The 55,583-nt window shown below is 64.5% G+C and carries 57 protein-coding genes and 3 tRNA genes; 31 read left to right on the top strand and 29 right to left on the bottom strand.

What is annotated here, in order from left to right; translation table 11 throughout:
* Positions 1–23 precede the first annotated feature (23 nt).
* Complete coding sequence (locus tag SP5_RS18990; protein WP_157013564.1) at positions 24–188, top strand: hypothetical protein; 165 nt, start codon at positions 24–26, stop codon at positions 186–188.
* Positions 189–191: 3 nt separating this feature from the next.
* Here the strand turns inward: SP5_RS18990 and SP5_RS03615 are convergent, their stop codons facing one another.
* The 7 genes from SP5_RS03615 to ptsP form a co-directional block, all read right to left on the bottom strand.
* A complete protein-coding gene (locus SP5_RS03615) occupies positions 192–752 on the bottom strand; it encodes a glutathione S-transferase family protein (RefSeq protein ID WP_369386064.1) in 561 nt (186 codons plus the stop codon).
* Positions 753–845: 93 nt separating this feature from the next.
* Complete coding sequence (locus tag SP5_RS03610) at positions 846–1,742, bottom strand: dienelactone hydrolase family protein (RefSeq protein WP_042484176.1); 897 nt, start codon at positions 1,740–1,742, stop codon at positions 846–848.
* A gap of 300 nt (positions 1,743–2,042) precedes the next feature.
* Positions 2,043–4,010, bottom strand: a complete 1,968-nt coding sequence (gene ftsH, locus SP5_RS03605; protein ID WP_042484174.1) for an ATP-dependent zinc metalloprotease FtsH — start codon at positions 4,008–4,010, stop codon at positions 2,043–2,045.
* 185 nt (positions 4,011–4,195) lie between these two features.
* Positions 4,196–5,188 carry a tRNA lysidine(34) synthetase TilS gene (tilS, locus tag SP5_RS03600; protein WP_042484172.1) on the bottom strand — a complete coding sequence of 331 codons (993 nt, stop codon included), beginning with the start codon at positions 5,186–5,188 and terminating at the stop codon, positions 4,196–4,198.
* Between the two features lie 207 nt (positions 5,189–5,395).
* Positions 5,396–6,334 carry a tetratricopeptide repeat protein gene (locus SP5_RS03595; protein ID WP_042484171.1) on the bottom strand — a complete coding sequence of 313 codons (939 nt, stop codon included), beginning with the start codon at positions 6,332–6,334 and terminating at the stop codon, positions 5,396–5,398.
* An 88-nt stretch (positions 6,335–6,422) separates the two neighbouring features.
* Positions 6,423–7,373, bottom strand: coding sequence for a helix-turn-helix domain-containing protein (locus tag SP5_RS03590; protein WP_042484167.1), 951 nt, complete (start codon positions 7,371–7,373; stop codon positions 6,423–6,425).
* Between the two features lie 91 nt (positions 7,374–7,464).
* Entirely contained in the window at positions 7,465–9,738 is a 2,274-nt protein-coding gene (gene ptsP, locus SP5_RS03585) for a phosphoenolpyruvate--protein phosphotransferase (RefSeq protein WP_042484354.1), read from the bottom strand.
* 274 nt (positions 9,739–10,012) lie between these two features.
* Here ptsP and SP5_RS19730 point away from each other — a divergent pair, with 274 nt between their 5' ends.
* Positions 10,013–10,261 carry a hypothetical protein gene (locus SP5_RS19730; protein ID WP_084220549.1) on the top strand — a complete coding sequence of 83 codons (249 nt, stop codon included), beginning with the start codon at positions 10,013–10,015 and terminating at the stop codon, positions 10,259–10,261.
* A gap of 207 nt (positions 10,262–10,468) precedes the next feature.
* On the opposite strand, the gene SP5_RS03575 is transcribed toward SP5_RS19730, so the two are convergent.
* The gene (locus SP5_RS03575; RefSeq protein ID WP_281177304.1) at positions 10,469–11,344 is read right to left on the bottom strand and encodes a LysR family transcriptional regulator; all 876 of its coding nucleotides are present in this window, start codon (positions 11,342–11,344) and stop codon (positions 10,469–10,471) included.
* Positions 11,345–11,514: 170 nt separating this feature from the next.
* Between SP5_RS03575 and SP5_RS03570 the strand changes: the two genes are divergently transcribed.
* The 13 genes from SP5_RS03570 to SP5_RS03510 all read left to right on the top strand — a co-directional run bounded on the left by SP5_RS03570 (position 11,515) and on the right by SP5_RS03510 (position 24,293).
* The gene (locus SP5_RS03570) at positions 11,515–11,853 is read left to right on the top strand and encodes a MoaF-related domain-containing protein (protein ID WP_217995677.1); all 339 of its coding nucleotides are present in this window, start codon (positions 11,515–11,517) and stop codon (positions 11,851–11,853) included.
* Positions 11,846–12,592 carry an SDR family NAD(P)-dependent oxidoreductase gene (locus SP5_RS03565; protein WP_042484162.1) on the top strand — a complete coding sequence of 249 codons (747 nt, stop codon included), beginning with the start codon at positions 11,846–11,848 and terminating at the stop codon, positions 12,590–12,592. Before SP5_RS03570 ends, SP5_RS03565 begins: the two co-directional genes overlap by 8 nt.
* 120 nt (positions 12,593–12,712) lie before the next feature.
* Positions 12,713–13,438, top strand: coding sequence for a recombinase zinc ribbon domain-containing protein (locus tag SP5_RS03560; protein WP_245613389.1), 726 nt, complete (start codon positions 12,713–12,715; stop codon positions 13,436–13,438).
* A gap of 725 nt (positions 13,439–14,163) precedes the next feature.
* Positions 14,164–16,185: an AAA family ATPase gene (locus SP5_RS18405; protein ID WP_167334670.1), complete on the top strand. Its 2,022-nt coding sequence runs from the start codon at positions 14,164–14,166 to the stop codon at positions 16,183–16,185.
* Positions 16,185–16,694 carry a hypothetical protein gene (locus tag SP5_RS03550; protein ID WP_042484159.1) on the top strand — a complete coding sequence of 170 codons (510 nt, stop codon included), beginning with the start codon at positions 16,185–16,187 and terminating at the stop codon, positions 16,692–16,694. The genes SP5_RS18405 and SP5_RS03550 overlap by 1 nt, the downstream gene beginning before the upstream one ends.
* 369 nt (positions 16,695–17,063) lie before the next feature.
* A complete protein-coding gene (locus SP5_RS03545) occupies positions 17,064–17,570 on the top strand; it encodes a hypothetical protein (RefSeq protein ID WP_052811389.1) in 507 nt (168 codons plus the stop codon).
* Positions 17,567–19,339, top strand: a complete 1,773-nt coding sequence (locus tag SP5_RS03540) for a phage terminase large subunit family protein (protein ID WP_042484156.1) — start codon at positions 17,567–17,569, stop codon at positions 19,337–19,339. The genes SP5_RS03545 and SP5_RS03540 overlap by 4 nt, the downstream gene beginning before the upstream one ends.
* Positions 19,340–19,416: 77 nt before the next feature.
* Positions 19,417–19,977, top strand: coding sequence for a hypothetical protein (locus tag SP5_RS03535; protein WP_042484153.1), 561 nt, complete (start codon positions 19,417–19,419; stop codon positions 19,975–19,977).
* 311 nt (positions 19,978–20,288) lie between these two features.
* Positions 20,289–21,671 (top strand): phage portal protein, encoded by a 1,383-nt coding sequence (locus SP5_RS03530; RefSeq protein ID WP_042484151.1) that lies wholly within the window; start codon positions 20,289–20,291, stop codon positions 21,669–21,671.
* Complete coding sequence (locus tag SP5_RS03525; protein WP_052811387.1) at positions 21,655–23,487, top strand: prohead protease/major capsid protein fusion protein; 1,833 nt, start codon at positions 21,655–21,657, stop codon at positions 23,485–23,487. The genes SP5_RS03530 and SP5_RS03525 overlap by 17 nt, the downstream gene beginning before the upstream one ends.
* A gap of 2 nt (positions 23,488–23,489) precedes the next feature.
* Positions 23,490–23,705 carry a phage head-tail joining protein gene (locus SP5_RS03520; RefSeq protein WP_042484148.1) on the top strand — a complete coding sequence of 72 codons (216 nt, stop codon included), beginning with the start codon at positions 23,490–23,492 and terminating at the stop codon, positions 23,703–23,705.
* A 2-nt stretch (positions 23,706–23,707) separates the two neighbouring features.
* On the top strand, positions 23,708–24,025 hold the full coding sequence (locus SP5_RS03515; RefSeq protein WP_042484145.1) for a DUF2190 family protein: 318 nt from the start codon (positions 23,708–23,710) through the stop codon (positions 24,023–24,025).
* A gap of 82 nt (positions 24,026–24,107) precedes the next feature.
* Positions 24,108–24,293 (top strand): hypothetical protein, encoded by a 186-nt coding sequence (locus SP5_RS03510; protein WP_042484143.1) that lies wholly within the window; start codon positions 24,108–24,110, stop codon positions 24,291–24,293.
* Here SP5_RS03510 and SP5_RS03505 read toward each other — a convergent pair.
* The 4 genes from SP5_RS03505 to dapB form a co-directional block, all read right to left on the bottom strand.
* Positions 24,290–25,579, bottom strand: coding sequence for a tyrosine-type recombinase/integrase (locus SP5_RS03505; RefSeq protein ID WP_042484140.1), 1,290 nt, complete (start codon positions 25,577–25,579; stop codon positions 24,290–24,292). The genes SP5_RS03510 and SP5_RS03505 overlap by 4 nt on opposite strands.
* Positions 25,580–25,707: 128 nt before the next feature.
* Positions 25,708–25,784: transfer RNA gene (locus tag SP5_RS03500), tRNA-Arg, on the bottom strand.
* Positions 25,785–25,830: 46 nt separating this feature from the next.
* Complete coding sequence (nth, locus tag SP5_RS03495; RefSeq protein WP_042484138.1) at positions 25,831–26,499, bottom strand: endonuclease III; 669 nt, start codon at positions 26,497–26,499, stop codon at positions 25,831–25,833.
* Between the two features lie 6 nt (positions 26,500–26,505).
* On the bottom strand, positions 26,506–27,234 hold the full coding sequence (dapB, locus tag SP5_RS03490) for a 4-hydroxy-tetrahydrodipicolinate reductase (RefSeq protein ID WP_042484135.1): 729 nt from the start codon (positions 27,232–27,234) through the stop codon (positions 26,506–26,508).
* 347 nt (positions 27,235–27,581) lie between these two features.
* Here dapB and SP5_RS03485 point away from each other — a divergent pair, with 347 nt between their 5' ends.
* Together SP5_RS03485 and SP5_RS03480 are read left to right on the top strand one after the other, a co-directional pair.
* The gene (locus tag SP5_RS03485) at positions 27,582–28,085 is read left to right on the top strand and encodes a hypothetical protein (protein WP_042484132.1); all 504 of its coding nucleotides are present in this window, start codon (positions 27,582–27,584) and stop codon (positions 28,083–28,085) included.
* A gap of 265 nt (positions 28,086–28,350) precedes the next feature.
* Positions 28,351–29,052: an NAD-dependent deacylase gene (locus SP5_RS03480; protein ID WP_042484130.1), complete on the top strand. Its 702-nt coding sequence runs from the start codon at positions 28,351–28,353 to the stop codon at positions 29,050–29,052.
* On the opposite strand, the gene SP5_RS03475 is transcribed toward SP5_RS03480, so the two are convergent.
* Together SP5_RS03475 and SP5_RS03470 are read right to left on the bottom strand one after the other, a co-directional pair.
* Complete coding sequence (locus SP5_RS03475; RefSeq protein WP_042484127.1) at positions 29,042–29,833, bottom strand: 3'(2'),5'-bisphosphate nucleotidase CysQ; 792 nt, start codon at positions 29,831–29,833, stop codon at positions 29,042–29,044. The genes SP5_RS03480 and SP5_RS03475 overlap by 11 nt on opposite strands.
* A complete protein-coding gene (locus SP5_RS03470) occupies positions 29,820–31,166 on the bottom strand; it encodes a TldD/PmbA family protein (protein WP_042484125.1) in 1,347 nt (448 codons plus the stop codon). The genes SP5_RS03475 and SP5_RS03470 overlap by 14 nt, the downstream gene beginning before the upstream one ends.
* A gap of 182 nt (positions 31,167–31,348) precedes the next feature.
* On the opposite strand from SP5_RS03470, the gene SP5_RS03465 reads away from it, so the two are divergent.
* On the top strand, positions 31,349–31,513 hold the full coding sequence (locus SP5_RS03465; protein WP_217995676.1) for a hypothetical protein: 165 nt from the start codon (positions 31,349–31,351) through the stop codon (positions 31,511–31,513).
* Positions 31,514–31,529: 16 nt separating this feature from the next.
* Here SP5_RS03465 and SP5_RS03460 read toward each other — a convergent pair whose 3' ends face one another.
* The 3 genes from SP5_RS03460 to SP5_RS03450 form a co-directional block, all read right to left on the bottom strand.
* Positions 31,530–31,838 (bottom strand): polyhydroxyalkanoic acid system family protein, encoded by a 309-nt coding sequence (locus SP5_RS03460; protein ID WP_042484120.1) that lies wholly within the window; start codon positions 31,836–31,838, stop codon positions 31,530–31,532.
* Positions 31,839–31,954: 116 nt separating this feature from the next.
* Positions 31,955–32,028 (bottom strand) — tRNA-Gly (locus SP5_RS03455).
* Between the two features lie 43 nt (positions 32,029–32,071).
* Positions 32,072–32,157 (bottom strand) — tRNA-Tyr (locus tag SP5_RS03450).
* Positions 32,158–32,326: 169 nt separating this feature from the next.
* Here SP5_RS03450 and SP5_RS03445 point away from each other — a divergent pair.
* Together SP5_RS03445 and rlmB are read left to right on the top strand one after the other, a co-directional pair.
* Positions 32,327–33,937, top strand: a complete 1,611-nt coding sequence (locus SP5_RS03445; RefSeq protein WP_042484332.1) for a M20/M25/M40 family metallo-hydrolase — start codon at positions 32,327–32,329, stop codon at positions 33,935–33,937.
* Positions 33,937–34,680 (top strand): 23S rRNA (guanosine(2251)-2'-O)-methyltransferase RlmB, encoded by a 744-nt coding sequence (gene rlmB, locus SP5_RS03440; RefSeq protein ID WP_042484117.1) that lies wholly within the window; start codon positions 33,937–33,939, stop codon positions 34,678–34,680. Before SP5_RS03445 ends, rlmB begins: the two co-directional genes overlap by 1 nt.
* Before the next feature lie 436 nt (positions 34,681–35,116).
* On the opposite strand, the gene SP5_RS03435 is transcribed toward rlmB, so the two are convergent.
* Positions 35,117–35,434, bottom strand: a complete 318-nt coding sequence (locus SP5_RS03435; protein WP_042484328.1) for a 2Fe-2S iron-sulfur cluster-binding protein — start codon at positions 35,432–35,434, stop codon at positions 35,117–35,119.
* 69 nt (positions 35,435–35,503) lie between these two features.
* Here SP5_RS03435 and SP5_RS03430 point away from each other — a divergent pair, with 69 nt between their 5' ends.
* From SP5_RS03430 to uvrB, 5 genes are all read left to right on the top strand, one after another.
* Positions 35,504–36,133, top strand: coding sequence for a DNA-3-methyladenine glycosylase family protein (locus tag SP5_RS03430; RefSeq protein WP_042484114.1), 630 nt, complete (start codon positions 35,504–35,506; stop codon positions 36,131–36,133).
* Between the two features lie 183 nt (positions 36,134–36,316).
* Positions 36,317–36,769 (top strand): DUF2721 domain-containing protein, encoded by a 453-nt coding sequence (locus tag SP5_RS03425; protein ID WP_042484111.1) that lies wholly within the window; start codon positions 36,317–36,319, stop codon positions 36,767–36,769.
* Positions 36,766–37,164, top strand: a complete 399-nt coding sequence (locus tag SP5_RS03420) for a DUF4345 domain-containing protein (RefSeq protein ID WP_042484109.1) — start codon at positions 36,766–36,768, stop codon at positions 37,162–37,164. The genes SP5_RS03425 and SP5_RS03420 overlap by 4 nt, the downstream gene beginning before the upstream one ends.
* Positions 37,165–37,207: 43 nt before the next feature.
* On the top strand, positions 37,208–38,374 hold the full coding sequence (locus SP5_RS03415) for an MBL fold metallo-hydrolase (RefSeq protein WP_042484107.1): 1,167 nt from the start codon (positions 37,208–37,210) through the stop codon (positions 38,372–38,374).
* A gap of 153 nt (positions 38,375–38,527) precedes the next feature.
* A complete protein-coding gene (uvrB, locus tag SP5_RS03410; RefSeq protein WP_042484103.1) occupies positions 38,528–40,720 on the top strand; it encodes an excinuclease ABC subunit UvrB in 2,193 nt (730 codons plus the stop codon).
* Between the two features lie 186 nt (positions 40,721–40,906).
* On the opposite strand, the gene SP5_RS03405 is transcribed toward uvrB, so the two are convergent.
* Complete coding sequence (locus SP5_RS03405) at positions 40,907–41,278, bottom strand: PRC-barrel domain-containing protein (RefSeq protein WP_042484101.1); 372 nt, start codon at positions 41,276–41,278, stop codon at positions 40,907–40,909.
* A gap of 137 nt (positions 41,279–41,415) precedes the next feature.
* Between SP5_RS03405 and SP5_RS03400 the strand changes: the two genes are divergently transcribed.
* Positions 41,416–41,943, top strand: coding sequence for a hypothetical protein (locus SP5_RS03400; RefSeq protein WP_042484099.1), 528 nt, complete (start codon positions 41,416–41,418; stop codon positions 41,941–41,943).
* Between the two features lie 432 nt (positions 41,944–42,375).
* Here SP5_RS03400 and SP5_RS18400 read toward each other — a convergent pair whose 3' ends face one another.
* The 4 genes from SP5_RS18400 to ruvB all read right to left on the bottom strand — a co-directional run bounded on the left by SP5_RS18400 (position 42,376) and on the right by ruvB (position 47,111).
* The gene (locus SP5_RS18400; protein ID WP_052811386.1) at positions 42,376–43,644 is read right to left on the bottom strand and encodes a hypothetical protein; all 1,269 of its coding nucleotides are present in this window, start codon (positions 43,642–43,644) and stop codon (positions 42,376–42,378) included.
* Positions 43,644–44,378, bottom strand: coding sequence for a hypothetical protein (locus SP5_RS03390; protein ID WP_245613388.1), 735 nt, complete (start codon positions 44,376–44,378; stop codon positions 43,644–43,646). The genes SP5_RS18400 and SP5_RS03390 overlap by 1 nt, the downstream gene beginning before the upstream one ends.
* Positions 44,379–44,382: 4 nt before the next feature.
* Positions 44,383–45,597, bottom strand: a complete 1,215-nt coding sequence (locus SP5_RS03385) for a toxic anion resistance protein (protein WP_042484096.1) — start codon at positions 45,595–45,597, stop codon at positions 44,383–44,385.
* 488 nt (positions 45,598–46,085) lie between these two features.
* Complete coding sequence (ruvB, locus tag SP5_RS03380; protein WP_042484093.1) at positions 46,086–47,111, bottom strand: Holliday junction branch migration DNA helicase RuvB; 1,026 nt, start codon at positions 47,109–47,111, stop codon at positions 46,086–46,088.
* 155 nt (positions 47,112–47,266) lie between these two features.
* Between ruvB and SP5_RS03375 the strand changes: the two genes are divergently transcribed.
* Positions 47,267–48,160, top strand: a complete 894-nt coding sequence (locus tag SP5_RS03375) for a 2-hydroxyacid dehydrogenase (RefSeq protein WP_042484091.1) — start codon at positions 47,267–47,269, stop codon at positions 48,158–48,160.
* Between the two features lie 105 nt (positions 48,161–48,265).
* On the opposite strand, the gene ruvA is transcribed toward SP5_RS03375, so the two are convergent.
* The 4 genes from ruvA to SP5_RS03355 form a co-directional block, all read right to left on the bottom strand.
* Positions 48,266–48,865, bottom strand: coding sequence for a Holliday junction branch migration protein RuvA (gene ruvA, locus SP5_RS03370; protein ID WP_042484087.1), 600 nt, complete (start codon positions 48,863–48,865; stop codon positions 48,266–48,268).
* Between the two features lie 137 nt (positions 48,866–49,002).
* Positions 49,003–49,521, bottom strand: coding sequence for a crossover junction endodeoxyribonuclease RuvC (gene ruvC / locus SP5_RS03365; RefSeq protein ID WP_042484085.1), 519 nt, complete (start codon positions 49,519–49,521; stop codon positions 49,003–49,005).
* Between the two features lie 103 nt (positions 49,522–49,624).
* On the bottom strand, positions 49,625–50,368 hold the full coding sequence (locus SP5_RS03360; RefSeq protein WP_042484083.1) for a YebC/PmpR family DNA-binding transcriptional regulator: 744 nt from the start codon (positions 50,366–50,368) through the stop codon (positions 49,625–49,627).
* Between the two features lie 27 nt (positions 50,369–50,395).
* Positions 50,396–50,935 carry a DUF1003 domain-containing protein gene (locus SP5_RS03355; protein ID WP_042484080.1) on the bottom strand — a complete coding sequence of 180 codons (540 nt, stop codon included), beginning with the start codon at positions 50,933–50,935 and terminating at the stop codon, positions 50,396–50,398.
* Positions 50,936–51,004: 69 nt separating this feature from the next.
* On the opposite strand from SP5_RS03355, the gene SP5_RS03350 reads away from it, so the two are divergent.
* On the top strand, positions 51,005–52,468 hold the full coding sequence (locus SP5_RS03350; protein WP_042484078.1) for a helicase HerA domain-containing protein: 1,464 nt from the start codon (positions 51,005–51,007) through the stop codon (positions 52,466–52,468).
* A gap of 184 nt (positions 52,469–52,652) precedes the next feature.
* Here the strand turns inward: SP5_RS03350 and SP5_RS03345 are convergent, their stop codons facing one another.
* Positions 52,653–52,913 (bottom strand): DUF2312 domain-containing protein, encoded by a 261-nt coding sequence (locus SP5_RS03345; RefSeq protein WP_037570224.1) that lies wholly within the window; start codon positions 52,911–52,913, stop codon positions 52,653–52,655.
* Positions 52,914–53,054: 141 nt separating this feature from the next.
* On the bottom strand, positions 53,055–53,357 hold the full coding sequence (locus SP5_RS03340) for a DUF1244 domain-containing protein (RefSeq protein ID WP_241823669.1): 303 nt from the start codon (positions 53,355–53,357) through the stop codon (positions 53,055–53,057).
* Positions 53,358–53,429: 72 nt separating this feature from the next.
* Here SP5_RS03340 and pyk point away from each other — a divergent pair, with 72 nt between their 5' ends.
* From pyk to SP5_RS19720, 3 genes are all read left to right on the top strand, one after another.
* The gene (gene pyk / locus SP5_RS03335; RefSeq protein WP_042484076.1) at positions 53,430–54,896 is read left to right on the top strand and encodes a pyruvate kinase; all 1,467 of its coding nucleotides are present in this window, start codon (positions 53,430–53,432) and stop codon (positions 54,894–54,896) included.
* Between the two features lie 98 nt (positions 54,897–54,994).
* Positions 54,995–55,198 carry a GNAT family N-acetyltransferase gene (locus tag SP5_RS19725; RefSeq protein ID WP_245613387.1) on the top strand — a complete coding sequence of 68 codons (204 nt, stop codon included), beginning with the start codon at positions 54,995–54,997 and terminating at the stop codon, positions 55,196–55,198.
* Positions 55,199–55,201: 3 nt separating this feature from the next.
* Entirely contained in the window at positions 55,202–55,555 is a 354-nt protein-coding gene (locus SP5_RS19720) for a GNAT family N-acetyltransferase (RefSeq protein WP_281177303.1), read from the top strand.
* Positions 55,556–55,583 lie beyond the last annotated feature (28 nt).

Below are 55,583 nucleotides of genomic sequence, written 5' to 3'. Positions count from 1 at the left end.
TTGCGGTGGAAATGGAATCGAAGATGAGTGAGCATGGTGTCACCTTTGAGCAGGTCATCGCCTTCGCCAAGGCCGCGATGGACGGTGCGGATGCGCTGAACCAGCCGCTGGCGGGCAACCACATCGCTGCGGGACTCGAGATGCTGCGCGCCGCCCATCAACAGGCGGGAGCCGCCGCCGCGGTCTGATCGTCAGGCGTCTTCAGCGCTCTTGCCATCATCCAGCGCAGTGGCGCGCCGGTGGGCCGGGCGATTCTGCAAACGGCCGATATAGGCCATCATCGCATCGGTCCTGGGGATCAGCCCGAACTGGGTGAACCACATCAGCTGCGAGCCCAGATAGACATCCGCCGCCGTGAAGCGCTCACCGGTGATATAGGAATGCTCGGCCACCGCCGCGCTTATGACACCCACGGCCCGGTCGAAATCGCCATAGCCTGCCATACGCCGCTGCTCGGGGGTCGGGTCCATGCCCATCGCGCGATTGGTGATCGCAGCTTCCAGCGGCCCCGCCGCGAAGAACAGCCAGCGATAATAACGCGCCCGCTCCTGCGGCAGCGGTGCCAGCTCGGCATCGGGAAAGGCATCGGCCAGATAGGCGCAGATGGCCGCCGTCTCCGTCACGACCTGGCCGAGATGGACGATGGCGGGCACCTTCATCATCGGATTGATCGCGCGATAGTCGGGCGCGATCATCGTCGTCCCATAATCCAGCACGACCGTGTCATAGGTCGCCCCCGTCTCCTCCAGCATCCAGCGCGCGATACGGCCCCGCGACTGGGGGGTTGGTGTACAGCGTCAGGTCGGCGGTCATCAGGCTCTCCAAGGCGAAGGGAGGGGGCGGGATCAGGCGCGATCGAGATGACGGTGCAGAAAGGCGATGGTCCGCGACCAGGCCTGGGTCGCCGCCGCTGCATTATAGCGCTCGGCCGAGCTGTCATTGTTGAAGGCATGGTCGACGCCCGGATAGGTGAAGGCCTCGACCGGCCGCCCCGCCGCCTTCAGCGCCGCGACCCAGGGCTCGCCGGTCGCATTCACGCGCGCATCCTTGCCCGCATAATGGAGCATCAACGGTGCCTGGACCTTGGCCGCTTCGCCGGGATTGGGTGCGGGGCCGTAATAGGCCACGCCCGCCGCCAGCGTCGGGCCTGCCGCCACCGCCAGCCGGTTGACGAACGCCCCGCCCCAACAAAAGCCCACCACCCCGACGCGGCCGGTGCCGGTCTTGTCGGCGGCGGCATGGGCCATCATCGCGCGCGCCTGGGCCAGCGCCAGATCATAGTCGAGCGTTCCGATCAGCGTCCGCGCCCGATCCTCGTCCGCTGGCGTGCCGCCCTGTGGCGCGAGCAGATCGGGGGCAACCGCATGGAACCCGGCCAGCGCCACGCGCCGCGTGACATCCTCGATATGCGGGGTCAGCCCGCGATTCTCGTGGATGACCAGCACCGTCCCGATCCGCTTCTTCACGCCCCTGGGACTGGCGAGATAGGCGGCCGATCGCGCACCGGCCTCCATCCCCTCGCGGCGGTCGATGCGCAGCCGGGTGTCATGGGGGTCGGTCATTGCGGCGGCGGCGGGACTGGCGGAAATTCCCAGGATCAGCGCCTCGGCGGCGGCGACCGATCCCGCGAGTGCGGTCATCTGGCGCAAAAGGGTCCGGCGGTCGTGATGCTCATGGGTGAAGGCGTCATAGATACGCACCGCGCGGTCGCGCAGGGATTCATTCGGGGGGATATCGGTCATGCGGGCATCCTCCACTCCGGTCGCGGGTCCGGCATGGGTGCCGGTATTTATGCGAGTGTGATGGGGAGCTTAGTCGTGCAGGACGGCAGGGGCTAGGGTTGATGGGATGGGTTTGAGAGCGTGGCCTTCGACTTCGCTCAGGCTGAAAGGAGGGTGGGAGCTATTCCATGAGAGCCAGGCGGCAAATCCCCCCAGTCCGTTCAGCCTGACCGAAGTCGAAGGCCACGGGAAAACGCCCCCCCCAAACAAAAAGGCCGCCCCCGCACCGGGGACGGCCCTTTCGTCAGCCTGGCCGCAAGATCACGCCCCCAACGGGCTCGGCGATCCGAACGGCCCGTTGCCGCGCCGCGTCTTCGGGATCGAGGTTCCCGCCTTGGCGATCGGCGCCGCTTTCAGCTTGGGATCGTCGCGACCGATATCGTCGCCCGCGATCAGCTTCTTGATCTCGTCACCCGACAGAGTCTCATATTCCAGCAGCGCCCCGGCCAGCAGGTGGAGCTGGTCGACATGCTCGGTCAGGACATGCTTGGCGCGGTGCAGGCCGCCCTCGACGATCGACTTGATCTCGTCGTCGATCAGCTGCGCCGTCTGGTTGGACATGCGCACCGGCTGGCTGGACGAATAGCCCAGGAAGCTCTCGCCCTCCGGCTGGGCATATTCGACAGGGCCGACCTTGTCCGACATGCCCCATTTCGTGACCATGTCGCGGGCCAGACCCGTGGCGTACTGGATGTCGCCGCTGGCACCGCTCGACACCTTGTCATAGCCGAAGATGATCTCTTCGGCGACGCGACCGCCCATGGCGACCGCCAGGTTCGCGTACATCTTGTCGCGGTGATAGCTGTACGAGTCGCGCTCCGGCAGGCGCATCACCATGCCCAGCGCACGACCGCGCGGGATGATCGTCGCCTTGTGGATCGGGTCCGACGCCGGTTCGTGCAGCGCAATGATCGCGTGGCCCGCCTCGTGATAGGCGGTCATCCGCTTCTCGTCCTCGGTCATGACCATGGAGCGGCGTTCCGCGCCCATCATGACCTTGTCCTTGGCTTCCTCGAACTCGGCATTGGCGACCAGGCGCTTGCCCTTGCGCGCCGCCATCAGCGCCGCTTCGTTGACGAGGTTGGCGAGGTCCGCGCCCGAAAAGCCCGGCGTGCCGCGCGCGATGACACGGGCGTCGACGTCGGGGGCCAGCGGCACCTTCTTCATATGGACTTCGAGGATCTTCACGCGGCCGTCGATGTCCGGGCGCGGCACCACGACCTGGCGGTCGAAGCGGCCGGGACGCAGCAGCGCCGGGTCGAGCACGTCGGGGCGGTTGGTCGCGGCGATGATGATGATGCCTTCATTGGCCTCGAAACCATCCATCTCGACCAGCAGCTGGTTCAGCGTCTGCTCGCGCTCGTCATTGCCGTTGCCCAGACCCGCGCCGCGATGGCGACCGACCGCGTCGATTTCGTCGATGAAGACGATGCAGGGCGCCGACTTCTTGGCCTGCTCGAACATGTCGCGCACGCGGCTGGCACCGACGCCGACGAACATCTCGACGAAGTCCGAACCCGAAATGGTGAAGAACGGCACGCCCGCTTCACCCGCGATCGCGCGGGCGAGCAGCGTCTTACCCGTACCCGGCGAGCCGACCAGCAGCGCGCCCTTCGGAATCTTGCCGCCCAGGCGGGCGAACTTCGAGGGATCCTTCAGGAACTCGACGATTTCCTGCAATTCTTCGCGCGCTTCGTCGATGCCGGCCACATCGTCGAAGGTCACCTTGCCTTCCTTCTGGGTCAGCATGCGCGCACGGCTCTTGCCGAAGCCCATCGCGCCGCTCGCGCCGCCGCCCTTCTGCATCTGGCGCAGCACGAAGAAGGCGATACCGATGAACAGGATGAACGGCAGCGAATTATAGAGCATCAGCATCCAGATGGACGGCCCTTCCTCGGTCTTCGCCGTGAAGGTCACGCCCTTCTCGCGCAGGCGTGGGATCAGCTGCGAATCGGGGACCGGCGTCGTGCGGAACTTCTCGCCCGAGGACAGCGTGCCGGTGATCGACTCGCGCGAGATCGTCGCGGTCTTCACCGTGCCCTCGTCGACCTTGTCCAGGAAGGTCGAATATTCGATCTGGTTGCCGCTCTGCGCCGAGGAACCCGCGCCCGACAGGCTGACGAACAGGGCGAGCGCCATCAGGATGCCCACCCAGATCAACAGGCTCTTCATCCAGGGGTTGCCGCCCCCATTGGGATCGGGGCTCTGCTGCTTGTCGTTGTCGTTCATCGGTGCCGGATACCTTTCAGCCTCCAAGATAGGCATGACGAGGTTAATGGCAATGGAACAAGACCGATCATTGTGATCGGGGCGCCTGACTTGATCCTCCCCAAGCTTTGCTTGGGGAGGGGAACCACCGCTAACGCGGCGGTCCCCCTCCCCGCGCTTCGCGCAGGAAGGATTGAAGAATGGGATCAGCCCGTCTTCCTCGGCGGGGCGGGCCGGAAACGCCAGACGCCCGAGCGGACGCTAGCGATCACGCCCGCCTGGGTCGCGCGACTGCCCTGCGCCAGCGATTCGAGCAGCTTTTCGATATTGCTCCCCTCGCTCCACGCCGGGCTTTCGATCCCGGCGGCGGTGCGGACCGTACCGATCGCGCGGCGGGCCAGACGGCGGCCCAGCTCACGCGGGAGGTCGGCGGCCTGGATCCGGACATTGTCGCCATCGATCTGCGCCCGGTCGGCCCAAAGCCAGTCGACCGTCGCACGCAGGTCGGTATCCGCCTCGGCCAGTTGCGCCGCCGCACGCGCCAGTTGCGCCACGCCCAGCCACTCATGGCCATCGAGCAACTGCCGAAACCGGGTACGGTCATGGCGCGGGTCGTGGTTGGCGGGATCGTCGACGAACGGGGCTTCGGCGCGGCGCACGATCCGGCGCAGCTCGGCGCGACGCCAGTCGAGCAGCGGGCGCAGCACCACCATATCGGCGATCACCGTCCGGGCGCGCACCCCCGACAGGCCCGACAGCCCGGCCCCGCGCGCGGCGCGCATCAGGAAGGTCTCGGCCTGATCGTCGGCATGATGCGCGGTGAGGATCGCCGCTGCACCGATCGCGCGGGCCTGTGCGGCAAGCAGGGCGTAACGCACTTCACGCGCCTGGGACTGGATGCTCGCCCCAGTGATCGGCGTTTCGGGGCGCAGACCGTGATGCGGCACGCCCAGCTGGGCGCAATGATCGGCGACCATGCGCACCTCGTCCGCTGCCTCGGGTCGCAGGCCATGATCGACCGTCGCCACCGCGATCCGCCCCGGAAAGGCGGCCGCCGCCAGCGTCAGCATCGCCATGCTGTCCGGCCCGCCGGATACCGCCAGCAACAGCGGCGCCGCATCGGCATGGGGATCGTGAAGAAGCGTCAGATCGGCGACAAAGCGCGCAATCTGATCGGCGGCCGTGGCATCGGTGGCCATGATGCTCTCAAAACTGGTCAGGGATGCGCGCGCTCTGGCCCTTCCGCCGCACCAGTGCAAGGGGTTTCGTCGCTGTCTGCATTCCTCCCCTGCAGGGGGAGGTGGCTGGGCGAAGCCCGGAGGGAGGGGTGTCGCCCTCTCGATAGGGGGACACCCCTCCACCATGCTGCGCATGGTCCCCCTCCCCTTACAGGGGAGGAATAGGCCTCACTGGCACTTCGCCGCGCTGCGCCCGCTGGCGATCTGGCCCTTCATCGCGGCGGACAGCTTGGCGCCGTACACGTCGCTCAACTCGTCATAGACCTTGCAGGCATCGGCCGCCTTGTTGAGCTTCGTCAGCGCCTGGCCAAGATAGAGCAGGCTGTCCGGCGCGCGCTCGCCGTCCGGGAATTTCTTGTAATTCTCGTAGAAGGCCATCGACGCCAGGCTGGGCTTGCCGGAATCGAGATAGGTGCGCCCCAACAGGTTCTGCGCAAAGCTGGCGCGGCGGCTCTTGGGATAGTCGGCGACCACCTTCTTCAGTGCGGCCTCCGCTTCCGGATAGCGCTTCGCGGCCCATAGGCGATAGCCATAGAGATAGGCGTCCTCTGCCGCATCGCCGGTCGAGGGCTTGTCGACCGCCGCCGCCGGGGTCGCCGTCGCGGTGTCGCCGGTCACGACCGAGGGGGCCGCCGGGGTCTTGGGCGGGCGGGTCGATCCGGTCGCGGCGACGGGCATGGCGGACGTGTCGAGCGGCGCGCTCTGCCCCGCAGGGGCGATCGGCGCGGGGCCGGATTCCAGCGCCTTCAGCCGCGCTTCGGTGGCACGCTTATAGGCGTCGAACTGGTCCTGGAGCTGGCGGGTGCGATACCCATTCTGCTCGATCTGGCCGGTCAGCCCCGCCATCTGCTCCTCCAGCGAGGTCACGCGCGAGGTCAGGTCCGACAGCGCGCTGGAGGCGGGAACGCCCGGCGCCTGCGCCTGGGTCTGCGGCGCGGTGATCTCGGGCTGGACATAGCCGCCCGCGCCGTTCGGGAAGACCTTGCGCTGGACGGCGCGCATCTCGCTTTCCAGCTTGCCGACCCGGCCCTCGACATTGGACTGGGCGGCGGCGGCGGTCGGCAGGATCATCACGGCCGCGACCCCGGCCAGCAACAGGTTACGCATCGGTTTCACCCCCCGGTGGGCTGGTTATGAAAGGGACAGGGCCACCCTGCCCTGCCCCGGCTGTCTCCAGCCTGAAGATTTCCGCTTCCTACAAATCCGCCGGAGCCGTGGTGGCGGAGGACGGCGACGGCGCAGGCGTCGTCAGGGCGTTGGCGCCCGTCTCGCCGCTCGTATCACGCGTCGAACGGCGCTCCGTCCGCTCGCGCAGCGGGGTACGCACGGCCGGCGTCGGCGCGGCGGCAGCGGTCGAAGCCCCCGACAGTCGCGCCCCGATCGCCTGCGGATCGAGCCGCACGTCCTTGATCGCGCGCGAGCCATCGCCCAGCGGCGGGATCCGCTTGCCGTCCAGCGTCACGCTCAGCTTGTCGGGGCGGCCGACATTCAGCAGCGGCCCCTTGGCGGTGGCGGGCACCTCATAGCTTTCGCCGGGCTTCAGCGTGCCCATCTTCAGCGTGACATTGTCGGCGTCGTACACGCGCAGCCATACCTCGCCATTGGCGGTCAGCACGACCTTGCCCGCCGTCACCGGCGTCGGGCTGGGGGCAGGCGCGGGTGCGGGCGCAGCGCTGTTGGTCAGCGGGGTCGCGGCGGGCACCTCCTGCGCGGTGCGGTCACGGCGGAACAGATCGGTGCCGTACCACAGCCCGGCGATGATCAGCAGCGCCAGCGCCAGGCCGACGCCGACGATCGCCAGCCCACGCGAGGGCACGCGGGCGGGGTCGGCGATGTCCTGCGGCACATATTCGGTGACGCGGCGGCCCAGCTTGTCGACATCGGCGCGCACGGCCTGCGCGATCGCGACCTCGTCGGCGCCGACCGCGCGGGCATAGGCCTTTGCGAAGCCGACCGCATAGGTGGCCGACGGCAGACTCTGATAATCGGATGCCTCGATCGCCGCGAGATGGCGACTGGGAATGCGCGTCCGCGCACCGATATCGCCCAGCGATAGCCCCTGCGCCTCGCGCGCCGTGCGCAGGACGTCACCGGCGCGGGCAGGTGCCGCTGGTGCGGCATCGTGGCCGGGATTGACCTCGTCCATTCTCAACTCCGAAGCGACCATGGCCCACCCCATGATCGCGGTCGTTCTTTCAGACGGCTGGGATCAAGTCAACGCGAACACCTGACCTGGATCAGGCCAATTCGACACCGTTCGTCGCAGCCCAGGCACCAAGCGCCCCGCGCATGTCGCGGACCGGATGCGCCAGCAGCCGCGCCATCTCGGCGGTGATCGCATCCCGGTCGAGCGAACGGATCATCGCCTTGACCGGGCCGACCGCCGCCGGGGTGATCGACAGCCGGTCGATGCCCAGGCCAATCAACGCCATCGCCTCCAGCGGACGCCCGCCCATCTCGCCGCACACGCCGACCGGCACGTCCGCCTCGCGCGCAGGCTCGACCACCCGGCGCAGGAAACGCAGGATCGACGGGCTGAGCCAGTCATAGCGCTCGGCGAGCTTGGGATTGGCGCGGTCGGCGGCGAACAGGAACTGGGTCAGGTCGTTGGTGCCGATCGACAGGAAGTCGACATTGGGCAGGATCAGATCGAGCTGCTCCGCCAGCGCCGGCACCTCCAGCATCGCGCCGTAGCGCACATCGAGCGGCAGGCGACGCCCGCGCGAGCCGAGCCAGGCGCGCTGCGCCTCGAACAGCGACTTGGCCTCGTCGAATTCCCACGCTTCCGACACCATGGGGAACATGACGTGGAGCGTCCGCCCCGCCCCCGCCTCGATCAGCGCGCGCGCCTGTGCCTTCATCAGGCCGTCACGCTCCAGCGCCAGGCGCAGTGCGCGCCAGCCCATCGCCGGGTTCTCCTCGTCCCCCGCCTCGGTGTTGAGATAGGGCAGCGCCTTGTCGCCGCCGATATCGATAGTGCGGAACACGACCGGCCGGTCGCCAGCCGCCTCCATCACGTCGCGGTACAGCCGCTGCTGCCGCTCACGCTGCGGCAGGGTGGCGGAGACCAGAAACTGGAACTCGGTACGGAACAGGCCGATACCGTCGGCACCCGTGGTATCGAGCGCGGCGGCATCGTCGCGAAGCCCGGCATTGACCATCAGTGTGACGCGGTGGCCGTCCTTCGTCACCGGCGGCACGTCGCGCAGCGCAGCAAAGGCCGCGCGGCGCTTCTGCCGCAGCTCCAGCTTGGCGTCGAACGCCTCCTCCATCGCCGACGAGGGCCGGACCAGGACGCTGCCCTCCGATACGTCGAGCAGCAGCTGGTCGCCATCCGCGATCTGGCGGCGCACGTCGCTGACCCGGCCCAGCACCGGCACGCCCATCGCGCGCGCGACGATGATGACATGCGCGGTCAGCGACCCTTCCTCCAGGATCACGCCCTTCAACCGCCGCCGGTCATATTCCAGCAGCTCGGCAGGCCCCAGGTTGCGCGCGATCAGGATCGTGTCCTGCCGCAGGCCCAGCTGCGCCGCCGTGCCCATCTGGCCCGACACGATGCGCAGCAACCGGTTCGACAGGTCCTCCAGGTCGTGCATCCGGTCGGCGAGCAGCGGATCGTCGATCTGGCGCATTCGCTGGCGCGTGCGCTGCTGCACCCGCTCGATCGCGGCCTCGGCCGTCAGGCCGCTGTCGATCGCTTCGTTGATGCGGCGCGCCCAACCCTCGTCATAGGCGAACATCTTGTAGGTCTCGATGACCTCGACATGCTCGCCCGCGACGCCGAATTCGGCCTCGCGCGCCATGCGGTCGATCTGCTCGCGCATCTTGTCGAACGCGGCATAGACGCGGCGGCGCTCGGCATCGATGTCCTCGGCCACCGTATGTTCGACGACGATGCGCGGCTGGTGATAGACGGCAAAGCCGCTGCCCATGCCCTCGACCAGCTTCTGCCCCGACAGGCGGATCGTTGCGGTCATCTGCGGCCGCGCCCCCGCTCCCGCCGCCGCGTCGATCAGCCCGGCATTGGCGATCAGCTCGGACAGGACCATCGCAACGGTCTGCAGCGCCTCGATCTCGACATCGGCATATTTGCGCGGTTCGCTATGCTGGACCGCCAGCACGCCCACCGCCCGCTCGCGCCGGATGATCGGCACGCCCGCAAAGCTGTGGAACCGGTCCTCGCCCGTCTCGGGCTTATAGGCGAAGTCGGGATGGCTGGCGGCTTCGTCGAGATTGAGCACCTCGACATCCTCGGCGATCGTGCCGACCAGCCCCTCGCCCATCGCCAGCTTGGTGACATGCACCGCCTCCTCGGCCAGGCCGCGGGTCGCGAACAGTTCCAGCACGCCTTCGCGCAGGAGGTAGATCGAGCAGACCTCGCTGCCGATCGCCTCGCCGATGATCTGGACCACCTGGTTCAGCTTGGCTTGGGCGGGGGTGCGCGACGCCATCACGTCGTGCAGACGAACGAGGATCTCGCGGGCGGATGCGGCGGCCGAAACGGGCATGGGCATAGGGCTAACAGACGGAATGCGGCGGTGTCATGCGTTAATATTGCACGTGCGTGCCTTTTGATGGCGCACCCACCCCGGTCGACACGCCGACCTGCGTTACAAATCGGGTCGTATGACCGATTCCCTGGCCGACGCCGCGGCCCTGGGGTCGTCGCCACCCCGATGATCCGATGCGCCACATTCTGGCCAAGCCGCGATATGGCTATCAGCGCGTAGACCAGGGCTTCGCGCCCGGCACGCCGAAGCGGAACAGGATGATGGCGCCCCTGTGCGAGGAGGCCGAATACTCTGGGGCCAGATCGCCGCCGTCTTTGCCATCATACTCCGGAGGACCTGGGCGGCGACGCAATGGACGGCATGGCGGCTGGGGCTTCAGCCGCAACTCGGTCAGCCGGGACAGGCGACGGCACAGGACAAGCAGCTCGCGCTCCTCAACGCCGCCGCTGACCGCCGCGATCTTCCAATATACGCTGCGGTGCTCGTCCCGAGACGAACCAGCCTGCCGCCGATCCCGTGAAACTTATCGTACCGACTCTCGAACGCTTCATCGCGGCACTCCAACCCCCAATTCCCGAGAAAGTATTTGGAAACATATTTAGAGAAATGAACACCTAAGGGACAAGATATAAGCAACTTTTTCGGCTGTATTCAAATCATTGGCTGTTAGTCGCGTGGCATCACGGACAGTCCGCGCGATGAGTCATGCCAAATTTCCGATGATCGATCAGGCCTCCGGCAAACAAGAATCTTCACTCAATATATCGATGAAGGCGCGCACCTTCGGAGAGAGGTGCTTACTGGACGGCCAAAGGACGGTTAGCGTGCGCGGCGCCGCAGCTGCCTCTTGCGGAAGGTCAACCAATCTCTTCGATCTCAACGCTTGCGCTACCTCGAAGTCAGGAAGGCAGGCAATGCCGCGCCCCTCAAGGGTGAGATATTTGAGTATCTCGACCGAATTACAGACGACGTTAGACACATTGGTCGAGCCGATGACGTTCTGAAAGTCCGCCACGGGCCATTGCTCGAATTTTCCGGTGTTGGGGAAGCGATAAAGAAGGAGGGTATGCGAAAGGAGATCCTGTGCGGTGGCAGGCTGGCCGCAACGCTCCACATAGCTCGGTGAAGCGACCAATATTTGCCGAAAGCACCCCAGCGACCTGCTCATGATTCTGGTATCTATTGTATCGCCGATCCGAATGGCCGCGTCATAGCCTTCATCGATGAGATCGACCTTCCTATCGGTGACATCGATCTCGACTTCGACATTTGGATAAAATTCAATGAATCGGGCAATTCGTGGCAGGAGTAGATTTCCGATCAACGGAACACTCACTCGTAACTTGCCCCTGGGCATAACGAGTGTGGTGCTCAACTCATGCTCGGCGGCCTTGAGTTCGCTCAGGATACGATGGCACCGCTGAAGCAAGAGCTCGCCCTCCGCCGTCAACTTCATGCTGCGCGTGCTCCGGTGGAATAGGCGGACGCCAAAGCGACTTTCGAGACGAGCGATCGACTTGCCAATGGCGGATGCGGAAACGCCAAACCGCCGTCCGGCTTCGGTGAAGCTCAACGTCTCCGCGGCTGCAACAAAGGTCGAAATGCCCGCGAGATGATCTATAATCTCGCTTTAGCTGGCCCCATTGAAGACGGCAACGTCCGCTCTGATCGGAACTGCCGCCCATTTATCCACAATGGCTTGCTGGGTAGCCTCAATTCGGCATCCCACAGCAGGGAGGCGCCCTTGTTGCAATCCTCGAACCGGAGTCATGCATGATGACCGACGAAATTCAATTTCCCTATGCCACGCGATCGTTCATCGTCAATTACGGCGACGGACTGGTGTTCCGTAACAGTTATCTTGCCGATGGAAAGTCGGCAACGGTTGAACACCTTGAGGGAGCCATGAAGGGATCTTTGTCGACCTCAACCTTCAAGTGGTTCGAGTTAGGCAATGGTGAATATATCCTATCTTGGCAGGAGGAAGACAAATCCACAGTCGTGCATTGTGACAATTTCGAAAAGAAGACAACTCGGTCCTTCTACACGATGATGGACGGAAGCTTTTTCGAGCTGTCCGGGAAGATCACAAGCGAGACGGCCCATGTCTGATCGGCAGAATAAGGTGGCCTTGGTGACAGGTGCCTCTCGCGGAGTGGGCCGTGCGGCTGCGATCGCACTTGCGTCCGCTGGCGCTCATGTGCTGGTTCACTACAATTCGAACGGGCAAGCGGCCGATGCTGTTGTTGCTGAAATCTCGAATCGAGGAGGAAGTGCTCAGACGGTGAGCGCCGACCTTGGCACGCCCGACGGACCTTTCGGCCTGTCAGCCGCCGTTCGCAGGATCGCCAATGGCAAGATCGACATTTTCGTTTCGAACGCCGGTATTTGCCGGCCTCTCAGCCTGAGAAATACGACCGCTGAGGACTTCGACGAACAGTTTGCCGTAAATGTCAGGGCGCCCTTCTTTCTGGTCCAGCAACTTGCTCCGATGATGCCGTCAGGCGGCAGCATCGTGCCCACCTCTTCGCTGGCCGCTCGAACGACCGTAGGTGAGCTTTCCGCTTATGCAGCGTCGAAAGGCGTAATCTCAATCCTGGTCATCCAACTGGCGGCGGAGCTTGGGAAGCAAGGCCTTCGGGTCAATGGCATTGCGCCTGGTATCGTCGCCACGGACATGTCCACCTTCATCGAAACGAAGGAGGGCCATGATTTCACGCTCGGACTGCAATCCATCAAACGGATTGCAACAGCCGACGATATCGCCGCGGTGATCGCTTTCCTGACGAGCGACGCTGCCGGTTGGATCACGGGCGATGTCATCCACGTCGATGGTGGTTCCAAACTCTAGCAGGCCCTTCCCGCCTCTCGATCCATGGCGAGAAACGTGATCGAGCCTGCGGGGCTTCGCAAGTCGAATCGCCTCTGACTGAACCGACGGCGAGCAAGGTCAACCAAAACCAAACAAGGCGTGCGCGGGGTTTCCAATGGCCCGACGCTGCTGAACGGCATCTGCTTTTGCGCGAAGTGCGGCGGCGCGATGACCCTGCGCACGAGCAATGGTGATGGCGGGCAGTATAGCTATTCCACCTGCTCGACCAAGGCGCGGCAGGGCAAGACGGGCTGCGAAGGTCGCTCGATCCGCATGGACAAGCTCGACCATCTGGTCGCGGGTCATCTCGACCGGCGACAGGAACGGGCCGAGCGCCGCTGCGAGCATCTGGCAGACTTGAACCGGCGAATCACGGAAACCGATCAGCGCCTTAACCGGCTCTACGACGCGATAGAATCAGGCGTCGCAGCGCTGGACGACGTGGGACTGAAAGACCCGATCGCCAATCTGAAAGCGATCCGCGATCAGGCCACGGCCGATGCCGAGCGGATACGGATGGCACTCGACGGCTCCGGCGATCGGGCCGTGACGCCGGAGATGATCGACGCGCTTTCGCAAGTCGCGCGCAGGAGCTTGCGGATCGAAGGCGGCGGCTATCAGCGAGATCACCTGCGCGTCTTCGCCCAGCGCGTCGAGGTCGCCGATGACGAGGTTCGCATCATGGGAAACAAGTCGGACCTGCTTCAAACCCTCGTTGCCGCTTCGAGCGGGGAAACGGCGGCGTTTGCGGTTCGCAGTTCTGTACTGAAATGGCGCACCCGACATCCGCCATTTTGTGCTACACAATTCCCTAAATCATTGTAATAAAACAAATAAAAATTTGCCTGTTTTCAAAATGTGTTGCAAAATGTGTTACACATTCGTTAGGTGACTCTAAAATGACGAGGTTCGAATCCCCGTCGCGTTAGTCGGCAAAATGACAGTCATCACAAAGGCCATATTTCCCGGCGCTGGCGAGCGCCAAACGGAAGGCCCTTCCACAATGAATGCAGTCCGCATCGGCACCTTCGACAGGCATCGGCCTCATACTCGCCAGTCGCGCATCCGCGTTAGCCCGCGTCCGTCGCTCTAGCTCCGCTTCGACTTCCTCTTTCGACCAGCCAGACATCGCGGCCTTCTCCCGATTGATCCGCTCGCATCTTAGCACGGAAAACTTAGTTTTTTCGTTGATTGTGTGTGAAGTAAAATCACCATAGTAAAAAGCTATTTTACAAGCAATAAACGCCTAATGGAGCGTCTTTGTAAAATGAAAACAGACAAAGGTAATGTATCAAAATGGTACATCGAATCTATATCTGGCGTTTTGTGAGCGGTTGAGATAAAAAGAAAGGGCGAGTGCTGGTCCACACTCGCCCTTAGTCTCAACCAAACAGCAGATGAGGTGCTGTCATATGAATATATACTCGAATTCCCGAAGGGGCGCAACCCTGATTTCGCCGCTGGATCGTCCGCTCAAGGTGACGCGGTTCCCTCGACAGTCGGCAAGTCGCAAGGATGACCTCACGCTCTCATTGCGCGAGTTGGCGGAGGTGATCAAAGACGAATGGGCTGAATACAAGGGGGACTTGCCCTGGCTCAAGCTGGCCCGTTTCGGGAATACCCGCTCGGATAAGGGCAGCCTTCGCACGAACGCCAACATGCAGGCGATCAGCGGCATTGAGCTAGACTATGATGATGGCGACATATCACCGGCTCGCGCTCGCGCCATCCTGTCGGAGGTAGGCATTGCCGCTCTCATCTTTACCACCCCTAGCCATATGCAGCCCGGAAAGGGCAACAGGTGGCGTATCCTTTGCCCTACCAGTCGAGACCTCGACCCTATCGAGCGCGAGAGGCTTGTGGCGCGAATCAATGGCCTTTTCGACGGGGCGTTTGATCCCGCGTCCTTCACGATGTCGCAGTCGTTCTATTACGGTAACGTCGAGGACGGAACACCTGTCCAGACCTACCTTGTAGACGGCGGGTATATCGACCATGCGGACGATTTGGATGAGGTGGCATTAGGTCGCGACGGAAAGCCCTATCGCGAGCGCCGGGAGCGTGAGGCCAACGACAACCACGAAGGGGCAACCCGCCCGCAGCACGTCGCCGACTCGGCCCTTATGTCTATCCCGAACGAAGGTGATCGCAGTTGGTGGCGTGATATGGCAGCGGCGCATAAGTCAGCAGGCGGATCGTTCACCGTATTCGATGGATGGTCGAAGGGGCATGACAGCTACAGCCGTCGCCACACTCGCGATACGTGGGACGATCTCGATCCTGAAAAGGAAGGCGGCATCACGGAACGGTCGCTTTACAGCGCCGCAGCGGATCACGATTGGCGTGACAGCGAGCTCGATGAGCAAACCCTCGCCGACCTCGACGACTACGATGCCGATCTTGAAGCCCTGATCAAAGAAGACAAGGCCCACGCCGCCGAAAGGCAGAAGGCCGACGATTCCGCATTCTTGAAGCCGGTCAGCAGCTTTGCGAGCAAGCGAGTGCCTAAGCGTGAATGGCTCATCCCTGATCTGATTCCAAACCGGCAGGTAACGGATTTGTCAGGTGATGGTGGCACCGGCAAGAGCAATCTGGCTTTGCAGCTTGCCGTAGCAGTTGGCACCGGCAGCCCGTTTCTAGGGGAGCGAGTGGACCGTCCGGGGGCAGTTTGCGTCATCGCAGCGGAAGACGAGGAAGATGAGTTGCATCGTCGGTTCGCGGACATCTGCCGGGAACGCAACCTCGACATGGCCGACCTCGACAATGTGTGGGTGCGTTCGATGGCAGGCGAGAACGCCATTCTTGCCGAGCCGACTCGCAGCGGTGGATTGAAAGAGACGGCTATTTACGAACGCCTCGAACGCATCATGTCCGAGCGTCATTACTCGTTGCTAATACTCGATACTAGGTCGCATCTCTACGGTGGCGAAGCAAACAACACGAACCAAGTCACTCAGTTCATCAACATGCTCAAGCACCTCGCAATCCAATACGATTGCGCGGTCCTCCTCCTATCGCACCCTTCATTGACTGGCATGAATACCGGCACTGGATCGGGATTTAGTGTCGCGTGGAACAACGCTGTTCGGTCTCGCCTGTATCTTGAGCGCGTCAGAAACGATGACGGCACGGAAGACGATACCGACGCTCGCGTCTTGCGGACTATGAAATCCAACTACGGCCCGACCGGAGGGGAAATCCGCATGACTTGGCGGCGCGGTGTGTTCGTCGCCGACGCCGAATTGGCGGATGACGACGATGATGGCGATAGCCGCCTGCCTGTCGATAACCTGTTCCTCGAAATCCTCGACGCCATGACCGAACAGGGGCGGTATGTCTCGCATAATACAGGGCCGACCTATGCACCGTCTCTCTTTGAAGGGCATCCAAGGGCCGGACACACCAAAAATCGAACGTTCAAAAATGCGATGGAGCGCCTGCTCGATGCCGGTGAAATCGTGATTGCCGAACATGGCAAGGGCAATAGCAAGCGGACGCACCTTGAACGGGCGTCCAGTCAACCGCCGACCGGCAACCGTCGCCGAAACCGTGAAATTCAGGAGCTTGTCTAATGATCAGCGATTCAGAACTCATTGATGAAATGAACGACGGGACGACGGTGCGGATGCAGCCCGATCCGACGCCGACGAACATTATCGGCGAGCGGGCAATCTTCCATATCGACCGGCTGGACGCCGCGCCGGGATGGCCGGAAGGCTGGTATCCGTTCTGCTATGTGCAGGACTATCATTATCGCGACCGTGATGGCACGACGTTGCAGGTGTGGCGTTGCGGAGATCAGCTTTTCGCATCGCGCATCGGTGAATTCGAGCCGTTGCGATGGATTGGTCGCGAAAGCTCAAACGTCCCGATGCTGCATTGGCGCGACATATTCACTCCGCGCACCGCAGATCAGTTTTACGATGATCTTGTCGCACGTCGCGTCGATCGTGATCGCTTCCGCAATGAAATCGACTGGCGAAATTGGTGCGCGATACATGCCGACGAAATCGTGAAGATGCGCGAGGACAATCACCGCAGGCAGATGCGCAAGATCGAAATCGCGGAGTTAGCGGGATGAGTGACGTTCTGAAAACAGCAAATCGCCTGTTCGAAATCCGTGAATCCGTGGTCGCAACAGGTCGCAACGCAGGTCGCAACGCCAAAAACACAGGGTCGCAACGCAGGTCGCAACGGGGTCGCAACGGTCAAAAACAGGGTCGCAACGCCCACTTTTCGGGGTCGCAACGGGTCGCAACATATACCCTATATACTACGTATATAACCGCTAGCCGCCTTTTGGCGCGGCTGGCTTCGCGGTTTTCTTATCAGTTGTGTCAATCCGTATCACGGTCAACCGGCATAGGTTCTTCCCGGTGGGTGGCCGATGCGGGGGACATCGAGCGCAGCCCATCAACACATACAAAAATTTTAGAATCGGAATCAGACAATGAGAAATCGTCGCGCTGAAATCCTCGAACTTGCTGGCGAGCCGGAAAACGACAACTTCCGTTCCGGCGCTATCGCGGAAGAATTGAGTGCTGCCGAACTGGCGAAACTGTTTGGCGTTGTCGAGCGCACAATTCACACCCTCGCGACAAAGCACGTCCTTCCGAGAAACGACGCGGGCAAATTCGACACTCGCGATTCCATCCGGCGCTATGTCGAGTTTTCCCGCAAGCGCGACAGCGAACTTGAAACAGCGAAGGTCCGGCTGGCGACCGAACAGGCCGACAAGATCGAATTGCAAAACGCGCTCGCCCGCCGCGAGATGCTGCCTGCCGCCGACGTGCAACGCGAATGGGAGTCCGTGCTTCGCGATCTTCGCGCCTCGCTCCTCGCGGTATCGTCGCGCATCGGCACCCGTCTGCCCGGATTGACCGTTCACGACATTGCCGAAATCGACGCTGAAATCCGGGCTACCCTCGAAACGCTCGCAGGGGAAGACCTGTCATGACCGAATATCCGATTGCGCTTGTCCGTCGCGCCGCCCTCAGATCGCTTCGCCCGCCGCCGAAGATCGCCCTGGCTGATTGGATCGAGTCGAACGTCTATCTGCCGCAGACCGTTTCGGCGCTTCCGGGCCGCATTCGCCTGTTCGAGTATCAGCGCGGCATCTGCGATGCGATTGACGATCCGGCCATCTCGAAAATCAGCGTCATCAAGTCGGCCCGCGTCGGCTGGACGACGCTTCTCACCGGAACGGTCGCCGCGTTCGTCTCTAACTCGCCCTCGAACATCCTCACCGTCCTGCCGACGCAAGACGACTGTCGGGATTATGCCGTCACCGACATCGAAGGCACGTTTGAAGCCAGTCCGGCCTTGCGCGGCCTTCTCGCTGCCGAGAACGACGAAACGGGCCGCTCGACTCTCCTCAGCCGGAAGTTTCCCGGTGGATCGTTGAAGCTGGTCGCCGCGAAATCCCCGCGCAATTTGCGCCGCCATGCCGCGAAGGTGCTGGTCATGGATGAAATCGACGGGTTCGAGGTGAGCCAAGAGGGCGATCCTATCGAACTGGCGACGATGCGAACGCTCACCTTCCGCGACCGGAAGATTCTGGCCGGTTCGACCCCTGTCTTTGACCATGGTCCTATCAGCAAGCTCTATGCCCAGTCCGATCAACGCATCTTCGAGGTGCCTTGCCCGGAATGCGGGGACTTCAACGAAATCCAATGGTCGCAAATCCATTGGGATGAAGGGCAGCCGGAAACTGCCGCCTATGCCTGCCCTCATTGCGGCTCGCTGATCGCCGAACGGTACAAGGCCAGCATGGTCGCCAAGGGCCGCTGGCGGGCCACAGCGCCCGACGTGAAGGGCCATGCGGGTTTCCGCGTCAACGCCCTCGTGTCGCCTCACAGCAACGCAGCATGGGGCAAGCTGGCTGCCGAGTTTCTGGCGGCGAAGGACGATCCGGCGACGTTGCAGACATTCGTCAACCTGACACTGGGGCAGCCGTGGCGGGAAGTCGCCGACGAATTGGACGAAGGGGAGCTTGCCGGGAAGCGGGAGCCGTTCGGCCTTGCGGCCATGCCGCACGACTGCCTGCTTGTGACGGTGGGTGTGGACTGCCAAGACGACCGGCTCGAACTCGTGTTCGTCGGCCACGGCAAGGAGGGCCAGACGTTCGTCCTCGCTCATTCCGTCATCTGGGGAGCCATAGACGCGGAAACGACGTGGCAGGAGCTTGAGGACGCCTTGCGTTCGACGTGGAAGCACCCGAACGGCGGCACCCTTCGAGTCGACGCTGCCGTGATCGATAGCGGCGACGGCGGGCATACCGACATCGTGACTAGCTTCACCCGCTCGCGGTTCTCCCGGCGCATCGTCGCAGGAAAGGGCGTCCCCGGCTTCGCCAGGGCGAATTTGCAGCGGTCCACGACGAAGGGAGCGCCGCTGTTCCTGATCGGCGTGGACGGCCTCAAGAGCCAGCTTTTCACCCGCCTCGCTCGCGGCAATTCCGTGCGGTTCTCAGCCGACCTCGAACCGATCTATTTCGAGCAACTGACCTCAGAGCGGAAGGTGGTCCGATACTTCAAGGGACAGCCGGTGCGCCGGTTCGAGCGCATCCCCGGCAAGCGGGCCGAAACGCTGGACGCGACCGTCTATGCCATCGCAGCGCGGACGCTCGTGACCATGAACCTCGATCGTCGTGAAGATGAGCTATCGACGGCAGCCGCACCGAAGCAGGTGCAGACCGTGTTCAAATCCTCCTACTTAAATCGCTAGATTTCTTCCTTATAAGGCATTTACTCCTCATAAGTTAGTTGCTATAAGGGGACCATCGCAATTGTGAGGACGACGAAATGGCAACTGTCTCATATATCCCGACTTTCAAACTGGTTTCCCTTCTGCAAGCCGCCGATCCGCAAAAGTCGTTGAATGTCCGTGTGATGAATTCAACGACGCTTTCCCTTGAAAACGATACCTTCAAGCAAATTGCGACTATCGATTTTGCTACCGAGGAAGTGACGAACGTCGAAGGGCGCGTTCCGCTCGCCATCGTCGAAACCCCAAAAGCATCAAGGAAGCGGGGCGAGTATGAACTTGTCGCCTTCGGCAGAGAGGTCAAAGCATATTCTCTAAAGGACTTGCTTGCGGAAGGGTTGAAGGCGTTAGAAGAGCATAAGCCGGGGACGCTAGAATCTCTTTCCAAGGTAAAGCCGGGGACAAAACGCATTGTTGCTCGCAACCCCGCAGACTTGTTCGACTCTGAGGGCCTGTCTGAAAAATATTCAGCGAAGCTGTCTGAAATCTGGTGGTACGGAACCAACAATTCCGCGCAAGAAACCGAGGCTTGGCTCAAGCGGGCTTGCGATTGCGCTGGCGTCGAATGGAATAGCTCAGACTTCGCGATGAATTCGTGAACGGAAAAGGCCGGTCCCCCGCAAAGAGACCGGCCTTAGCCACGTACAACCCCTATGGAACTAACGTGGAGCAATCGGACACTACACCCCCCCGCCGATTTGCCGCAAGCTCTTTCTTCATTGTAAAATACGATTTTACAAGCATTATCAATAACTTGACTCCTGATTGCAGATAAGCGATTTATAGCCCATGCAGCCGTGAACCTAGTCCAACTCCCGGCTTAACGCTGATCAGCTTGGCGGCGGGCTTCGATTCAACAGATGGAATCAGTTCGTCCGATACCCGTTCGCCAAGGCCGGGAGTTGGACTCGTGGGACTATTCGATTTCTTCAAAGCAAGGCAGTCCAAGCCTCAGAGCCAGCGCATGTTGGAAGCGACTTCCGGCAAGCGTTGGTCAAACACGCCCGCCTTCGGCCCGATGGCTGCCGAGGTGGCAGGCGGTGCAGCCCGCGTCCGTGGCCGCGCTCGCCATCTTCGCCACAACGATCCGCTGGCAGCCAATGCCGCCGCCATCTATCGCACCGGCCTTGTCGGATATGGCGTGACAGCCGCAAGCCAGCATTCGGACGCTGGCACCCGTTCGACGATCGATGAGGCGTTCACGGCATGGGCCATCGCCTCGCAGTTCGCCGAGTTGCAGGCCGAGATTATCGACGCGCTCGTGACAGACGGTGAGGCCATCGTGGTCATGCGAACCGATGACGATGGCGAGTTGCGCTTGCAGCATATCCCCGCCGAACAGCTTGATGAGTCCATGACTGTCGAGCTTGCCGGGGGTGGCTATATCGCCAACGGCGTCGAATTCAATGCCAGCGATGAAATCGTCGCCTACCACATTTTCAAGACGCGGCTGACCGACATCTTCCCGTCCAGCCAGACGCCTGTCCGCATCCCTGCCGAAGATGTCATTCATCTGTTTCGCCGCGCTGGCGCTGGTCAACATCGCGGCCTGTCGTGGTATGCGCCTGTCGTCCTGCCGCTCAACGAACTGTCGCAGCTTCACGACGCCTTGCTGGTATCGGCCAAGATACAGGCGATGATGTGCGGCTTTGTCCAAGACCTCAATGGGACCGGCACGGCCTTCGCCGATGGCCTGCAATCCGCGACCGCAATGGACATCTCGCTTGAACCGGGAACCATGCGCGTCCTGCCGTCCGGTTACAGCGTCACCTTCTCCAATCCCGCTCAAATGCAACAGAGCGTCGATTTTGCATCTCATAGCATACGATTGATTGCGGCGGGCATGCAGGTGCCGGAATTCCTTCTCAGCGGCGACATGCGCAACGTCAACTATTCGAGCGCCCGTACCGCGCTTGTGCAGTTCCGGCAGCACCTCGAAGCCATCCAGTTCACGCTTCTCGTCCCGAAGCTGTTCACGCCCGTCTATCGGCGTTGGCTCGCCCTGGCTGACCTCAATGGCACGATCGAAGCCGGTGACGATGCGGCTGCCGTCGAATGGTTCTTCCCGGCAATGCCTTGGATCGACCCCAAGAAGGATGCCGAAGGCACCGCCGCCATGATCGCCGCTGGCCTCATGAGCCGCAGGCAGGCTGTCGCCTCACTGGGGTTCAATATCGAAAAGCTCGATGCGGAAATCGCCGCAGATCGCGACCGCGCCACCCGACTCGGCCTGTCCTTCGCGCAATCGTCCGCACCGGCCAATAAGGAGAACGCGAATGCCGAAGACGACTAATCAGCGCATCGGACGCAAGCCGCCCGAATGGGAGCGGCACGAGAAGGACGACGTGACCATCGGCGAAAACGCTATTCACGGCCATCTGCCGGTGATGCTCGCCCGCGCCGCCACGGTGGCCGGTCAGTTCGACTCCGACGCCATGACGATCACCGCAGTCATCGCCACGGCCACGCCCGTCCCGCGTCGTGACGCCAAGGGCATCTATGGGGAAGTGCTCGCGCCTGCCGGTTTCCGTTCCGAGGAGGAAGTCCCGCTTCTCGACGGCCATGCGCAGGGCAGCATCCGCAACGTCATCGGCATCGCCAAGAATATCCGCCTCGAAGGCGATCAGGTGCTTGCCGACCTTCGCTTTTCGACCGCCGACGACGTGCAGCCGATTGTCCAGCGCGTGAAGGACGGCACGGCAAGCCGGTTCTCTGTCGGCTATCGCATCCTCAATTTCACAGATTCCCTGTCGGGAATGTCCCGCACCCGCACCGCCACGGAATGGGTGCTCACCGAAGTCAGCCTTGTGCCTTTGGGCGCTGACCCTAATGCCCGAAGGAGGGCCGCAAACATGCCTGAACACGAAGAACTCACCATCGCGCCGGAAGCCGAACAGCAGCAGATTCGCAGCCTTGCCGAACTGGCTGGCCTCACTCGCGGATGGGCCGAAGATCAGATCGACTCCGGTGCAACCCTCGAAACCGCTCGCGCCGCCGCTCTTGCACATATGCAGGGCCGCAGCCAGCAGACGCGCATCCGCACGGTTGCCGCCAACGATGATCCCGCCGCGCTGGTCCGTCGCCAGACTGACGCGCTCGCTTTCCGGGCTTCCGGTGGCGAACTGCCGGAAGACGCTCGCCAGTATGCCGAGATGTCTTTCCGCGACCTCGCTGTCGCCTCGCTCGAACGGGCTGGCGTATCGGTTCGCGGCCTCAGCACCGACGAGATTTTCCAGCGGGCCGCGTCGATGACGACTTCGGATTTCCCGCTGATCGTCTCGAACGTCGCCAACAAGATCGCCCTCGAACGGTTCAATGCCGCCGCGTCCGGTCTCATGCCGCTGGTCCGCAAGCGCACCTTGCCGAACTTCAAGGCGTCCACCTCGATCCGTGCCGGTGAGCTTGGCGAATTGAAGCCGCTGGCCGAGGATGGCGAAATCCAGCATACGGGCCGCACCGAGAACGGCGAGACGTTGAGCCTTGGCACCTATGCCGCTGGCTTGAACGTCTCCCGTAAGCTCCTCATCGACGACGATGCGAACCTGCTTGGCGACATGACGGCAGCCCTTGCCGATGCCGCCGCCGCGACCGTCTCGAACAAGCTGGCGGGCCTTCTGATCGATGAGCACAAGCTCTCCGACAATAAGGCCGTGTTCCATGCCAGCCGTGGCAACCTCGCGGGGGCTGGCGGCGACCTGTCCGTCGCGACCCTCGACTTCGCCCGCAAGTCCATGCGCGTCGTGAAGGGGCTGGACGGCAAGACGATCGTCGGAGCCGCGCCGAAGTATCTGGTTGTCGGTCCCGAGATGGAAACGGCTGCTGAGCTTGTGCTTGCCGCGATCTATGCCGCCGACATCGCCAGCGGCAACCCGTTCGCTCAGAAGCTCACCCTGCTTGTCGAGCCGCGTATCTCTGACAAGCGTTGGTTCGTGTTTGCCGAACCGTCGCGCCTGCCGGTGTTGCAGATGGCCTATCTGTCGAGTGCTCAGGGAGTCCAGATTCAGCGGACTGAGAACTTCGACACTTTGGGAATCCGTTACAGGGCCTTCCTCGACTTCGGTTGCGGCTGGTCCGACTGGCGCGGTGCCTACAAGAATCCGGGCGTCTGATCATGGCGAGCCTGATCGAACTACAGGCGTATCGTGGTCGGCTCGAAAGGGCCGTCTATAGCGGCACCCGCAGGCTGAGGGATGCCAATGGCGAGGAAATCGAGTTCCGCAGCCAGACCGAGTTGAAATCCGCCCTGGCAGCATTGGAGCGAGCCATTGCCGCCGCTCACCGCAAGTCAGCATCCACCATCCGCTTTCAGACCTCGAAAGGACTCTGATCATGAAGAACTTCATTCAACAGGGCGTCAATCTGACCGTCCCGGCACCCGCCAACACCCTCAGCGGCGATGTCGTCATCATCGGCGAGCTTCACGGCATTGCCAGCATCAACGCCGCCGAAGGGGCTGACCTCGTGTTCGTCACCGAAGGCGTGTTCGAACTGCCGAAGGTGGCAGCCGAAGCGTTCGAAATCGGCGATCCCGTCTTCTATGACGCTGGCGACAAGCTGGTCACGTCGGTTGATACCGAACCGCAGATCGGCGTTGCCGTGACCGTTGCAGCCGCAGACAGCGCCACGGTTCACGTCAAGCTGACCTGATCGGCCTTTACCATGATTGAAGCCTCCGGTGGCGTCACGGCTGCCGGGGGCTTATCTTTGAGGGCAAAGAAGGGAATCGGAGATGGCCGTAACACTCGAAGAACTGAAAAAGGCACGTCGCATCGTTGCCGAGTTAGCGGAAGCCAATCCCCTGCTTGCGCCGGTTTTCGAGCGATTGGACGATGAATATCAGGCTATGGCAGGACGGCGCGAAACGCCAATCCAGAAGATCGCTCGCCAGCGCCGGGAAATCCGCGACCTCGTTTAGATCGCAATCGCTTTCAGCTTCTCGTGCATGAGTTCGAGCGTCGGCCCTTTGCCATACTTCTCGCGGTCCAGCTTATGGCCGAACAGTTGCCGCCTCATCCTGTCGTCAAATTCAGCAGCGATCATGCGATCTTCAAAGGCGTGTCGCAGCGAATAGAGAACGTGCTGGTCCGACTCCATCAAGCCGTTTTCGCGCATGAATTTGTTGATCGTCGCTGAGAACGTATCCTTGCCGCGATAGGACGGAAACCCCTTCGGGCATTCCTTGAAGGCTTTCAGCGATATGCCGGTGAGCGGAATAATCCGCTTCGATTGCTGGTTCTTCAATTGCCTGCCGACAGGCTCAATCGAGATATGCGGCACCTTGTCGGCGAGACGGATATGCTCAGGCAGCAGCCCTGCTATCTCCGATGGCCTCGCGCCAGTGTTGATCATCGCCAGAAGGATGCAGCGGGCTTCGACATTAAGGCCATCCAGCGCACCGTCTTTGAGGATAACCTCGCGTATCCATTTGTCGGAAAATGGTGGCCGCTCGCGCTCATCACCCCGTTCGTCTTTGAAAGACAGGTCAGCCAGAATTTTGTTCAAGTGATCGTCGAGACCGAGACCGAGCCGGGAATTCGCGGTTCGCAGAACGTGACCGACGTGGATCGAGTCCTTGTTGGCGGAATTGGCAACTAAGTTTTCTTGCAGCATCCGGTCACGCCACCAATCGCGAAACTTCACCATGTCGGCTCGCGTGATGGCAGAGATTTCCTTATTGCCGATTTGGGCAACTAAGTTTTTGATGGCTTTGATTTTGGGGTTTCGCCATTTGCGAATCTGATCAGCACTCTTGCCGCGTTCCTTATCGGCCTCATGTTCCCAAAAGACCTCAAGCGCCTTTTCGATCCTGATAGCCGGTTCTTCCACGCCACCTAGCACGGCATTGCCGATACGCTGGTTCGCGCTCCCGTCGCGGTTTTCGGGAACATTAAGGGCGCGTTTCACAATCTCCTCAATCGGTCCCGCTGCAAGAGCAGGGGCGGCGACGAACGAAAACCCGCGATGATCGGCTATGTTCTTCGCAGCATCGTATCGGGCTTGAGCACCGCCGTTGTCGCCGCGAAGGGCTGACTCCCACCCTTCGACCAACTGAGTCCATATTTCATCGGCTTTGCGAACGGCGAGTTTCTGCGAGTCGGTATGCAGCGATACGGCGACATGCTCGCGCACCTCGATCGAGCGAAAACGAAGGGGGACGCGCTTCCTGAGATGATATGTCGAGCCGCGAAGGATGATTGCCATGCGCAAGAGATACAGTCGCAGAAACCGTGTCGCAAGCCGCGCATGTGCGCAAAATGTGGTGCGAAATGTGTTACAAAAATCGCCCTAAAATCAGAAGATATTGATTTTACTGGAGAATTTTTAGAAAATGGCGCACCCGACAGGATTCGAACCTGTGGCCTCTGCCTTCGGAGGGCAGCGCTCTATCCAGCTGAGCTACGGGTGCGTGGGCTGGCCGACTAGCATCGCGGGGCACCCCGCGCCAGTCCTTTTTATGCGGCGGCTGCTTTTCCGTTCCTGGCAACGGGGGCCGGGGTCTTGGGGCGATAGGCGCACAGGTCCTCGACCGGACAGCGCCAGCATTCGGGCCGCCTGGCCTTGCAGATATAGCGACCATGCAGGATCAGCCAGTGATGCGCATGGAGCCGGAATGGCGCAGGGGTCGCCTTGTCCAGCTTCAGCTCGACCGCCAGCACCGTCTTGCCCTTGGCCAGGCCGATGCGGTTGCACACGCGGAAGATATGCGTGTCGACCGCGAAGGTCTCCTGCCCGAAGGCGGTGTTGAGCACCACATTGGCGGTCTTGCGCCCGACGCCGGGCAGGCGCTCGAGCGCGGCGCGATCCTCGGGCACTTCGCCGCCATAGTCGTCGACCAGCATCTGCGACAGCGCGATGACGTTCTTGGCCTTGGTGTTGAACAGGCCGATCGTCTTGATGTGCTGCTTGAGCCCCTCTTCGCCCAGTTCCAGCATCTTCTGCGGCGTATCGACCTTGGCGAACAGGGCGCGGGTCGCCTTGTTGACGCCGATATCGGTCGCCTGCGCCGACAGCGCGACCGCGACGACCAGCGTATAGGGATTGCGATATTCCAGCTCGGTTTCGGGATGCGGGTTCGCCTCCGCCAGCCGGCGATAGAATTCGACGATATCGGCCTTCTTCATGGGCGCTTACAGACCCAGCACGTCGCCCATGCGATAGCGGCCCGGCACCTGCCCCGCGAGCCACAGCGCGGCGCGCACGGCCCCGCGCGCGAAGATCGTCCGGTCCTGCGCGAAATGGCCGAGCGTCAGCCGCTCGCCCTCGCCCGCGAAGATCACCTCATGGTCGCCGATCACCGAGCCGCCACGCAGCGCCGCCATGCCGATCGTACCCTCGGTCCGCGCACCGACCAGCCCGGCGCGGCCATCGACACGCAGCTCGGACAGGCTATGCCCCCGCCCCGCCGCCGCCGCCTCGCCCAGCAGCAAGGCGGTGCCCGAGGGCGCGTCGACCTTGTGCCGGTGGTGCATCTCGGTGATCTCGATATCCCAGTCGGTGCCCAGCCGCGCCGCCGCCTCGCGCACCAGATTGGCGAGCAGCGTGATGCCGAGCGAGGTGTTGCCGGTCTGGAGCACCGCGATCTCCGTCGCGGCGGCATCGATCGCGGCGTGCTGCGCGGGAGACAGGCCGGTGGTGCCGATCACGATGGGCGTGCGCGCCGCCCGCGCCGCCGCCAGATGCACGTCGAGCGCGCCCGCAATCGAGAAGTCGACCAGCACGTCCGCCGACTTGGCCAGCGCATCCGGATCGTCGCGCGAATCGCACCCGCCCGCCAGCGTCGCGCCCTCGCCCTCGATCAGGTCGGCGATGGCACGGCCCATGCGACCGGCGCTGCCATAGATACCGATGGCGGTCATGCGGGGGCTCCGATGAATGAGAAGCAGGAGGTCGTCACGCCGGGCTCCTTGACATAGGTTGCGGCCGGAGGAAACTGGCTGGAGGCGGTCCAACTTGCGATCAGCAACGGCTTGTCCATCGGATTAGCGTGATTTTCTTGCCAGACCCACGGAGATGAGCCCCAAAAAAGGTTTGAGAAAATGGCGCCCCATAGGCTGAAATAATGTATTTTTCTTGGTTATCCATTTTGCACATATGAGCGCCGTGTAGCAAATGGGGCAAGCGCTGGTAATCCTCATTCGAAATTCGAACTTCTACGCCATTTTAACGCGCTGGCGACGCCCCACGAATTGGATAGCTTTGCTGCATGGACGATGACGATTGGCCTATGGCCGACCCGCAAATCAGGAAGGATTATGAGGCGGAGCTTGGCCGCTTCCTGCTCGCGCACAATGAGGTTGATTACAGGCTTACCCAAGTCATCAGGCAATGCGTTACTCATTTGGGCGGCAATTCCGCGCTGATCGGAAGGCTGCAGGCGGGCAGCTTTGACAACAGGCTAACCATATTTGAGTTACTGCAATCATTCAGGCATGAATTGAGAGACCTAGACGTTAATCACCTCCGGAAACTTAATGCTGACCGCAACAAATTGGCACATGGGCACATGGACCAGAACCCGTTTGACGGCTCCTATGAGATACTGGACCGGCAGAAGTTTCAGCGGCGAATGGCCTTCCCGATTGACGCAATTGTCACGGGTCGGGAAACCCTAGAGCGCATAGCGGACAATCTGAACCTGATGGAATGCCGGTACGAGTTCGACGATTTGGAGATTGAGGATGCCGACCCGCCCGCGACCCGAAATTGATTTAGCGATGCGAGAGAGGGTTCCCCTGACAGTCTCTGTTGCCTCTCCTCCGTCCGGCCTGCCGCCATGGACCGCACAAATGACCGTCCAGAAAAGCCCATAGCATGACGACACGGGTTTGACCCGAATGAGTCCCTGTCCTCCAGGGGAGCGGCGAGTCGATCTCAAGTCATCCCGATCCAACGAGCGCCTGGGACCATCGCCGTCCCCGACAAGACAATTCCATCCCTTTCGAACGATCCATTTCCACGATAGCCATTCGGGCATGCACCCCATCCGCAACATCGTCATCCTCACCGGCGCAGGCGTCTCCGCCGAGTCCGGCATCGCCACCTTTCGTGGTCCCGGCAGGCTGTGGGAGGGGCATCGGGTCGAGGATGTCTGCACGCCCGAGGCGCTCGCCGCGGATCCGGACCTCGTTCACCGCTTCTACGACCTGCGGCGGGCGGCGCTGGCCGGTGTCGCGCCCAATGCGGCGCATGAGGCTTTGGCGCGGCTGGACCGGGAATGGCCGGGCGCGTTGCTGATCGTCACGCAGAATGTCGACGACCTGCACGAGCGGGCGGGGGCAGAGCGGATGCTGCATATGCATGGTGCGCTGAAGCAGGCGCTGTGTGCCGCCTGTGGCGAGCGGTTCGACTGGCCGGGCGATCTGCCGCACGGTACGCCCTGCCCCGCCTGCGCCGCGCCGCGCTTGCGACCCGACATCGTGTTCTTCGGCGAGATTCCCTATCATATGGAGCGGATCGAGGCGGCGCTGGCCAAGGCCGATCTGTTCGTGTCGATCGGCACCTCGGGCGCGGTCTATCCGGCGGCCGGGTTCGTGCGGATGGCGAGCGCTTATGGCGCGGCGACGCTGGAGCTGAATCTTGATCGGTCGGAGGGGAGCGGCTGGTTCGACGAAAGCCGCCTCGGCCCGGCGGGGCAATTGGTGCCCGAATGGGTGGAGCAGATGCTCAGCCGGTAACGGGAACGATGACCTCGCGCGCACGCGGCGTGAGCCGCTCGAGCGCCGGGTCCTGAAGGCCCCGCGCCGTCACCAGTACGCCAAAGGCGCGCGGGTCGGGCTTGTTGAAGAGCAAAGGCTGGCCCAGGGCATCGGCGACCCCTGCTCCGGCTTCGGAGGCGATCAGCGCGGCGGCGGCGATGTCCCACTCATTGCCCCAGCGCAGCGTCGCGACGAGATCGGCTTCGTCGGCGGCGACCATGGCGATGCGCAACGCGATCGAGTTGGGCTTGAACACCGCGACCAGATCGCGGTCGGCCTTGGGCAGCGCATCCACGGGCACGCGCGCTCCGGGCATCTGGTGGCAATAGCCCGCGCTGAGTGCGCTGCCGTTGCGGGTCGCGCCATGCCCCGCCTGCGCCAGCCACAGCTCGCCGCGCGCGGGCGCGGCCAGTACGCCGATCACCGGCACACCGTCCTCGACCAGCGCGACCGACACCGCCCAGCCCTCACGTCCGCGGATATAATCGCGGGTGCCGTCGATCGGATCGACCACCCAGACGCGCCGAGCCGCCAGCCGGTCGGGCTTGTCCGCCGTCTCCTCGGACAGCCAGCCCGCATCGGGGATCAGCGCGTGGAGCCGGGCATAGAGCATCCGGTCGACATCCAGATCGACCTCGCACACCGGGCTGCCCGGCGTCTTTTCCCATTGCCGGAAATCAGTGCGCCAGCGGGCGAGCGCCATCGCCGCCGCCTCGCGCGCCGCCGCCACGACAGCAGGGATCAGCTCAGCCGCTGGCAACCGTCATTCCATCGATGCGCAGCGTCGGCACATTGACGCCGTAGCGGAATTCCAGGTCGTTGGCCGGGGTCATGCCGAGGAACATATCCTTCAGATTGCCTGCCACGGTGAACTCCGCAACCGGCTCGGCGATCCGCCCGTTCACGATGCGAAAGCCCGCCGCGCCCCGGCTATAGTCGCCGGTGACGGGGTTCACGCCGCTGCCGATCAGTTCGGTGACGTACACACCATCGGCGATGTCGGCGATCAGCGTGTCGACCGGCACGCGGCCCGCCGCCATGAACAGGTTGCTGGTCGACACGCCCGGCCCGCCGCCGGTGCCGCGTGCGGCATGGCCGGTCGGCTCCAGCCCCAGCTGCCGGGCCGAGGCCGAATCGAGCAGCCAGGTCTCCAGCACCCCGTCTCCGACGATGGCGGTCGGCGACACGGCCAGCCCCTCGCCATCGAACGGGCGCGAACGCAGGCCGTGCGGGCGGTGGGGATCATCCTCGATCCGGATGCCCGCCGCCATCACCCGCTCGCCCAGACGGTCGAGCAGGAAGCTGGTCCGCCGCGTGATCGCCGCCCCCGCGATCGCCGAGACGAGATGGCCGACCAACGACGATCCGACGCGCGGGTCATAGACGACCGGCATCGCGCCGCTGGCCAGCTTGGCCGGATTGAGCCGCGCCACGGTCCGCTCGCCCGCGCGCGTGCCGATCGCCTCGGGGCTTTCGAGCAGGCGACGCAGGCGGGCGCCATGATGGGCATAGTCGCGCTGCATGTTCGCGCCCTCGCCCGCCACCACGCTGACCGACAGCCCGTATCCGGTGGCGGCATAGCCCGCCGCGAAGCCATGGCTGGTCGCCAGCGCCGAGACGACGCGCGAGGCGGAAGCCCCCGCCCCTTCCGAATTGGTCACGCCCGCCACGGCACGGGCGGCCTCCTCGGCCTCCAGCGCGGCGGCGCGCAACGCCTCGGGGGCGACCTCGCCGCCATCGTCCAGGTCGAGCATCGGCGGCGCACCGCGCAACAGCCGTTCCTCGGGCGCGAGCCCGGCCCAACGATCCTCGGGCGCCTCGCGCGCCATGGCGACCGCGCGCTCGACGGCGCGGTCCATCGCATCGCCCGACAGGTCCGAGGTCGAGACACTGGCCGAGCGCCGCCCGACAAACACGCGCAGGCCCAGGTCCTCGCTTTCCGACCGGCCGACATCCTCCAGGGCGCCCAAGCGTACGGATACTTCGAGCGCGGCGTCGGCGGCAAAGACCGCGTCGGCGGCGTCGGCTCCGGCGGCACGGGCGCGGGCAACGATATCGGCGGCCCGGTCGCGGGCCTGTTCGGGGGTCAGCATGGGTCAGGACTTAAGAGCGGTTGGGCGGGGATGCCAGTCCCTGTCGCATCGCCGTGGCGAGTTCCGCGCCCTCGCCTTCGCTTCGGCCGGTCGGAGACCGTCGCTGAACCGTCCGGCAATCGGGACGTTGATCCGCCATGTCCACCTCGCCGCCCTGCCGAAACCCCGTTTACCAGAAGGCCGTGCTTCGCCTGTCCGCCGGGCGCGCGGTCGAGCTGCGGCTGAAGCTGCACCTCACCCGTGGCGGATTGCTGGCGGTCGGCGGGCTCGTTTCGTCGATCCTGTTGTCGACGGCCGTGCTGGTCGGCGTCGCGACACGGCACCTGCCCCGTCGCGACCATCGATAGGAAGGATTACGCAGGCTTACGCCTTGCTCAGCATCTTTTCGGCGCTGGTCTTCACGAACTCGCCGATCGGCCCGGCCATCATCGACAGCATCATCGGGATCGCCACCGTTCCACGAAGCGCGGTGTCGGCGATCTCCATATCAGCCTTCACCGTCTGGCCCATGGCGATGATGGTCAGGATCAGGCGATCCTCGGCAGGCCATTCGGACGACACCTGGCCGCCACCGGGGATTTTCGCTTCCAGCTTGGGGAGCCCCTGCTCGATCCGGCGCCGGGCTTCGGCATGACCCAGAGAGTGGGGGATGTCGAAATTGACCGATGCCATCAGGTGGGATTCTTTCTCATTCGGGAATGAGACTCGAGTGACCCGCTTTGCCATGGGGGTCAAGCGCTATGCGGCGAAATAATATACCACTCGCACATGCCGAATATGTCGGAGGATGGAGCGGGTAACGGGAATCGAACCCGTGTATTCAGCTTGGAAGGCTGCTGCACTACCATTGTGCTATACCCGCTCAGGTCCAGCGCCGCTGATCGACCCTAGCCGATTGGCGGGGATGGTGGAAGGGACTGGATTCGAACCAGTGTACGCTCACGCGGGCAGATTTACAGTCTGCTGCCTTTAACCACTCGGCCACCCTTCCGGGGTGTCACTCCATCGGAGCGAGGCGCGCCCAATGCCGAAGCTCGGCCGGCCTGTCAACGCCGATTTGCACGATTTTTCGTCGGCCATGCCTGATCGGGTTGCTTGCATGTCGCGCAATCGGGACATAGCCTTTGACCCATTCAAGAGACACCGGGGGAAATATCATGATGCGCCCATCCTTGCTCGCCGCGGTCGCGGCGGCCGCGTTGTTGCCCGCCGCCATGGCGGGCGCGCAGGACCGTAATGCTGCCAACCGGCTGATCGACGAGGGCATGAACCACAGCCAGGTCATGCAGACCGTGCAGCATCTGACCGACGTGATCGGCCCGCGCATGACCAACAGCCCGGCGATGCGCACTGCGGAGGGCTGGACCGCGGAACAGTTCGCCAAATGGGGCCTGAAGAACGTCCATAAGGAAGGCTTCGCGTTCGGGCGCGGCTGGTCGATCGAGCGCGCCAGCGTGCGCATGGTGTCGCCCCGCCCGCTACAGCTGACCGCCATCCCCATCGCCTGGACGCCCGGCACGAACGGTGCGGTGACCGCCCCCGTCATCGTCGCGCCGATGAAGCGCGAACGCGACTTCGACAAGTGGCGCGGACAGCTGCGCGGCAAGATCGTCATGGTGTCGATGCCCGGCACCGGCGACGAGCAGACCAGCGCCCCCTTCCGCCGCCTGACCGGCGAGGACATCGCCAAGCTCGACGTCTATGTCCAGCCCGAGCATGATCCCGAGAGCGCCGACCGCCGGATGAAGCGGCTGGACTTCGCGCAGAAGCTCGACGCCTTCCTGAAGGCCGAGGGCGCGGTGGCCTATGTCACGCAGAGCTATCGCGACGGCAAGCTGGTCCACGGCGAGGGCTATCTGTTCGGGCGCGGCGAAACGCCCGCCGTCCCCGGCATCGAACTGGCCGCCGAGGATTATCGCCGCCTCGCCCGCCTGACCAGGACCGGCCCCGCCCCGACGATCGAGGTGCTGAGCGACGTTCGCTATGATGACAGCGACGTCAACGCGTACAACATCATCGCCGAAATCCCCGGCACCGACCCCAAGGCGGGCTATGTGATGGCGGGCGCGCATCTCGACAGCTGGGTCGCGGGTGACGGCGCGACCGACAATGCGGCGGGCAGCGCCATGGTGATGGAGGCCGCGCGCATCCTGGCCGCCACCGGCCAGCGGCCGAGGCGCACCATCCGTTTCGCGCTCTGGTCGGGCGAGGAGCAGGGCATCCTCGGCTCCATGGCCTATGTCGAGCAGCATCTGGCGTCGCGCGGGCGACCCGACGATGCGCCGCAGTCGGGCCTGAAGCGCTATTATGGCTGGACCAATCGCTGGCCGATCACGCCCAAGCCGGGCTACGGCGACCTGGCGGCCTATTTCAACATCGACAATGGTTCGGGCAAGCTGCGCGGGATCTATGCCGAAAACAATCCGGCGGTGGTGCCGATCCTGAAGGAATGGCTGTCGCCCTATGCGGCGATGGGTGCCGGGAACGTCGTGCAGCGGACGACGGGCGGCACCGACCATGTCTTCATGCAGGCGGTCGGGGTACAGGGCTTCCAGTTCATCCAGGACCCGCTGGATTATGGCAGCCGCACGCATCACAGCTCGGCCGATACCTTCGACCATCTGAAGGCCGACGACATGCGCCAGGCGTCGGTCGTGCTCGCCGGGGTCTTGCTCGCGGCGGCGAATGCGGACAAGGCATTGCCGCGCCCGCCGGTGCCGACGCAACCGGCGACGACCAGACCCTTTGATTTTACGGACAACGACGACTGATGGCACGCCGAGGACATCGCCCCAGCCAGGCTTCATCCAACCGCCCCCGTTTCTGGGGACGGCATGCGGTGACGGCGGCGCTCGCCAACCCGAACCGGACGGTGCGCAAGATCTGGGGCACGCGCGAGGCGCTGGCCGCGCTCGACCTGCCGCCGGTCCTGCCGGTCACCTTTGCCGATGTCGCCGATCTGGGCCGACTGGTGCCCGCCGACGCGCCGCATCAGGGCCTGGTGGCTGAGGTCGATCCGCTGGAGGATATCTGGCTGGGCGATCTGCTGCACGAGGTACAGGATAACCAGCGACCGCTGGTCGTGCTGGACCAGGTGACCGACCCGCACAATGTCGGCGCGATCCTGCGCTCGGCCGCCGCGTTCGACGCGGTGGGCATCGTGACCCAGGACCGGCACGCGCCGCCCGAATCGGGCACGGTCGCACGCTCGGCCAGCGGCGCGCTGGAGACGGTGCCGTGGGTGCGCGTGGTGAACCTGGCCCGCGCGCTGGAGGAGATCGCGGAAGCCGGGTTCTGGCGAATCGGCCTGACCGGCCATGCCAACCAGACGCTGGCCCAGGCGATGGGCACGCAGCGCATCTGCATCGTGCTGGGCGCCGAGGGCGAGGGCATGCGCCAGAATACCGAAGCGCATTGCGACGAACTCGCCAAGCTGCCGATCAGCCCGAAGGTGGAGAGCCTGAACGTCTCCAACGCGGCGGCAATCGCGCTGTACGCGGTGGCGGCGCGGTGATCTTCCGGGCGGCGGGGCCGGTCCCTGCCGCCTTTTTTGCGCGGGGCGAAGGGCGGGACGTGCGCTTCGACTTCGCTCAGCGTGAACGGCTGTTTGTCCTGATGGCCACCATCCCCGTCCTCCGTTCAGCCTGAGCGAAGTCGAAGGCTATGGGATGAAGGTTCGCGCGGAGACGCGGAGGCGCGGAGATGGTGTATCTGGCCGCAAGGCCTCTCCATCCTCGCCAGCCGCCGCAAAAGTCTGCCGGTCGTGATGGCCGACTCCGCTCGCCCGACGCCGGACATCTCCGCGCCTCCGCGTCTCCGCGCGAAAAAATCTTTCGGGTAAACCGCATCGCCACCCGACAGGACACCACCTCCGCGCCCTCCGCGCCTCTGCGCGCAAAAAAAGAGGCGGGGCCGAAACCCCGCCTCCGACGTTCCGACGCAATGCGCCGTCAGTCCTCCGCCGCGATCCGCACCCGCATCCCGTCCTGCGCCGCGCCGAAGGGCAGCTGGCACGACAGGCGCGAGGTTGCGTCGCGGTCGCTGGTCGAATCGAGCAGGTCGTCCTCATCCGGGCCGAGCGCGGGCAGCGTGTCGGCAAAGGCCGGGTCGACATGCACATGGCAGGTCGCGCACGAACAGCAGCCGCCGCACAGCGCCAGCAATTCGTCGACACCGGCATCCCGGATGACTTCCATCACCGACAGACCGGCCTCGCCGTCGATTTCGCGTTCTTCCCCGTCGCGGGTCACGACGATAAGCTTGGGCATGTCCATTCTCCTTGTCGGCCCTGATATTGAAAGCGCCTCTGCCGGGCCTGAACGCGCGGATCAAGCATCATGGGGCTGAGCGCCGAACAGATTCGCGAAAGCATGGACGCGCTCGCCGCCGTCGAGCCCGCCATCGCCGCCGCGCTGGACCGGATCGGCTACCCCGCGCCGCGCATCCGGGCGCGCGGCTATGCCACGCTGGTGCGCACCATATTGGGCCAGCAGGTGTCGGTCGCCTCGGCCGATGCGCATTGGCGGCGGCTGAACGAGCTGCTCGGCGATGCGAGCGATCCGACGCGACTTCACGGCGTCACCGACGAGGAACTGCGCGGTGCAGGCATCTCGCGGCAAAAGGCGGGGTATCTGCGCAGCCTGGCCGAGGAAGTGACGAGCGGTCGTCTGAACCTGTCCGCCCTGCCCGAGGATGACGAGGACGCGATCGCCAAGCTGGTCGCGGTCAAGGGCATCGGCCGCTGGTCTGCGGAGGTCTATCTGCTGTTCGCCGAAGGCCGCACCGATATCTGGCCCGCGGGCGACCTCGCCGTGCAGATCGAGATGGGGCGCATCCTGGGCCATGACGCGCGGCCATCGGAAAAGCGGGTTCGCGAACTGGCAGAGGCCTTTCGTCCGCACCGTAGCGCGCTCGCGATCTTTACATGGCACCATTATGGCGCCGGAGCCGACGCCGCGCCGGTGTGATCCTCCTCGCTCGCGGGGAGGTGGCAGGCCGCAGGCCTGACGGAGGGGGGCTTCGGCAAGGGCTTCGCTCCGTCGCACGCCCCCTCCACCACCCTGCGGGTGGTCCCCCTCCCCGTGCCGGGGAGGATGATTGATCCACTTCTCCCTTGCCCCGCCCGACCCGAAAGGCCACCATTTCCGACCATGCCCACCCTTCCCGCCGTCGCCACCATCGCCCAGACCATCCAGCTGTCGCTGGCCCCGGTCTTCCTGCTCGCCGCGATCGGGCAGTTGCTGAACGTGCTGGCCGGGCGGCTGGCACGGGTGATCGACCGGGCGCGCGGGCTGGAGATGCTGATCCACAAGATCGATGACGGCCCCGAACTGGCCCGCCACAAATGGGAACTGCGGCTGCTCGACCGGCGCATGTCGATCATCAACGCCGCGCTGTTCCTGTCGGTGTCGAGCGCGGTGATGGCCTGTATCGTCATCGCCGTGCTGTTCATCGCCAATCTCGGCAAATTCCATATCGGCACCTGGATCGCACTGGCCTTCATCCTCTCGGTCTGCCTGCTGACCATGTGCCTGGTCGCTTTCATGGTCGAGGTCCGCATCTCGCTGCGTGCGATCCATGTCCGCAAGGAAATCCTGGATTGAGCGTCACCCCGACCGAGCGACGTGCCTTGCAGGCCGTGGTCGCCATCGCCTGTCTGGTGCCGCTGACCATCGGCGGGATCAGCATCGTGCGCGGCCCCGGCTGGCTGGGCCATGCGCCCGTGATCCCGACCGACCTGGACAGCCAGTTCCGTTATGTCTCGGGCATCTTCTTTGCCCTCGGGCTCGCCTTCACCACCTGCGTTCCCGGCATCGAAGGCAAGGGCGCGCGGTTTCGCCTGCTCGGCCTGCTGGTGGTGGGGGGCGGACTGGCGCGGCTGCTGTCCTGGGGGACGATCGGCGCGCCTTCCCCGGGGCATCAGCTGGGTCTGGTGATGGAACTGGGGGTCGTGCCGCTTCTTATGCTCTGGCAGGCCCGCATCGCGCGCGGTCGTTGACCATCAGGAGCTTTGCGATGCATTTTTCGAACCGGGCTCCCTCATGACCATCGTCCGCCGGATCGCCAAGGGACTGGCGCTGATCCTGATCCTCGTCGGCCTGGCCGCGACGATCGTGCCGCATTATCTCGACCGTCTCTATTATGAAGGGCCGGAGAGCGGCCATTATGACGGCGAGCGCTTCTCCAACCCCGATGGCGATGCCGATACGCGGCGGATGCCGACACGCGGCGGGCGCGGCGGCTTTCTGTGGCGACAGCTGACCGGCGATGACGGCCGCCCCGCATGGCCCGAAGCGGTGCCGGTCCAGCCCTCCAGGCCCCAGGCCCGTGTCGAGGGACAGCGGATGGTCGCAACCTGGATCGGCCATGCGACCGTGCTGGTCCAGACCCAGGGCCTCAACATCCTGACCGATCCTGTCTATGCCGAGCGTGCCGGCCCCTTCGGCTTCGGCCCGAAGCGGGTGGCGCGGCCGGGCGTGGCGCTCGACGACCTGCCCCGGATCGACCTGATCCTCATCAGCCACAATCATTACGACCATCTGGATCAAGCCACATTGCGCCAGCTCTGGCAGCGCGACCGGCCGCTGGTCGTCACCAGCCTGGGCAATGACAGCGTGATCGGCCAGGTCGGCGTGCCCGCCACCGCGCTCGACTGGGGGCGGGAGAAGGTGATCCGGCCCGGCATCTCGGTGGCCGTCACGCGCAACCATCATTGGGGCAGCCGCTGGTTCGCCGATCGTAACCGCGCGCTGTGGTCCAGCTTCGTGGTGAAGCTGCCCGGCGGCAATATCTTCTTTGCCGGCGATACCGGCATGGGCGATGGCCGCTGGCCGGAGGAAGCGGCAAAGCTTGGCCCGGTCCGGCTGGCGCTACTGCCGATCGGGGCGTTCCGCTTCGAACCCGGCCAGATGGCCTCGGGCAGCCATGTCGGCCCGCCGCAAGCGGTGCAGGTTTTCGAGCGGCTGGGGGCCTACACCGCGATTCCCATCCATTGGGGCACGTTCCGCCTGTCCTATGAGGGCTATGATACGCCGCCCAAGCTGCTGGATGCGGCGATGGCGTGTTCGGGGGCGCGGGGTCGGTTTGCGGCGGTTCGGCTGGGTCAGCCGGTGGAGATCGCGCCGTTCCGGGCTGCGGGTGCGGTACGGACCAGCGATGCGGCGATGCGGACTTGCCTCGACACGCCGCAGGTCCGGGCTTTGCGATAGGGATTCCCTTGGCCTTCGACTTCGCTCAGGCTGAACGGGGTTTGGTATTGAAACCCTCTCCCCCCCTCCATTCGGGCTGAGCGAAGGCGAAGGCCACGCCCCAAACATCGGACCCACTGGAACAAAAGTGCAACCGGACCCATATTCACCCCCATGGCGATCCAGATCCGCACCACCCTCGACGAGCCCGAAACCGGGGTCAGCTTCATCCCCCACCGCCCGTCGCGCCCCGAAAAGGCGGAGGGCGGCAAGCGCTTCGAACTCGTCACCGAATATACCGCCAGCGGCGACCAGCCTGCGGCGATCAAGGAACTGACGGCGGCGGCCCGCGCGGGCGACAAGGATCAGGTGCTGCTGGGCGTCACCGGATCGGGCAAGACCTTCACCATGGCCAAGGTGATCGAGGAATTGCAGCGCCCCGCGCTGATCCTCGCCCCCAACAAGATCCTGGCGGCGCAGTTGTACGGGGAGTTCAAGAGTTTCTTCCCCAACAACGCGGTCGAATATTTCGTCAGCTATTACGACTATTACCAGCCCGAGGCCTATGTGCCCCGGTCCGACACCTATATCGAGAAGGAAAGCTCGATCAACGAGTCGATCGACCGGATGCGCCACTCGGCCACCCGCGCGTTGCTGGAGCGCGACGACGTCATCATCGTCGCCTCGGTATCCTGCCTATACGGCATCGGTTCGGTCGAAACCTATTCGGCGATGATCTTCGACCTGAAGAAGGGCCAGAGCGTCGACCAGCGCGAGATCATCCGCAAGCTAGTCGCGCTCCAATATAAGCGCAACGACGCCGCCTTCATGCGTGGCAATTTCCGGGTGCGCGGCGACAATCTGGAAATCTTCCCGTCGCACTATGAGGATTCGGCCTGGCGCGTGTCGTTCTTCGGCGACGAGATCGAAGAGATCGTCGAGTTCGATCCGCTGACCGGCAAGAAGGTCGCCAGCCTGAACTCGATCCGCATCTACGCCAATTCGCACTATGTCACGCCCGGCCCGACGATGAAGCAGGCCACCGAGGCGATCAAGTTCGAGCTGGCCGAGCGTCTCAAGGAGCTGGAGGCGGAGGGCAAGCTGCTCGAACACCAGCGGCTGGAGCAGCGGACGAATTTCGACCTGGAGATGATCGCCGCCACCGGCAGCTGCAACGGCATCGAGAATTACAGCCGTTTCCTGACCGGCCGCCTGCCCGGCGAGCCGCCGCCCACGCTGTTCGAGTACCTCCCCGAAAACGCCGTGCTCTTCGTCGACGAGAGCCATGTCACCATCGGCCAGATCAACGGCATGTCGCGCGGCGACCATCGGCGCAAGATCACGCTGGCCGAGTACGGCTTCCGCCTGCCGTCCGCCATCGACAACCGGCCGCTACGCTTCAACGAATGGGACGCGATGCGCCCGCAGACGGTCAGCGTCTCGGCCACGCCCGGCAATTGGGAAATGGAGCAGACCGGCGGCGTCTTCGTCGAGCAGGTCATCCGCCCCACCGGCCTGATCGACCCGCCGGTCGAGATCAAGCCGGTTGAGGAGCAGGTGCAGGACCTGATCATCGAGGCGCGCAAGACCACCGAGCTCGGCTACCGCACCCTCGTCACCACGCTGACCAAGCGGATGGCCGAGGACCTGACCGAATATATGCACGAGGCGGGGATCAAGGTCCGCTACATGCACTCCGATGTAGAGACGCTGGAGCGTATCGAGCTGATCCGCGACCTGCGGCTGGGCGTCTATGACGTGCTGATCGGCATCAACCTGCTGCGCGAGGGATTGGACATTCCCGAATGCGGGCTGGTCGCGATCCTCGACGCGGACAAGGAAGGGTTTCTGCGTTCCGAAACCTCGCTGATCCAGACGATCGGGCGCGCGGCGCGCAACGTCGACGGCCGGGTGATCCTCTATGCCGACCGGATCACCGGATCGATGGAGCGCGCCATGCTGGAAACCTCGAGGCGTCGCGAGAAGCAGATGGCGTATAATACCGAGCACGGCATCACGCCGCAGACGATCCGCCGCCAGATCGGCGACATCATCGCGCATGTGGCGTCGGGCGATCAGGTGACGGTGCCGATCGACGAGGACCGTCCGCACATGGTCGGCCATAACCTGCGCGCTTATATCGAGGAGCTCGAGAAGAAGATGCGCAAGGCCGCCGCCGACCTCGAATTCGAGGAAGCGGGCCGGTTGCGGGATGAAATCCGGCAGCTCGAGAACGAGGAACTGGGCCTGCCGGTGCATGAGCAGAAGGCCCCGATCATGGGCCGGTCGAACGAGGGCAAACCGGGGACGCGCAAGACGCGGTTCGGGAAAAGCAAGAAGTTTGCGAGTGGGCGGAAGGCGAATTGATTATTGGGGGTTGGGGTTGCCTGACATCTGCCCTCCCCCATCCCCTCCCGCTTGCGGGAGGGGCGTGACCGGTACAGCGGCAGGAAACTCTCCGACGTAGCGCCCCGACGACTACCCAGTAACGCACCCCTCCCGCAGGCGGGAGGGGATGGGGGAGGGTAGGCCCCAGAGGCCACCCTCAAAAAATCACCCCAGATCCAGATTCTCCGTCCCCACACCATAATAGCCCGCCACCCGGTCGGCATAAGCCTGATCGAACACGGGCGCATTGTTGGACCAGCTCGGCCCGCCCTCCAGCAGGCGGCGATCGACGGTGATCACATACTGATCCCCCACCGGGTCGAACTGCAACAGGCTGAACGGCACGGGATAGAAGCTCTTGCCCATGCCCAGGAACCCGCCCAGCGCCAGCACGGCATGGGTCGCGCGGCCCGAACGCTTGTGGACCATGAAGGCGTGGACGCTGCCGATCGCGTCGCCATCGCGGCTTTCGATCTTCAGCGTGCCAGAGACGGTGGACTGGACCAGGATCAGGGTCGGCGTATCGTGTTCGGCCATGTTAACCTCCGTTTAGATCGGAGAACCGCCGGGGCGAGGCCAGGTTCCGATGACGAATCCGATGCCCGCCGCATCGGCACGTCCTGTCGCAGCACGGGGTTGAGCATCCGGGACCCCTCCCGCATAGGCTGGATGCGATGCGTCGCCTGTCTTTTGCTTCCCTCGCCCCGATCGTCGGGGCCGCCGCCCTGTCGGGCTGTATCCCCGCCACCCCGCGTCCCGAGGCGCCGCCGCCGGTACGCCACGCGCCCCGCCCCGCCCCACCCGCGCCGCGCCCGGTGCTGGGGAGCGACTGGCGCGACTGGCCCCTGACGCCCGGTGACTGGCGGTATCAACGCGCCGCGCAAGGGTCGGTCGCGATATTCGGCACCGGCGGCGTGACGCGCCTGACCCTGGCCTGCGATCCGCGCACCCGCCAGATCCGCCTCGGTCGCCCGGCATCGGTCGCGGGTGCCGTCACGATCCGCACCTCCAGCACGACGCGCAGCCTGACCGCCCATGCAGTCGCGGGCGGCGCGGAGCTGTCGCTCCCGGTCGCCGATCCGCTGCTGGATGCGATGGCATTCAGCCGGGGGCGGTTCACGATCGAACAGAGCGGACAGGTGCCGCTGGTCATCCCCGCCTATGCGGAAATCGGACGCGTGATCGAGGATTGCCGGGGCTGAGTCCCGCCATTGGGCGGGGGCAGGATGCTCGGCCAAACATCGTCGCATTACAAGTCTTGTTTATTGGCTTTCGCCTACGCACATTGGCTTTGCGCACTTTGAAAGGGCGCATTGGCTTTAACTAGCGAAAGGAGGTGATCCGATGTCTCATGGTTCAGCAAGGGGGTCGGTTCAGTTCGTTCGGGGGGCCGGTCTCTGATATCGATAGGCGCGGTTCGGGGGGTATTTTCCCCCAATCAACGGTCGCGCCTGATGTCATGAGGCCCGCATGGTCTCCCGGGCTGGAGCTCTCCGGCCGCTGACCATGTTCAGGGGTTGCCGGGGCCGTCGCGATGACGTCCCGGCAGCCTCTTTTCATTTATGGGGTTGGCCGTCTGACCTAAGTGCGAAGGCTGATCGGGCATTACTCCCCGCACGGTGAGGAACTCCAAGTTACGGTTTGGCCGAAGTCGGCTCCTGCATCACCAGCCGCAGCGGCTTGTCCCCCGGCACCATCAGCGACGGCACGTCGTCACCGCCGCGCAACAGCACCTGATCGACCGGAATCGCATCGTCGCTTTCGCCCGCGATGAACGCCTGTACCAGCCGCTCGCCCTTTTGCGGCACGAAGCCCGCCGGGATCGCCATCGGCTTGCGCCCCATCGCCGCCAGCCAGTCGGGACGCCCCTTCACCATGCGCGTGACGGGATGATAGACCTGCAGATCGACCGCACCGGCATATTGGCCGACCGTCACGGGGCGGTCGCCATCGAACAGCACGACCGACCCGCTGGAAGTCTTGCCCGCCAGAATTCGGCGCGCAAGGCCGTTGGAATCGCCCATCAGCGGCCCCAGAACCGTCTGATCGATGGTCAGCGGATCAATACCGGTCTTCTCCTTCAGGCGCGTGGCCATCCAGCACACTTTGGCGTCGTCGGCCGCGTCGATCGGTTGCTCGGCGACATGGCTGAAACCGACATAGACGAAGAATTTGGCCTTGGGATCGGCGGCCAGCGCCTGCGCCAAATGACTCGCCTGCGCCTCTTCGCGCCGGGCGATGCTTTCCGCCCGGCCGGTCGGCTTGCCGCGCTCCTCGTCCGTCTGTTCATAGTTCAGCGGGCGATAGCCCAGCGCCAGCGACTGCCGGACGAAATCGCCGAAGACGGGATCGTGGGTGTAATAGCCCGTTCTTTGCGTCGGATAACCCTGCTTGGCCAGCTTCGATAGGGAGACGTTCTTGTCGCCGACCATGAAGGTTTCCGCCGCCAGGACTGAATAGCCCAGCGGCCGAAGCGCCCGCGCCACCTCCAGCGCAAAGGCACGATCGCGCGGAAGTCCGTGATTCTCGTTGAGAATGACCACACGAGTCCGAGCCGCCCGTGCGACGATTTCGGGGATCGCATCCCGCACGCTTGCGGCGGCGACGCGATCCGCCATGGCCTTGGCTTCGGCGGTCTGGGCAGGGGCAGGTTCGGGCTCGACCGGCTCGGCGGTCATCAGCGTGTGGAGTTCCGCCCATTGATCGTGGAGAAAGCCGGGCTTCGGCTTGCCCGCCGCATCGAATGCCAGCGGGCGTAGCGCTTCGGCGGCATCCAGATAATGACCGCTATCGAGCCGATCCCCGGCCGCACTGGCGGCCGCGAACTCCACCTTGCTCGGCCCGTCCTGTGCCATCGCGGCGGTGGCGAGCATCATCGTCACCACCACCGCCGCCCGCCGCATCAGTCCGCCCTTTCCTCGCGATATTTCATTTCCAAAAATCGCCCGCGCGTCGACAGGCTGTCAAGATCGGCCTGTGCCAGCCGCTGGGTCATGTCGCCGATCTCCTGTTCGATCAGCTTGAGGCCGTCGATCAGCTGCGTATCCGGCGTCCGCCCGTTGCGCTCGACCCGGCGCAGCGGCTCGGGCACGCGTTCGTAGTCGCGCAGGAAGGCGGGGAGCTGCTCGCCGATCAGGCGGCGGACCTCCATCGCCTCTGCGGTGTCGTTGTCGACGGCGGCGAGCTGCGGCGAGAGCGTGTCGAGCCGCCGCCCGATCCGGTCGACCAGCTGGACGGCGGGCGCAGGCAGCAAGGGCCGCTGCGCCTCCAGCCAGCGTTCGGTCTGGGCGGGCAGCGCCTTGATATCGACCTGCGCCAGCTTGGCTGGGGTCGGCGCGCGCGGGGCAGGCGCCAGCGCGATGGCCAGCGTCGCCGCCAGCATCAGCATCATCGCCGCCAGCGCGCCGAAAATGCCGATCCCGCCGGGCAGGATCAGCCCCGTCACCATCGCCGCGATCAGGATCACCGCATTGGCGATGGCGATCAGGATCACCCGCTGCATCGCCGAGCGCGCGCGTCGCCGCACCCGCTTGACCGTCTGCTGCGCCGACCCGCGATAATCCTGCGAGATGCGCGCCATCACTTCGCGCGCACGCTCGATCTGGGCATCGACCTCGTTCGAGCGGGGGGTGGTCACGGGATTACAGCGCCTCCAGCTTGAACGAAGACGCCGCCGCCCCGCTGGTCAGCTGCGGGTTTTGCGCGCCCTCGGCGCGGGCGATATAGCCCTTCGACTTCTCGACCTCCTGGCCCAGCGTGTTGACCGTGGTCTTCATCGAATCGAGCGCCTTCAGCTTGAAGCTGTCGATCGCGTCCATCGTGTCGTAGATATTCTGGAAGGCACGCTGCAGCGTCTCCAGCGGGATGGTCGAGGCCGCCGCCTGCTCGTGAATCTGCGCGGTCTGGCTGCGCAGCAGCTTGCCGGTCGAATCGATGATGTTGGCGGTCGTGGTGTTGAGCGCGGTGATCTGGTCCAGCACCAGCTTTTGATTGGCCAGCGCCTGCGCCACGGTGACGGCCGTGCGCAACGCCGAGACGGTGGTGGTCGAGGCGCGGTCGACGCCCTTCACCAGCTCGACATTGTTCTTCTTGACCAGATCGAGCGCCAGATAACCCTGCACCGTGACCGCCATCTGGGTCAGCAGGTCCTGGGTCCGCTGGCGGGTGTAGAAGAGCGCGGTCTCGCGGATCGCCTTGGCCTTGGCGGGATCGGTGTGATCCAGGTCGTTGGCGGCATCTTCCAGCCTGGCGTCCATCGCCTTGGACAGATGGATCATCTGCTCCAGCCGCCCCATGGCGGACCACAGGTTCGCGCGCTCGGTGTCGATCGCGGCATTGTCCATCAGCAGTTCGTCGCGGCCCGAGGACAGGCTCTTCAGGATCGCGGCGATATGCGTCTGCGACGACCGATAACCGTCGAAATAGTCGCGCATCTTGTTGCCGAAGGGCAGGATGCCGAGCAGCTTGCGCGGCGCGGAGAGATTGCCCTGACGACCGGGATCCAGGCTTTCGACCACGCGGCGCAGCTCGGTCAGGTCCTTGCCCACGCCCGTCTCGCCGTCCATCGCCTTGACCGGGCGATCGAGGAAGCGGTTGGACTGGCCCGCCGCCTCGCGGATTTCCTTCTGCCCCATGGCGGTAATCGCGTCGACGCGGCGGCCGAATTCGGGGCTGTTGACGTCCTGCGCGATCAGTTCGGCGACGAAGCCTTCGACCTTCTGCTCCAGCTGGGTGCGCGTCTTGTCGTCGACGGGCACCAGCCCGGCGGCCTGGGCGGGCGCCACCGTCGGCACGGGATCGGGCGGCGTCAGCGTCAGCCCCTTTTCCTGGGTCACGGTATCGGCGGTCGTGGCCATCGTTCAAACTCTCCAAATACGCCTGCCTAGTGTGGAGGGGATGGCGGCGGGGTTCAAGTGTATTATCGGGGTAATACTATCTGGGGAGGAACAGACGGGAAATTGATTGCCCCTCTCGCGCAACCGAAGCCCAGGGGGTTCGTTACTCGCGTTCGGCCTTGCCTCTCCGGGCGGTCCGGTCATCCCCGAAACCTGTGGCTCCACGCTTTTGCGTATGGAATCATGCGGTTGCGAGGTCACTGATCGGCATCCGAGCGAAGATGCCGGGCCGAACGCAGCATAGAGAGACGCCCACCTGACCCCTATCGGTCTTCTGACCGGCGGGGGTCCGTTTTTGCACAATACCGCCCCCCGTTCAGCCTGAGCGAAGTCGAAGGCCACGGGATTTCGCGTGAGCTAGGGGGGCTTCTGTGGCGGCTGTTTCCGCTTGGCCATCGACTTCGCTCAGGCTGAACGAAGCCGGGGAGCGATGTGTGACGCCCGCCGCCTCAGGCGTCGAACAGACCGTCCTGCGACCCGATCGGCGGATTCAGCCCCAGATGCTTCCACCCGCCCGCATTCAGGATCCGCCCCCGCGCGGTGCGGGCGAGCAGGCCGAGCTGGATCAGGAACGGCTCGATCACCTCCTCGATCGTGTCGCGCGGCTCGGAGAGCCCTGCGGCCAGCGTCTCCACCCCCACCGGCCCGCCACGATAGACGTCGGCGATCATCGTCAGATAGCGACGGTCCATCGCGTCCAGTCCCAGCGCGTCGACCTCCAGCCGATTCAGCGCCTGGTCGGCGGCGGCGGCGTGGACGATCTCATGCCCCGCCACGCTGGCGAAGTCGCGGACGCGGCGCAGCAGCCGCCCGGCGATACGCGGCGTGCCGCGCGAACGGCGCGCGACCTCGACCGCGCCGTCCTCGGAGATCGGCAGGTCGAGCAGGCGGGCGGCGCGGGTGACGACGCGGGTCAGTTCCTCGACCGTATAGAATTGCAGGCGGACCGGAATGCCGAAACGATCGCGCAAGGGGGTGGTCAGCAATCCCTGCCGCGTCGTCGCACCGACCAGCGTGAAGCGCGGCAGGTCGATCCGCACCGACCGCGCCGACGGCCCCTCTCCGATCATCAGGTCGAGGACCCGGTCCTCCATCGCGGGATACAGGACTTCCTCGACCGCCGGTTGCAGGCGGTGGATTTCGTCTATGAACAGGACGTCGCCGTCTTCCAGATTGGTCAGCAGCGCGGCGAGGTCGCCCGACTTGGCGATCACCGGCCCCGAAGTCGCGCGGAAACCCACGCCCATCTCACGCGCGATAATCTGCGCCAGCGTCGTCTTGCCCAGACCCGGCGGGCCGAAGAACAGCACATGGTCCAGCGCATCGCCACGCCCGCGCGCCGCCTGGATGAAGACACGCAGATTGTCGCGCGCCGCCTGCTGCCCGACAAACTCGTCCAGGCTTTTCGGGCGGAGCGCGGCGTCGACATCCTCGGGACGGCGGCTGGCGGACAGGAGGCGGTCTTGGTCGGTCACGGGGTCCGCCCTAGCGGCTGGAGGGCATGGCTGTCGAGAAGCTGCGCGAACATTGCACGAACATAGCAGGCTATGCGCGGTCGGGACAATCGTCCGGGCGACGGCTTAACCCCGGATAGCGGACTCGCGGTCGGAAACGCGCTACATCAGGGGTCATGCCGCACGATATCTTCCTGGCTACCGCCGTTTCGCCCGCCCTGGAGCTGCTGCTCGCCGAACGCTTCACGCTGTACCGCGATGCACCGCCGCCGACCACCAAGGCGATCGTCGGCGGCGGGCAGATGACGGTCGACGCCGCACTGCTGGACCGGCTGCCCGAATTGGAGATCATCGCGATCCACGGCGTCGGCCATGACGGGATCGACCATGACGCGGTCGCCGCGCGTGGTATCCGCATCGCGATCACCGCCGATGTGTTGACCGAGGACGTCGCCGATCAGGCGATCGCCTTGTGGCTGGCGGTCGACCGGCGGATCGCGGCAAACGACCGGGCGATGCGGATGGGCAACTGGACCGTGCCCCTGGGTCGACGCGCCAGCGGACGGCGGATCGGCATTTTCGGACTAGGCCGGATCGGACAGGCGATTGCCAAAAGGGCGGAGCCGTTCGGTGGCGAGATCCTCTACACCGCTCGCTCGGAAAAGGCGGTGGCCTGGCGCTTCGTCCCCGATCTGGCGACGCTGGCGGCGGAGAGCGACGTGCTGTTCCTCGCCGCGCCGGGCGGGGAGGAAACGCGCGGGGTGGTCGATGCCGGTGTGCTGGACCGGCTGGGCGCGGACGGCGTGCTGGTCAATGTCGCGCGCGGCAGCCTGGTCGAGGAAGATGCGCTGATCGCGGCGCTGGAGTCGCATCGTATTGCGGGGGCCGGACTGGACGTGTTCGCCGACGAACCCGACGTGCCTTATGCGCTGCGCCGGATGAACCATGTCGTGCTCGCCCCGCATCAGGGGAGCGCGACGCGGGAGGGGCGGGCGGCGATGGCCGAGTTGGTGGTGGCCAATCTCGACGCGCATTTTGCGGGGCTTGCGGTGCCGGGGTTGTTGGGGTGAGGGATTCCCTTGGGCTTCGACTACGCTCAGCCTGAACGGAGTTCTGGACCATATCCCCACGGCCGTTCAGGCTGAGCGAAGTCGAAGCCCACGCCCCCAACGCCCCTATTTCGCCGCCTTTCGAAGCGCCAACCGCACCAGCGCATCGAGCGAGGCCCCCGCCCCCAATTCCTCTTCCGCCGCCGCCACCGCCGCATTGGCCTCGGCGGGCCGGAAGCCCAGGTTGAGCAGCGCCGACACCGCATCCGCGCCAGCCCCGGCCGACGCCGCCACGCCGCCACCCGATCCGGGGGCGAGCACGATGCCGCCGACCTTGTCCTTCAATTCCATCACGATCCGCTGGGCGAGCTTCGGCCCTACCCCGTTCGCCCGCGCGACCATGGCCTTGTCGCCACTGGCGATCGCCCGCATCAGGTCGGTGGGCTCCAGCGCGGACAGGATGGCCAGCGCCACCCGCGAGCCGACCCCCTGCACGCCGGTCAACAGGCGGAACCAGTCACGCTCGTCCGCGCTGGCGAAACCAACCAGCCGGATCGAGTCCTCGGACACCAGCATCTCGGTATGCAGCATCGCCGCCTCGCCCACCGGCCCGATAGACGACAGGGTGCGCGCCGAAGCGCCGACCAGATAGCCGACGCCGCCGACATCGATGACGGCATGGTCGATGCCGGTGGAGTCCAGACGTCCCTTGAGATGCGCGATCATGGGGAGGGGTTAGAACAAAAGGGGGTGGACGTCACGGGGGTTATCGTTGGGGGTGTCGCTTGGGGCAGGCCCTCCCCCATCCCCTCCCGCTTGCGGGAGGGGATGGGGGAGGGCCTCGCCACAAGCCAGTCGCCCCGCTAAACCGCCCCCACCCGCCGCTGCATCGCCCGCGCGCTCGCCAGATGATGTGCATGCGTGATCGCCACCGCCAGCGCATCCGCCGCGTCCGGCCCGGTCAGCTTCACGCCGGGCAGCAAATGGCCGACCATCGCCTGCACCTGCTTCTTGTCCGCACCGCCGGTGCCGACGGTCGCCTTCTTGACGATGCTGGGGTGATACTCGCCGACGACCAGTCCGGCCTGCGCCGCCGATAGCAGGACGACACCGCGCGCCTGGCCCAGCTTCAGCGTGGACTGCGCGTTGCTGTTGCCCAGCACTTCCTCGACCGCCGCGCCGTCGGGCTGTTGCTGGCGGATCACGTCATAGAGCGCCGCGTGCAGGTTCGCGAGGCGACGCGGCAGCACCATCGACGGCTCGGTCTTGATCTGGCCGTTGGCGACATGCCGCAGGCGGTTGCCCTCCACCGCGATCACCCCCCAGCCGGTGGTGCCGAGGCCGGGATCGAGTCCGAGAATGATGGCGGGGGATGGGGTCATTTCGGGCTTTCGGGAGGGTTCAGTATGCACCGACTTGCCCCTCCACCACGCGGCATTGCCGCGCGGTCCCCCTCCCCAGGCAGAGCCTGGGGAGGAATGGGGATCAGCCGAGCTTTTCCATCACTTCGTCGGAGACTTCGTAATTGCCCCAGACGGTCTGGACGTCGTCGTCATCGTCCAGCGTGTCGATCAGCTTGAACAAGGTCGCCGCCGCCGCTTCGTCGACCGAGACCATGGTCTGCGGACGCCAGGCCAGCTTGGCGCCTTCCGCCTCGCCCAGCACAGGCTCCAGCGCCTTGGCGACTTCGTGGAGGTCGCCCTGTGCGGTCCAGATCTCATGGCCGTCCTCGGACGAGGTCACGTCCTCGGCTCCGGCTTCCAACGCGGCCTCGAACACCTTCTCGGCGTCGCCGGCGCTGGCGGGATAGTTGATCAGGCCCATCCGGTCGAAACCATGGCTGACCGAACCGCCCGCACCCAGATTGCCGCCATTCTTCGACACCGCGGTGCGCACGTTCGTCGCGGTGCGGTTGCGATTGTCGGTCAGCGCCTCGATGATCAGGCTGACGCCGCCGGGGCCGAAGCCCTCATAGCGGACTTCCTCGTAATTCTCCCCGTCGCCGCGCGAAGCCTTGTCGATCGCGCGCGCGATATTGTCCTTGGGCATCGAGGCCGCCTTGGCCGCGTTGACGGCGGCGCGCAGACGCGGGTTCATGTCCGGGTCGGGCGTGCCCATCTTCGCCGCGACGGTGATTTCACGGGAGAGCTTGGAAAATGCTGCCGAGCGCTTCTTATCCTGCGCGCCCTTGCGGTGCATGATGTTCTTGAATTTGCTGTGGCCTGCCATCGGTGCCTCTTGAAATGATCGCGCTCTTTACGACCGCGCAAGGGCCTTTGCCAACCCGTCGATCTTCGCCTCCAGCGTATCGAGCCGTTCGGTCACGGCATTGTCCAGCTTGTGGTGCAGCCGCAATATGTCGATCTCGGCGCGCAAATTGGTGCGATAGTCGAGGCTCGCGGCCAGCCGGTCCTTCGCCGATTGCCGGTTCTGGCTCATCATGATGACCGGCGCCTGGATCGCCGCCAGGGTCGAGAGCAGCAGGTTGAGGAAGATATAAGGGTATGGATCGAACGCCATGCCGAAATGGCTGAGCACATTCGAGTTGAGCAGCATCCATCCCAGCAGGATCACCGTAAAGGCGATGATGAAGCCCCAGCTGCCGCCGACCGCGGCCACCCGATCGGCCAGCTTTTCGCCCCAGGTCGAACTTTCGTCGGCGACATCGGCGGCGTCGCGCGTGCTGAGCTGGCCCGACTCGATATCGGCAATGACCTGGGCTTCTTCCTCGTCCAGCTCATGCACGGGCTTGCCCAGCGTACGGCGGGCGATTTCAGCGGCGGTCGTCAGGGCCATGGGCAAAGGGCTCCGCTTAAGGAATCAAATGCCTTGCTCCTTGGGGCGTTGATCGGCCAAACGCCAGTCATGACGGTACGCGTGGATATGGGAACCGATGAGCGTGGCTCGTCGGTGCCGATCGATCTTGAGGAACTGCTGGCGACCCGCCTGCTGGTGCAGGGCAATTCGGGGTCGGGAAAGTCGCATCTGCTGCGCCGCTTGCTCGAAAAGTCGGCAGGTCAGGTGCAACAGGTGGTCATCGACCCCGAAGGCGATTTCGTCACTCTGTCCAAGGCGTACGGCCATGTCGTGATCGAGGCGGGCGACTATGCCGAACGGGAGGTCGGGCGCTTCGCCAGCCGCATCCGCGAGCACCGCGCCTCGGTGGTGTTGAGTCTCGAAGGGCTGGAAATCGAAGGCCAGATGCGCTGTGCCGCGACCTTCCTGAATGCGCTGTTCGATGCGCCGCGCGAGCATTGGTATCCCGCGCTGGTCGTCGTGGACGAGGCCCAGCTGTTCGCCCCTACCACCGGCGGCGAAGTGACCGAGGAGGTCCGCCGCGCCTCGCTGTCCGCGATGACCAACCTGATGTGTCGCGGGCGCAAGCGTGGCCTGGCGGGGGTGATCGCCACCCAGCGACTCGCCAAGCTGGCCAAGAATGTCGCGGCGGAGGCGTCCAACTTCCTGATGGGCCGCACCTTCCTCGACATCGACATGGCGCGCGCGGCCGACCTGCTCGGCATGGAGCGGCGACAGGCGGATGCGATCCGCGATCTGGCGCGCGGCACCTTCCTGGCGCTCGGCCCCGCCGTCTCGCGGCGGCCGATCACGGTGAAGATCGGCGCGGTCGAGACCTCGGCCCGCTCGGGCAGCCCCAAGCTGACCCCCCTGCCCGACGCCCCGCCGCCCGATTTGCAGGAGTTGCTCTTCGCGCCGGTCGAGGAAGCGCCGACGCTGCCCATGACCTTCGATCCGCGGCCGCGCCGCGTGCCCGCCGAGGAACTGATGGCCGATCTGGGCCGCCCGCCCTTGCCGACCACCGCCGCGCCGCCCGCGCCCGAGATGGACGAAGGCGAAGTCGAAGCGATCTACGAGCAGGTCCTGCGCGCGATCGTCGAGGACCCCGAATCGACCTTCCGCCCCGCCTCGGTGCTGTTCCAGGATTTCCAGGTGCGCTGCCGGATGGCAGGCCTCGCGCGGCCGCCGCTCGACCTGAACGGCTTCGCCCGTCGCCTGTCCTGCGCGCGGGCGGGAATTTTCGACGTCAACGATCCCGACTGGCAGGAGGCGCTGGCGCTGGCGGCAATGCTGCCCGACGACATGCTGGGGGCGTTCCTGCTCGTCGCGCGCGCGGCGCGGGAGGGCCTGCCCTGCCCGCCGGACACCAAGATCGCGGAGACCTATGGCACCAGCTCGCTGGGCCGGGTGAAGCGGCTGATCGCCTATATCGAGAGCCGCGACCTGTTCGTGTGCCGCACCGACCTGACGGGCAAGCGCTCGATCACGATTCCGCGGCTGGGCTGGACGACCCAGGCGGCGGAGATGGGGTGAGGCTTTTCCTTGGCCTTCGACTTCGCTCAGGCTGAACGGAGTGGGTAGCAGTGGCTCATAATCCCAACCCCACGTTCAGCCTGAGCGAAGTCGAAGGCCACGCCCCGCCACTCGCCACCAACAAAAAGGGCGACGAGGCCATCAGCCCCGCCGCCCTTCGCATATCCAGAACCCGAAGCCGGGATCAGATCATGCCCAGCGCCTTCATATACACTTCGAGGATGGCTTCCTCTTCCTGATACTCCTCGCGCTTCTTCTTGCGGATGGCCATGATCTTCTTGATCGCCTTCGGGTCATAGCCCCGCGCCTTGGCTTCGGCGAAGACATCCTTGATGTCGTCCGAAATGCCCTTCTTCTCTTCTTCCAGCCGCTCGGCCCGCTCGATCAACAGGCGCAGTTCGTCGGCCGTCACATTGCCGCTGCTGTCGAAATTCTCGTCCGCCATTTTTATACCCTCTGAAATTCGGTCCACTCCCAGGAATCCGCCGCCACAACGCACGTCCCCGCCCATGGGCAGGGTCGGTCCGGCGCGGATGTCGGGATCGGGGGCGGTCTAGGCGCTTCCGGCCCTGCGCTCAAGCGGGGGTTAACGGTTCTTCTTCACACTCTCGGCCATGCGCGCCAACTGCTCCGGCGTCGCCTCGGCCTGATGCTCGGCCTTCCACTGGTCGTACGGCATGCCGTAGATCGCTTGCCGCGCGGTCGCCTTGTCGATGCCGGCCGCCTCGCCCAGCCAGTCGGACAGGCAGTTGCGGCAGAAGCCCGCCAGCCCCATCAAATCGACATTCTGGGCATCGCTGCGATGACGCAGGTGCAGGACCAGCCGCCGAAAGGCCTCGGCCGCCGCCTTGTCATCGATTGCGTTCAACGCATCCATTGCATCGGCCATATTCATCGCTCCTAGGTTGATCGTAACGCATTAGGCTTTAGGACACAGGCCGAAAAGAAGCAGGATGTGACCATGAACACTCTCCCCCCGCGTTCGCGCAAAGTCCGCGTCCTTGCCACGCTCGGCCCGGCCAGCAGCGATCCCGAAACCATCGCCACCCTGTTCCAGGCAGGCGCCGACGCCTTTCGGATCAATATGAGCCATGGCGATCAGCAGTCGAAGATTCCGCTGATCAAGGCGATCCGCGGGCTGGAGGAGCGGTTCGGCCGCCCGACCACGATCCTCGCCGATCTTCAGGGGCCGAAGCTGCGCGTCGGCAAGTTCGCCGACGGCAAGGTCATGCTGGAAACCGGCAGCACCTTCGTCCTCGACCGCGATCCGACGCCGGGCGACGCGACCCGTGTCGAGCTGCCGCACAAGGAAATCTTCGCCGCGATCGAGCCGGGCGCGCGCCTGCTGCTCGACGACGGCAAGCTGGTCCTGCGCGTCGCTTTCCATGACGAGACGAAGATCACGACGCTGGTCGAGGTCGGCGGCGCGCTGTCGAACAACAAGGGGCTGAACGTCCCCGACGTGGTGCTGCCCATGGCCGCGCTGACCGAGAAGGATCGCTCCGACCTGGCCTTTGCGGTCGAGCAGGGCGTGGACTGGATCGCCTTGTCCTTCGTGCAGCGACCCGAGGACCTGATGGAGGCGCGTGGCCTGATCAAGGGGCGCGCGGCGCTCCTCGCCAAGATCGAGAAGCCGCAGGCGATCGACCGGCTGGAAGAGATCGTCGAGCAGTGCGACGGCGTGATGGTCGCACGCGGCGACCTGGGCGTCGAACTGCCGCCCCAGGCGGTGCCGCCGCTCCAGAAGCGCATCGTCGAGGTGTCGCGCCGCATGGGTCGCCCGGTGGTCGTCGCGACCCAGATGCTCGAATCGATGATCCAGAGCCCCTCGCCCACCCGCGCCGAAGTGTCGGACGTGGCGACCGCCATCTATGACGGCGCCGACGCGATCATGCTGTCGGCCGAATCGGCGGCGGGCGCCTGGCCGGTCGAATCGGTCGCCATGATGAACGCGATCGGCGTGTCGGTGGAAAACGACCCCGGTCACGGCGAGCGTATCCACTTCACCGCGATGACCCCCGACCCGACCACCGCCGACGCGCTGGCCGAAGCGGCGGCGCGGATCACCAACACCGTGTCGTCCAAGGCGATCATCTGCTTCACCTCCAGCGGATCGACCGCGCGACGCGTCGCGCGCGAGCGTCCCTCGGTGCCGATCCTGGTGCTGACCCCGCAGCTCGAGACGGCGCGCCGCCTGGGCCTGCTCTGGGGCTGTCATGCGGTCCACACCCGCGACGTCGAATCCTTCGAGGAGATGGTCGCCAAGTCCAAGCGCATGGCCCTGCGCCACGGCATCGCCGAGGCGGGCAACCAGGTCGTGCTGATGGCGGGCGTCCCCTTCCGCACGCCGGGGTCGACCAATGTGCTGCACGTCACCCGCATCATGGGTGACGAACTGGTGAATTACGGGGATCGCAGCGAGGCGTAAGCGCCGATCCCGGTATGAAAGGGGCGGCAGCGCGGAAGCGTTTGCCGCCCTTTTTTCGTCCAGCCCCGATCCAGCCCCACGTTTGGCGGGAAACGATCATGCCCCTGTCTCTCGATAACCGCCCCGACCTCGACACCCCCCGGCTATCGCTGCGGCGTCCGGCCAAGCGTGATATCGAGGCCATCGTTTCAATCGTCGGGGATCGGGATGTCGCGCGCCGACTGGCCCGCGTACTGCATCCTTATGGCCCGGATGACGCGCGCTTCTTTCTGGATCAGGTCGTACCGGCCGAATGGGTATGAGCGATCACGCTACGGGGCGAGAATAGGTTGATCGGCGCCGTCGGGCTGACCCCGGAAAAGGATACGGCAGAGCTGGGCTATTGGCTGTCCCCTGCGCATTGGGGACGTGGAATCGCGACCGAGGCGGCGCGGGCGCTCGTCGATTTCGGGTTCGAGCGACTTGGTCTTGCCCGTCTGACCTCGGGCTATTTCGAGAACAATCCGGCGTCCGGTCGGGTACTTGCCAAGCTGGGCTTTGTCGAGACGGATCGGGTCCTGCGTTCCTGCATGGCGGTCGGCGGGAACATGCTATCGGTGCGGATGGTGCTGGAGCCTCCGTCCTCCCCGGCACGAGGAGGTGGCAGGGCGAAGCCCTGACGGAGGGGGGCTTCCTCCTAGAGTTGAA

This window comes from Sphingomonas parapaucimobilis NBRC 15100 (assembly GCF_000787715.1).
Classification (GTDB): Bacteria; Pseudomonadota; Alphaproteobacteria; order Sphingomonadales; family Sphingomonadaceae; genus Sphingomonas; species Sphingomonas parapaucimobilis.
Note: the sequence above shows the minus strand (reverse complement) of the source record. Positions and strands in the feature narration are given on the sequence as shown.

Coding starts and splice junctions, on each gene's coding strand:
- SP5_RS03550 (WP_042484159.1), top strand. CDS start 16,185: ATGATCAGCGATTCAGAACTCATTGATGAAATGAACGACGGGACGACG.
- tilS (WP_042484172.1), bottom strand. CDS start 5,188: ATGGCCACCGATGCCACGGCCGCCGATCAGATTGCGCGCTTTGTCGCC.
- SP5_RS03565 (WP_042484162.1), top strand. CDS start 11,846: ATGTCTGATCGGCAGAATAAGGTGGCCTTGGTGACAGGTGCCTCTCGC.
- SP5_RS03615 (WP_369386064.1), bottom strand. CDS start 752: ATGCTGGAGGAGACGGGGGCGACCTATGACACGGTCGTGCTGGATTAT.
- SP5_RS03590 (WP_042484167.1), bottom strand. CDS start 7,373: ATGGACGAGGTCAATCCCGGCCACGATGCCGCACCAGCGGCACCTGCC.
- SP5_RS03425 (WP_042484111.1), top strand. CDS start 36,317: ATGCCCACCCTTCCCGCCGTCGCCACCATCGCCCAGACCATCCAGCTG.
- SP5_RS03355 (WP_042484080.1), bottom strand. CDS start 50,935: ATGGCCCTGACGACCGCCGCTGAAATCGCCCGCCGTACGCTGGGCAAG.
- SP5_RS03350 (WP_042484078.1), top strand. CDS start 51,005: ATGACGGTACGCGTGGATATGGGAACCGATGAGCGTGGCTCGTCGGTG.
- SP5_RS18400 (WP_052811386.1), bottom strand. CDS start 43,644: ATGCGGCGGGCGGCGGTGGTGGTGACGATGATGCTCGCCACCGCCGCG.
- dapB (WP_042484135.1), bottom strand. CDS start 27,234: ATGACCGCCATCGGTATCTATGGCAGCGCCGGTCGCATGGGCCGTGCC.
- SP5_RS03505 (WP_042484140.1), bottom strand. CDS start 25,579: ATGGCAATCATCCTTCGCGGCTCGACATATCATCTCAGGAAGCGCGTC.
- SP5_RS03510 (WP_042484143.1), top strand. CDS start 24,108: ATGGCCGTAACACTCGAAGAACTGAAAAAGGCACGTCGCATCGTTGCC.
- SP5_RS03535 (WP_042484153.1), top strand. CDS start 19,417: ATGGCAACTGTCTCATATATCCCGACTTTCAAACTGGTTTCCCTTCTG.
- SP5_RS03525 (WP_052811387.1), top strand. CDS start 21,655: ATGCCGAAGACGACTAATCAGCGCATCGGACGCAAGCCGCCCGAATGG.
- SP5_RS03485 (WP_042484132.1), top strand. CDS start 27,582: ATGGACGATGACGATTGGCCTATGGCCGACCCGCAAATCAGGAAGGAT.
- ftsH (WP_042484174.1), bottom strand. CDS start 4,010: ATGAACGACAACGACAAGCAGCAGAGCCCCGATCCCAATGGGGGCGGC.
- nth (WP_042484138.1), bottom strand. CDS start 26,499: ATGAAGAAGGCCGATATCGTCGAATTCTATCGCCGGCTGGCGGAGGCG.
- SP5_RS03430 (WP_042484114.1), top strand. CDS start 35,504: ATGGGGCTGAGCGCCGAACAGATTCGCGAAAGCATGGACGCGCTCGCC.
- SP5_RS03340 (WP_241823669.1), bottom strand. CDS start 53,357: ATGGCCGATGCAATGGATGCGTTGAACGCAATCGATGACAAGGCGGCG.
- SP5_RS03360 (WP_042484083.1), bottom strand. CDS start 50,368: ATGGCAGGCCACAGCAAATTCAAGAACATCATGCACCGCAAGGGCGCG.
- ruvC (WP_042484085.1), bottom strand. CDS start 49,521: ATGACCCCATCCCCCGCCATCATTCTCGGACTCGATCCCGGCCTCGGC.
- SP5_RS03435 (WP_042484328.1), bottom strand. CDS start 35,434: ATGCCCAAGCTTATCGTCGTGACCCGCGACGGGGAAGAACGCGAAATC.
- SP5_RS03385 (WP_042484096.1), bottom strand. CDS start 45,597: ATGGCCACGACCGCCGATACCGTGACCCAGGAAAAGGGGCTGACGCTG.
- uvrB (WP_042484103.1), top strand. CDS start 38,528: ATGGCGATCCAGATCCGCACCACCCTCGACGAGCCCGAAACCGGGGTC.
- SP5_RS03515 (WP_042484145.1), top strand. CDS start 23,708: ATGAAGAACTTCATTCAACAGGGCGTCAATCTGACCGTCCCGGCACCC.
- SP5_RS03520 (WP_042484148.1), top strand. CDS start 23,490: ATGGCGAGCCTGATCGAACTACAGGCGTATCGTGGTCGGCTCGAAAGG.
- SP5_RS03415 (WP_042484107.1), top strand. CDS start 37,208: ATGACCATCGTCCGCCGGATCGCCAAGGGACTGGCGCTGATCCTGATC.
- SP5_RS03470 (WP_042484125.1), bottom strand. CDS start 31,166: ATGCTGACCCCCGAACAGGCCCGCGACCGGGCCGCCGATATCGTTGCC.
- SP5_RS03400 (WP_042484099.1), top strand. CDS start 41,416: ATGCGTCGCCTGTCTTTTGCTTCCCTCGCCCCGATCGTCGGGGCCGCC.
- SP5_RS03460 (WP_042484120.1), bottom strand. CDS start 31,838: ATGGCATCGGTCAATTTCGACATCCCCCACTCTCTGGGTCATGCCGAA.
- SP5_RS03445 (WP_042484332.1), top strand. CDS start 32,327: ATGCGCCCATCCTTGCTCGCCGCGGTCGCGGCGGCCGCGTTGTTGCCC.
- ptsP (WP_042484354.1), bottom strand. CDS start 9,738: ATGCCCGTTTCGGCCGCCGCATCCGCCCGCGAGATCCTCGTTCGTCTG.
- pyk (WP_042484076.1), top strand. CDS start 53,430: ATGAACACTCTCCCCCCGCGTTCGCGCAAAGTCCGCGTCCTTGCCACG.
- SP5_RS03405 (WP_042484101.1), bottom strand. CDS start 41,278: ATGGCCGAACACGATACGCCGACCCTGATCCTGGTCCAGTCCACCGTC.
- SP5_RS03595 (WP_042484171.1), bottom strand. CDS start 6,334: ATGCGTAACCTGTTGCTGGCCGGGGTCGCGGCCGTGATGATCCTGCCG.
- SP5_RS03610 (WP_042484176.1), bottom strand. CDS start 1,742: ATGACCGATATCCCCCCGAATGAATCCCTGCGCGACCGCGCGGTGCGT.
- SP5_RS03540 (WP_042484156.1), top strand. CDS start 17,567: ATGACCGAATATCCGATTGCGCTTGTCCGTCGCGCCGCCCTCAGATCG.
- SP5_RS03545 (WP_052811389.1), top strand. CDS start 17,064: ATGAGAAATCGTCGCGCTGAAATCCTCGAACTTGCTGGCGAGCCGGAA.
- SP5_RS03345 (WP_037570224.1), bottom strand. CDS start 52,913: ATGGCGGACGAGAATTTCGACAGCAGCGGCAATGTGACGGCCGACGAA.
- SP5_RS19725 (WP_245613387.1), top strand. CDS start 54,995: ATGCCCCTGTCTCTCGATAACCGCCCCGACCTCGACACCCCCCGGCTA.
- rlmB (WP_042484117.1), top strand. CDS start 33,937: ATGGCACGCCGAGGACATCGCCCCAGCCAGGCTTCATCCAACCGCCCC.
- SP5_RS03570 (WP_217995677.1), top strand. CDS start 11,515: ATGATGACCGACGAAATTCAATTTCCCTATGCCACGCGATCGTTCATC.
- ruvA (WP_042484087.1), bottom strand. CDS start 48,865: ATGATCGCGCATCTCAAGGGACGTCTGGACTCCACCGGCATCGACCAT.
- SP5_RS03375 (WP_042484091.1), top strand. CDS start 47,267: ATGCCGCACGATATCTTCCTGGCTACCGCCGTTTCGCCCGCCCTGGAG.
- SP5_RS18990 (WP_157013564.1), top strand. CDS start 24: ATGAGTGAGCATGGTGTCACCTTTGAGCAGGTCATCGCCTTCGCCAAG.
- SP5_RS03480 (WP_042484130.1), top strand. CDS start 28,351: ATGCACCCCATCCGCAACATCGTCATCCTCACCGGCGCAGGCGTCTCC.